General features: G+C 66.3%; 46 protein-coding genes, 1 other RNA gene and 1 pseudogene (1 of these 48 running past the window's edge). 15 read left to right on the top strand and 33 right to left on the bottom strand.

All coding sequences use genetic code 11. The annotated features are described in order from the left end of the window. A protein-coding gene (locus ACILR9_RS08835; protein WP_395709541.1) for an NAD-dependent epimerase/dehydratase family protein crosses the window boundary here: on the top strand, positions 1–423 show its end. It extends 582 nt beyond the left edge of the window; 423 of the gene's 1,005 nt are visible here — the last part of the coding sequence; its start codon lies off the left edge, out of view; it ends in the stop codon at positions 421–423. Positions 424–567: 144 nt separating this feature from the next. Here ACILR9_RS08835 and ACILR9_RS08830 read toward each other — a convergent pair whose 3' ends face one another. Both ACILR9_RS08830 and ACILR9_RS08825 read right to left on the bottom strand, forming a co-directional pair. Continuing rightward, on the bottom strand, positions 568–1,053 hold the full coding sequence (locus ACILR9_RS08830) for a cupin domain-containing protein (protein WP_395709540.1): 486 nt from the start codon (positions 1,051–1,053) through the stop codon (positions 568–570). Continuing rightward, complete coding sequence (locus tag ACILR9_RS08825) at positions 1,050–1,688, bottom strand: helix-turn-helix domain-containing protein (RefSeq protein ID WP_395709539.1); 639 nt, start codon at positions 1,686–1,688, stop codon at positions 1,050–1,052. The genes ACILR9_RS08830 and ACILR9_RS08825 overlap by 4 nt, the downstream gene beginning before the upstream one ends. Before the next feature lie 110 nt (positions 1,689–1,798). On the opposite strand from ACILR9_RS08825, the gene ACILR9_RS08820 reads away from it, so the two are divergent. Continuing rightward, positions 1,799–2,242, top strand: a complete 444-nt coding sequence (locus tag ACILR9_RS08820; RefSeq protein WP_395709538.1) for a cupin domain-containing protein — start codon at positions 1,799–1,801, stop codon at positions 2,240–2,242. Positions 2,243–2,414: 172 nt separating this feature from the next. After that, positions 2,415–2,594, top strand: a complete 180-nt coding sequence (locus tag ACILR9_RS08815) for a hypothetical protein (RefSeq protein WP_395709537.1) — start codon at positions 2,415–2,417, stop codon at positions 2,592–2,594. Between the two features lies 1 nt (position 2,595). On the opposite strand, the gene ACILR9_RS08810 is transcribed toward ACILR9_RS08815, so the two are convergent. Next, positions 2,596–4,326, bottom strand: coding sequence for an ABC transporter ATP-binding protein/permease (locus tag ACILR9_RS08810; protein ID WP_395709536.1), 1,731 nt, complete (start codon positions 4,324–4,326; stop codon positions 2,596–2,598). An 87-nt stretch (positions 4,327–4,413) separates the two neighbouring features. Here ACILR9_RS08810 and ACILR9_RS08805 point away from each other — a divergent pair, with 87 nt between their 5' ends. After that, positions 4,414–5,709 (top strand): RsmB/NOP family class I SAM-dependent RNA methyltransferase, encoded by a 1,296-nt coding sequence (locus ACILR9_RS08805; protein ID WP_395709535.1) that lies wholly within the window; start codon positions 4,414–4,416, stop codon positions 5,707–5,709. Between the two features lie 152 nt (positions 5,710–5,861). Here the strand turns inward: ACILR9_RS08805 and ACILR9_RS08800 are convergent, their stop codons facing one another. The 14 genes from ACILR9_RS08800 to ACILR9_RS08735 all read right to left on the bottom strand — a co-directional run bounded on the left by ACILR9_RS08800 (position 5,862) and on the right by ACILR9_RS08735 (position 23,697). Continuing rightward, positions 5,862–7,403, bottom strand: coding sequence for an amidohydrolase family protein (locus tag ACILR9_RS08800; RefSeq protein ID WP_395709534.1), 1,542 nt, complete (start codon positions 7,401–7,403; stop codon positions 5,862–5,864). A 38-nt stretch (positions 7,404–7,441) separates the two neighbouring features. Further along, positions 7,442–8,266, bottom strand: coding sequence for an ABC transporter ATP-binding protein (locus ACILR9_RS08795; protein ID WP_395709533.1), 825 nt, complete (start codon positions 8,264–8,266; stop codon positions 7,442–7,444). Then, positions 8,256–9,188, bottom strand: coding sequence for an ABC transporter permease (locus ACILR9_RS08790; protein ID WP_395709532.1), 933 nt, complete (start codon positions 9,186–9,188; stop codon positions 8,256–8,258). Before ACILR9_RS08790 ends, ACILR9_RS08795 begins: the two co-directional genes overlap by 11 nt. Then, a complete protein-coding gene (locus ACILR9_RS08785; RefSeq protein ID WP_395709531.1) occupies positions 9,188–10,264 on the bottom strand; it encodes an ABC transporter substrate-binding protein in 1,077 nt (358 codons plus the stop codon). The genes ACILR9_RS08790 and ACILR9_RS08785 overlap by 1 nt, the downstream gene beginning before the upstream one ends. Before the next feature lie 304 nt (positions 10,265–10,568). Further along, a complete protein-coding gene (locus tag ACILR9_RS08780; protein ID WP_395709530.1) occupies positions 10,569–11,483 on the bottom strand; it encodes a DMT family transporter in 915 nt (304 codons plus the stop codon). 80 nt (positions 11,484–11,563) lie between these two features. Continuing rightward, a complete protein-coding gene (locus ACILR9_RS08775) occupies positions 11,564–12,706 on the bottom strand; it encodes an FUSC family protein (protein WP_395709529.1) in 1,143 nt (380 codons plus the stop codon). Beyond that, positions 12,703–13,848 carry an HlyD family secretion protein gene (locus ACILR9_RS08770; protein WP_395709528.1) on the bottom strand — a complete coding sequence of 382 codons (1,146 nt, stop codon included), beginning with the start codon at positions 13,846–13,848 and terminating at the stop codon, positions 12,703–12,705. Before ACILR9_RS08770 ends, ACILR9_RS08775 begins: the two co-directional genes overlap by 4 nt. 283 nt (positions 13,849–14,131) lie before the next feature. Then, the gene (locus ACILR9_RS08765) at positions 14,132–16,303 is read right to left on the bottom strand and encodes an ATP-binding protein (protein ID WP_395709527.1); all 2,172 of its coding nucleotides are present in this window, start codon (positions 16,301–16,303) and stop codon (positions 14,132–14,134) included. 8 nt (positions 16,304–16,311) lie between these two features. After that, the gene (locus ACILR9_RS08760) at positions 16,312–16,665 is read right to left on the bottom strand and encodes a response regulator (protein ID WP_395709526.1); all 354 of its coding nucleotides are present in this window, start codon (positions 16,663–16,665) and stop codon (positions 16,312–16,314) included. A 9-nt stretch (positions 16,666–16,674) separates the two neighbouring features. After that, a complete protein-coding gene (locus ACILR9_RS08755) occupies positions 16,675–17,805 on the bottom strand; it encodes an NADH:flavin oxidoreductase/NADH oxidase (protein ID WP_395709525.1) in 1,131 nt (376 codons plus the stop codon). Between the two features lie 169 nt (positions 17,806–17,974). Further along, on the bottom strand, positions 17,975–18,829 hold the full coding sequence (gene nudC / locus ACILR9_RS08750) for an NAD(+) diphosphatase (RefSeq protein WP_395709524.1): 855 nt from the start codon (positions 18,827–18,829) through the stop codon (positions 17,975–17,977). 270 nt (positions 18,830–19,099) lie between these two features. Then, the gene (locus tag ACILR9_RS08745; RefSeq protein WP_395709523.1) at positions 19,100–22,063 is read right to left on the bottom strand and encodes an FAD-binding and (Fe-S)-binding domain-containing protein; all 2,964 of its coding nucleotides are present in this window, start codon (positions 22,061–22,063) and stop codon (positions 19,100–19,102) included. After that, complete coding sequence (locus tag ACILR9_RS08740) at positions 22,021–23,013, bottom strand: Bug family tripartite tricarboxylate transporter substrate binding protein (RefSeq protein WP_395709522.1); 993 nt, start codon at positions 23,011–23,013, stop codon at positions 22,021–22,023. Before ACILR9_RS08740 ends, ACILR9_RS08745 begins: the two co-directional genes overlap by 43 nt. Positions 23,014–23,019: 6 nt before the next feature. Beyond that, positions 23,020–23,697 carry a GntR family transcriptional regulator gene (locus ACILR9_RS08735; RefSeq protein WP_395709521.1) on the bottom strand — a complete coding sequence of 226 codons (678 nt, stop codon included), beginning with the start codon at positions 23,695–23,697 and terminating at the stop codon, positions 23,020–23,022. Between the two features lie 63 nt (positions 23,698–23,760). Between ACILR9_RS08735 and ACILR9_RS08730 the strand changes: the two genes are divergently transcribed. Beyond that, positions 23,761–24,957, top strand: a complete 1,197-nt coding sequence (locus ACILR9_RS08730) for a pyridoxal-phosphate-dependent aminotransferase family protein (protein ID WP_395709520.1) — start codon at positions 23,761–23,763, stop codon at positions 24,955–24,957. Between the two features lie 23 nt (positions 24,958–24,980). Here ACILR9_RS08730 and ACILR9_RS08725 read toward each other — a convergent pair whose 3' ends face one another. The 10 genes from ACILR9_RS08725 to ACILR9_RS08680 all read right to left on the bottom strand — a co-directional run bounded on the left by ACILR9_RS08725 (position 24,981) and on the right by ACILR9_RS08680 (position 37,155). After that, positions 24,981–26,069 (bottom strand): mandelate racemase/muconate lactonizing enzyme family protein, encoded by a 1,089-nt coding sequence (locus tag ACILR9_RS08725; protein ID WP_395709519.1) that lies wholly within the window; start codon positions 26,067–26,069, stop codon positions 24,981–24,983. A 243-nt stretch (positions 26,070–26,312) separates the two neighbouring features. Beyond that, positions 26,313–26,930, bottom strand: a complete 618-nt coding sequence (locus ACILR9_RS08720) for a 2'-5' RNA ligase family protein (protein WP_395709518.1) — start codon at positions 26,928–26,930, stop codon at positions 26,313–26,315. Positions 26,931–27,158: 228 nt separating this feature from the next. After that, on the bottom strand, positions 27,159–28,130 hold the full coding sequence (locus ACILR9_RS08715; RefSeq protein ID WP_395709517.1) for an ABC transporter ATP-binding protein: 972 nt from the start codon (positions 28,128–28,130) through the stop codon (positions 27,159–27,161). Next, a complete protein-coding gene (locus ACILR9_RS08710) occupies positions 28,127–29,113 on the bottom strand; it encodes an ABC transporter ATP-binding protein (protein WP_395709516.1) in 987 nt (328 codons plus the stop codon). Before ACILR9_RS08710 ends, ACILR9_RS08715 begins: the two co-directional genes overlap by 4 nt. Then, on the bottom strand, positions 29,110–29,994 hold the full coding sequence (locus ACILR9_RS08705) for an ABC transporter permease (protein WP_395709515.1): 885 nt from the start codon (positions 29,992–29,994) through the stop codon (positions 29,110–29,112). The genes ACILR9_RS08710 and ACILR9_RS08705 overlap by 4 nt, the downstream gene beginning before the upstream one ends. Positions 29,995–30,009: 15 nt before the next feature. After that, a complete protein-coding gene (locus ACILR9_RS08700; RefSeq protein WP_395709514.1) occupies positions 30,010–30,951 on the bottom strand; it encodes an ABC transporter permease in 942 nt (313 codons plus the stop codon). 139 nt (positions 30,952–31,090) lie between these two features. Further along, on the bottom strand, positions 31,091–32,668 hold the full coding sequence (locus ACILR9_RS08695; RefSeq protein ID WP_395709513.1) for an ABC transporter substrate-binding protein: 1,578 nt from the start codon (positions 32,666–32,668) through the stop codon (positions 31,091–31,093). A 422-nt stretch (positions 32,669–33,090) separates the two neighbouring features. Continuing rightward, entirely contained in the window at positions 33,091–34,443 is a 1,353-nt protein-coding gene (locus tag ACILR9_RS08690; RefSeq protein WP_395709512.1) for an ABC transporter substrate-binding protein, read from the bottom strand. Between the two features lie 305 nt (positions 34,444–34,748). Further along, positions 34,749–36,221, bottom strand: a complete 1,473-nt coding sequence (locus tag ACILR9_RS08685) for a M81 family metallopeptidase (RefSeq protein ID WP_395709511.1) — start codon at positions 36,219–36,221, stop codon at positions 34,749–34,751. Between the two features lie 43 nt (positions 36,222–36,264). Beyond that, complete coding sequence (locus ACILR9_RS08680; RefSeq protein WP_395709510.1) at positions 36,265–37,155, bottom strand: polysaccharide deacetylase family protein; 891 nt, start codon at positions 37,153–37,155, stop codon at positions 36,265–36,267. Between the two features lie 346 nt (positions 37,156–37,501). Here ACILR9_RS08680 and ACILR9_RS08675 point away from each other — a divergent pair, with 346 nt between their 5' ends. The 3 genes from ACILR9_RS08675 to ACILR9_RS08665 are packed head-to-tail and all read left to right on the top strand — an operon-like array spanning position 37,502 to position 41,396. Continuing rightward, positions 37,502–39,235 (top strand): ABC transporter permease, encoded by a 1,734-nt coding sequence (locus ACILR9_RS08675; RefSeq protein WP_395709509.1) that lies wholly within the window; start codon positions 37,502–37,504, stop codon positions 39,233–39,235. Between the two features lie 23 nt (positions 39,236–39,258). Beyond that, the gene (locus ACILR9_RS08670) at positions 39,259–40,296 is read left to right on the top strand and encodes an ABC transporter substrate-binding protein (RefSeq protein WP_395709508.1); all 1,038 of its coding nucleotides are present in this window, start codon (positions 39,259–39,261) and stop codon (positions 40,294–40,296) included. Next, positions 40,293–41,396 carry an ABC transporter ATP-binding protein gene (locus tag ACILR9_RS08665; protein ID WP_395709507.1) on the top strand — a complete coding sequence of 368 codons (1,104 nt, stop codon included), beginning with the start codon at positions 40,293–40,295 and terminating at the stop codon, positions 41,394–41,396. Before ACILR9_RS08670 ends, ACILR9_RS08665 begins: the two co-directional genes overlap by 4 nt. A 118-nt stretch (positions 41,397–41,514) precedes the next feature. On the opposite strand, the gene ACILR9_RS08660 is transcribed toward ACILR9_RS08665, so the two are convergent. The 6 genes and pseudogenes from ACILR9_RS08660 to ACILR9_RS08635 form a co-directional block, all read right to left on the bottom strand. Continuing rightward, a complete protein-coding gene (locus ACILR9_RS08660; RefSeq protein ID WP_395709506.1) occupies positions 41,515–42,603 on the bottom strand; it encodes an aminotransferase class V-fold PLP-dependent enzyme in 1,089 nt (362 codons plus the stop codon). Positions 42,604–42,766: 163 nt separating this feature from the next. After that, positions 42,767–43,839: pseudogene (locus ACILR9_RS08655) on the bottom strand (ring-opening amidohydrolase). Further along, on the bottom strand, positions 43,836–44,675 hold the full coding sequence (locus ACILR9_RS08650; RefSeq protein ID WP_395709505.1) for an ABC transporter permease: 840 nt from the start codon (positions 44,673–44,675) through the stop codon (positions 43,836–43,838). The pseudogene ACILR9_RS08655 and the gene ACILR9_RS08650 overlap by 4 nt, the downstream one beginning before the upstream one ends. Before the next feature lies 1 nt (position 44,676). Then, positions 44,677–45,531 (bottom strand): ABC transporter permease, encoded by an 855-nt coding sequence (locus tag ACILR9_RS08645; protein WP_395709504.1) that lies wholly within the window; start codon positions 45,529–45,531, stop codon positions 44,677–44,679. Positions 45,532–45,974: 443 nt separating this feature from the next. Then, the gene (locus tag ACILR9_RS08640; RefSeq protein WP_395709503.1) at positions 45,975–47,267 is read right to left on the bottom strand and encodes a PotD/PotF family extracellular solute-binding protein; all 1,293 of its coding nucleotides are present in this window, start codon (positions 47,265–47,267) and stop codon (positions 45,975–45,977) included. Positions 47,268–47,313: 46 nt separating this feature from the next. Continuing rightward, positions 47,314–48,330, bottom strand: coding sequence for an ABC transporter ATP-binding protein (locus ACILR9_RS08635; protein WP_395709685.1), 1,017 nt, complete (start codon positions 48,328–48,330; stop codon positions 47,314–47,316). Between the two features lie 153 nt (positions 48,331–48,483). Here ACILR9_RS08635 and ACILR9_RS08630 point away from each other — a divergent pair, with 153 nt between their 5' ends. The 7 genes from ACILR9_RS08630 to ACILR9_RS08600 form a co-directional block, all read left to right on the top strand. After that, positions 48,484–50,559: a hydantoinase/oxoprolinase family protein gene (locus ACILR9_RS08630; RefSeq protein WP_395709502.1), complete on the top strand. Its 2,076-nt coding sequence runs from the start codon at positions 48,484–48,486 to the stop codon at positions 50,557–50,559. Positions 50,560–50,631: 72 nt separating this feature from the next. After that, a complete protein-coding gene (locus ACILR9_RS08625) occupies positions 50,632–52,446 on the top strand; it encodes a hydantoinase B/oxoprolinase family protein (protein ID WP_395709501.1) in 1,815 nt (604 codons plus the stop codon). A 387-nt stretch (positions 52,447–52,833) separates the two neighbouring features. After that, a complete protein-coding gene (locus tag ACILR9_RS08620; RefSeq protein ID WP_395709500.1) occupies positions 52,834–54,315 on the top strand; it encodes a hypothetical protein in 1,482 nt (493 codons plus the stop codon). 29 nt (positions 54,316–54,344) lie between these two features. Next, on the top strand, positions 54,345–54,821 hold the full coding sequence (locus tag ACILR9_RS08615) for an SDR family NAD(P)-dependent oxidoreductase (RefSeq protein ID WP_395709499.1): 477 nt from the start codon (positions 54,345–54,347) through the stop codon (positions 54,819–54,821). 82 nt (positions 54,822–54,903) lie between these two features. After that, positions 54,904–56,196, top strand: coding sequence for an LLM class flavin-dependent oxidoreductase (locus tag ACILR9_RS08610; RefSeq protein WP_395709684.1), 1,293 nt, complete (start codon positions 54,904–54,906; stop codon positions 56,194–56,196). 93 nt (positions 56,197–56,289) lie between these two features. Beyond that, positions 56,290–56,384, top strand: an RNA gene (gene ffs, locus ACILR9_RS08605) — signal recognition particle sRNA small type. A gap of 97 nt (positions 56,385–56,481) precedes the next feature. Further along, positions 56,482–57,671, top strand: a 1,190-nt coding sequence (locus ACILR9_RS08600; RefSeq protein ID WP_395709498.1) for a DNA polymerase III subunit gamma/tau, incomplete at its 3' end; no start/stop codon positions are given.

Here is a 57,671-nt window from a genome sequence, read left to right as displayed (position 1 = left end):
AAGTTCGCCGAACGCATTCTCGCCGGCCGTCCGATCGACATCTACAACCACGGGCAGATGGAGCGGGATTTCACCTACATCGACGATCTCGTCGAAGCGATCGTCCGCTTGAGTGACCTCTCGCCCATCCGAGGCGGCGCAAAGGCGGCGGCGACCGATTCATCGAGCCGGTCGGCGCCCTACCGGATCGTCAACATTGGCGGCGGCCAGCCGGTGAAGCTGCTCGACTTCGTCGAGGAGATCGAACGGGCGACCGGCAGGAAGGCCATTCGCAACTATATGGACATGCAGCCCGCCGACGTGGTGCGCACCGAGGCCTCGACGGATTTCCTTGAAGCCCTGATCGACTATCGACCGACGACGCCGCTGTCGGTCGGCATCGCCGAGTTCGTCCGCTGGTATCGCGGATATTACCAAGTCTGACGATCCGCGTTTCAGGCTATTCAGCGCCCTCATGTCATCCTGAGCGCAGCGAAGGATCTCATCGCCAGAAGTTTCAGAGCACGCTCATGGTAGGCGGCGATGAGGTCCTTCGCTTCGTTCAGGACGACAGAAAAGGCGAGGAAATCACAGATCGACCCGCTCGTCGGCAACCGCCTTGCGCTCCTCCATGTCGAACCGGCCGGCATAGATCGGCCGCTCGCCGGTGGTCGGGCCGGGGTACTGGACGATCAGGATCTCGCCGCCGCTTTCGGTATGGAACTCGCCTTCGAAATGCGGATCGGGATGGAAGAGCATGGAGCCCGGCGTGCAGCGCTTGCCGCCGATGGTGAACTCGCCCTTGAGCACGTACCAGACCTGGGCGAAGCCGTGATAGTGCTCGGGATGCCAGGCGCCCGGCTCCAGCCGCAGGATGCCGGCATTGGGTTCCGTCGGGTTCTCGGGCCGCGGATGGAACAGCATCTTGCCGGTCTCGCCCGGCCAGCGGATGGTCTCCCAGTCGATCTCATCGACGTGCCGGACCTGCCAGGGCAGATGATCCTTGCGCGATGCCTCGCGCAACGTCGTGAGAGCGGCATTGGCGGTCGCGTTGTCCGGAATGTCCTTGCTCATCGCTGGGGCTCCCTGGGTTGAGCGGACGAGGCCAGGCGCCACCAGTCAGGCGCCTCGGCGGTTTCGCTGGATTTGGTCACGGCCATCAGCATGTGCGCCTTGCCGCGGCCGGCATTCTCGGCGCGATGGGGCTGCTGCGAATCGATGAAGATCGCGTCGCCGGCCTTCAGCCGGTGCTGCTCCTCGCCGACGAAGAAGCGGACCTCGCCCGACAGCACGTAGCAGTGCTCCTGGCCCGGGTGCGAGACCATCGCCTCCATGCGCGCCTTGGCCGGGAACACCAGATGAAACACCTCCAGGCGGTCGAGCGGCGCCCCGCCGCCCAGCGACCGCCAGAGATAGCCGGTCGCCGCAACCTCCTGGAACTCCGGCGCCTGGCCGCGATGGATCGAGACGCGAGTCCGCGCCGGCGTCGCGCCGCCGCCGAACAGCTCGTCGAGCCCGAGGCCGACCACGTCGGTGAGCTGCAGCAGGTTGGCGATCGAGGCGTTGCTGTGCCCGCGCTCGAGCTTCGACAGGAACCCTTCGGAGACGCCTGCCCGGGCGGCAACATCGGCCAGCGTCAACCCGGCGCCGAGGCGGGCGCTGCGCAGGCGCCGGCCGATGTCGCGGGCGGTTTGCTCGACCTTGTCCATCGCCCGATTGTGCGCCCGGACTTTCCTTTAAGGCAAGCGTTCTTTCCTTTAAAGAAAGTGCATGACGCTGGCGCGGATGGCATGATCGGAGGCGTCAGGAGGAGAACGCCATGACCGCTCAGCCGAAGAACCAGGCGACGGATAGCCATCATGCCCCGCAGTTCAAGCACCCCGATGAGATGGCTTGGGAGATGGGGCGCTTCCGCAACGCCACCAAGTTCCTGTTTCATCCGACGACAGACGATCCAACGACACCGAACGCCGGCTTCCTGCGCTACGAGCCGGGGGCCGGCTTTCCCTTCCACAAGCACGATTTTGCCCAGATCTGGTACATCATCGAGGGCGAATTCCAGATGGGCGAACGCAAGTACGGCCCGGGCACCGTGGTCTACATGGCCGATCCCCACTTCGAGAACGAGATGCGCACCGAGACCGGCGGCACCGTCCTGTTCGTGCAGTACCCGGGTCCGACCACGGGCGGCCGGCCGATCTACGACGGCCGCATGAACCTGAAGGTCGCGCCGCCCGCCGAAGAGATTGATCTCGAGCACTGAGCCAGCAGCAATACGCATGCTCGCCGCGCTTGCGCCTCAATGTGATGTATTGGGGGAACGTGCATTTGCTTGTCATCCTGAGCGCAGCGAAGGATCTCATCGCCAAAAGTGCCAGAGGGGACCTACGGCAAACGGCGATGAGATCCTTCGCTGCGCTCAGGATGACAGAAATGTGCGAACTCGCGTCAGAGAAGATTTCGCCCCGTACCTCGACGCCATCCTGGCCACCACCATCGGCATCCACGACGGCCGCCACATCCGGCTCAAGGGCCTCAGCCGCGGCGCCGAGGCCGTCGAAAGCGCCTCCCGCCGCGCACACGAGGCGCTGGCGACATTGGAGCTGCCGCGCTGACCTATGCGGGTCCCGCGGCTTTCGCCTCGAGCAGATGGCCGACCTGCCCCGGCACGCGCTGAAGCTCGACCTGGCGATCGTGCCACTGCCGCAGCGACGGGCGATGACCGATCGACACGAGGGTGGTGTTCGGCAGGCGGCGCTTCAGCTCGCCGTAGATCGCCGCCTCCGTCGGCTCGTCGAGCGAGGCCGTCGCCTCGTCGAGGAACAGCCAGTCGGGTTTGAAGACCAGGGCACGCGCGACAGCCAGGCGCTGCTGCTCGCCGCCCGACAGGACGTAGGTCCAGTGCGCCACCTCGTCCAGGCGCCCGACAAAAGGGCCGAGCCGGGCGGCTTCGAGCGCCGCAGCAATTTCGGCGTCGCTCGCCGTTGAGTTTTCGTCGGGGTATTTGATGGCATCACGCAACGTGCCAATCGGAATGTAAGGTTTCTGCGGCAGGAACAGCACGCGAGCGCCCGCCGGCACGCGAACGTGACCGGCCCCGAACGGCCAGATTCCTGCCAAGGCGCGAAACAGCGTGCTCTTGCCCGAGCCGCTGGTCCCCGTGATCAGCGTCGACCGGCCGCGTGGGAGCACAAAAGTCGTGTCGTGGAGCAGAGCCTGTCCGTTGGGCAGGCTGAGGGTCAAGCTGTCGGCCCCGACATCGGCACGCCCTTGCTCGGCGGCAACGTCGATCGCTGTGGCGGGACGATGGTCGATCGCGGCCTGGAGACCATTGAGGCGATCCATCACCGCACGCAGTTCGGCCAAGGTCGAGTAGTTGTCGATGAAGAAGGACAAGGCGGTCTGGACCTGCCCGAATGCCTGGGCCGTCTGCGTCATCACGCCAAGCGTGATCGCGCCCTCGAAGAAGCGCGGGCCGGTTACCAGGTAGGGGAAGATGATGGCGATCTGCGCATAGCCGGTCTGATAGAAGGCGAGTTGGAGACTGGTCACCAGGACTCGCCAGCCGTTCATGAACACCGCCTGGAAGCGCTCGACCAGATTGTGCTGCTCGGCCGGCTCGCCATGATAGAGGGCGATGCCCTCGGCATTCTCGCGCACGCGCACCAGAGAGAAGCGAAAGTCGGCTTCGAGCGCCTGCTGGGCGAAGTTGAGCGGGATCAGGCGGCGTCCAACCAGGTTGGCGAGATAGGTGCCGACGAACGCGTAGATCAGCGCCACCCACACCATGTAGCCGGGAACGGTCGCATCGATGCCGACGAAGGCGAGCGACAGCGAGCCCGAGAGCTGCCACAGGATGAACAGGAACGACACCAGGGTGGCGGTGGCGCCGATCACCCCCAGCAGCAGCTGCATGGTGTAGAGGCCGAGCCGGTTCAGATCCTCGGCAATCCGCTGGTCGGCATTGTCGATCTTGCGCTCGAGCTCGATGCGATAGTAGCCGCGTCCGTCGAGCCAGTGGGCGAGATAGTGGCCCGTCAGCCAGCGCCGCCAGCGCAGCCGCAGGTAGGGGCTGACCAGCCCGCGGGCGATGGCGAAGGCGATGGTGAGGGCGGCAATCCACGTGAAGTTGATCATCTCCCGCCAGAACCCGGGCTCGTCCTTGTTCTGGAAGGTGTCGAAGAAGCGCCGGCTCCATTCGTTGTAGGCGACGTCGACCGCCACCGCCGACAGCGTCAGCACGATGGCGCCGATCAGCAGCGACCAGGCGATCCAGCGTTCCTCGGATCTGAAATAGGGCCTGACCAGCCGCCACCAGTCGCCGAGATACGATCCAACTCGCTTCATGCAGGGTTCCTTTCGGCCGGCACCCTAGCCGCCCGGGCCGCCGCGGGACCATGACATTCACGACGCAGGGGGCTATAGCGCCGTCCAATGGATGCAACGCTCGTCTCCCGGCGCGTCGCGCTCGATGTGCTGGTGGCCTGCCTCGACAAGGGCCAGCCGCTGGACGATGCGCTGGCCCGCCATCCCGGCTTTCCCAGCCTCGATCCGCGCGATCGCGCCTTCGTCCGACTGCTGCTGGCCACGACGCTGCGCCGCCTGGGCGAGATCGACGCCGTGCTCGGCCACCTCGTGGAGCGCCCGCCCGAGGGCGCCAATGCGGTCGCCCGCCACGTGCTGCGGCTCGGTGCAGCCCAGCTGCTATTCCTGGGCACTCCCGCCCACGCCGCCGTCGACACCTCCGTGCGCTTGGTGGTCGACGCCGGCCGGCCACATCTCAAGGGGCTGGCCAACGCCGTTCTTCGACGGGTCTCGGGCGAAGGCCTCGCCCTGCTCGGCGATCGCGATCCGGCGCGCCTCAATGCGCCGCACTGGCTGTGGCAGAGCTGGGCCGAAAGCTACGGCGAGCCGGTCGCGCGGGCGATCGCCGCCGCTCACCTGATCGAGGCTCCGCTCGACCTGACGCCGCGCACCGATGCTGAGGGTTGGGCAGCACGCCTTGACGGCGAGTTGCTCGCCACCGGCACGATCCGCCGGCGCGGCGGCGGCGCCGTCACCGAGCTGCCGGGCTTCGCCGAAGGCGCATGGTGGGTACAGGACGCGGCCGCCACCCTGCCCGCCCGTCTCCTGGGGGAGGTCACCGGCAAGAACGTGGCCGATCTGTGTGCTGCGCCGGGCGGCAAGACCCTGCAGCTCTGCGCGCTCGGAGCCCGCGTCACCGCCGTCGACATCTCTGCCCGTCGCATGGCGCGCCTGGGCGAGAACCTGCAGCGTGCCGGCCTGTCGGCCGAGCTGGTGACAGCGGACGCCAGCAAGTGGGTCCCCGAGGCGCCGTTCGACGCCATCCTGCTCGACGCCCCCTGCTCCGGCACCGGCACGCTGCGGCGCCACCCCGACATCGCCTGGCTGAAGGACGAGGACGACGTCGCCCGCCTCACGCTGACGCAGGACAGGCTGCTGATGCATGCCACCACGAGCCTGCTCAAGCCCGGCGGCACTCTGGTCTATGCCGTATGTTCCCTGCAGGAGGACGAAGGCCCGGCGCGGGTCGAGGCCCTGCTCGCCCGCGACGCTCACCTATCACGACGCAAGGTCGTGCCGGCCGAGCTCCCCGGCCTCGCCGAGGCCGTCACGCCCGCCGGGGACGTCCGCACCCTGCCCTCGATGTGGCCCGACCGCGGCGGCCTCGACGGCTTCTACGTAGCCCGGCTGGTGAAGGCGGCGTAGCGCTCATTGGGCGCGCCCCTCCAACTCTCTTGTCGTCCTGAACGAAGTGAAGGACCTCATCGCCGACTGCCACTGGCGTACTTTGGAACTACTGGCGATGAGATCCTTCGCTGCGCTCAGGATGACAAGAGATCGAAGGGGCGCCGGTGGCCTCACACCATCGAGCTCGGCCGGTAGAACGGCTGGTGCTTCGACGTGTCGATGTAGTCGGCGTAGAACTTGCGGGCGTAGGGCAGCAGCGCCCTTGACAGGTTGCGCCGCTCGACCTCGTCGTCGGCCAGCGCCTTGTTGAGGTCGTCGTGCAGCGCCTTCAGCGCAACGGTGCGGTCGACCTTGGTGAACAGGCCGTCCTTGTAGATCACCTCGCCGTCGCACATCGTCATGGTGACCGACTGCTGCTTGGCACGCTGGATCACGGCGTCGAGCGTCGGGGTCAGCTCGTCAAGGTACGGATAGGCAATGCTGTCCCAGTCGAGCAGCACCATGTCGGCCGCCTTGCCGACCTCCAACGAGCCGATCGCCTCGCCGAAGGGAGTCGTGCGCGCCCCGCCGACCGTCGCCATGCGCAGGACCTGCGCCATGGTCGGCACGTCGGCCTCGACCATGCCGGGTACGCGATGGGCGCGCAGCACCAGCTTCAGCTCCTGCAGCATGTCGCGGTCGTCGTTGATGCCGGCTTCGTCGAGACCGATCGCGGTGTTGATGCCTTTCTTCTCGAAGAAGTTCAGCGCCGCCACGCCCGAGCGCAGGCGGAAGTTCGACGAGCAATTGTGACAGACGCAGCCCTTGGCCTCGGCCAGGCGGTCGATGTCCTTCTCGCTGAGCCACACGCCGTGGCCCAGGGTCAGGCGCTTGGTCACCAGCCCGAAGCGGTCGATGTATTCCAGCGCCGTGCAGTTGCCGCGCCGCCACGCATATTCCTTCTGGTAGGCCGTCTCGACCAGGTGCATGTGCATCGGCGCATCGAACTTCTCCGAGGCGTCGGAGAGTGCCGTCAGCGCCCTGTCGGAGCACCAGTGCAGGTTGGCGGGCGCCAGCTGGATCTTGACCCGGCGCTTGTTGTGATGCTGCGAATGGAAGCTCTTGAACATGTCCATCGCATCGCCGAGGCCCATCTTGAAGCGCTCGAACCAGCGCTTCATCGGCCCTTGAAGCTCGGCCGGCAGGCCGGCGACGAACTCCTCGTCGGCCTGGTAGACGAGCCGGTTCTGGTCGCGCACGGCGTAGCAGTAGCTGACGCGCATGCCGACATCCTCGTAGGCGCGGATGACATCGCCGGCCCGCTTCTCGACCTCGCCCAGCGTGCCCGGCATCCAGCCGTGAATGTGCTGCACCGTGGTGATGCCCGAGCCGATCATCTCGAAGGCCGAGTAGAGCGTGTCGAGATAGAGGTCGAGATTGCGGATCACCATGCGGGTGATGAACCACAGCTCCAGCGGCATGTCGGGCGAGCCGAGCTGCACCGGCGTCAGGCCGACATGGTGATGGCCATTGACGAAGCCCGGCAGCAGGATCTCCTTGCCGGTACCGATCACCGGCACGGTCGGGTGCTTTCGATGCAGGTCGTCGTAGGTGCCGACGGCGACGATGACGCCGTCCTCCTGCAGCACCGCTCCGTCCTTGATCTCGTTCCAGTCGAAACGATCCTTCACGCCGGTGATGGCGGCGCGGCTGCGCACGAGACTGGTGGCCATGGCAGGCTTCTCCTTCCGGAACTCGGGATGAATACGTATCAGATCGGGGCGGCGAGCGCTTCCTGCTCGGCGAAAGCGCGATCGACCTCGTCGCGCAGCAGCTCGGTGAGCTGAATGCGCATCGCCTCGGCCTCGCGCGAGAACAGGTTGCGTGGGCGCGGCAGGTCGATCGGGTAGATGGTCTTGATACGGCCGGGCCGCGCCGTGAACACGACGACGCGATCGGCCAGCGCCACCGCCTCGTCGATATGATGGGTGACGAACAGGACGGAGGCGCCTGAATCCCGCCACACGTCGAGCAGGAAATCCTGCATGCGCGCGCGGGTCTGCACGTCGAGGGCGGCGAACGGCTCGTCCATCAGGAGCACCTTGGGCCGCATGGCCAGGGCACGCGCCACGGCGACGCGCTGGCGCATGCCACCGGAAAGCTCGTCGGGCCGCTTGTCCATCGCGGCACTGAGGCCGACCCTCTGCAACGCCTCGGCGGCCACGGCGCGGCGCTCGGCCTGCGAGGCGCCACGGATGGCCAGACCGAAGCTCACGTTCTGCCACACGGTGAGCCAGGGAAAGAGCGAGGTTTCCTGGAAGATCAGGCTCCTTTCGGGCGATGGCTTCTCGACCTCGTCGCCGAAGAACCAGATGGCGCCGTCGGTGGCGTCCTCCAGTCCGGCGATGAGGTAGAGCAAGGTGCTCTTGCCGCAGCCTGACGGCCCCAGGAAGACGACGAACTCGCCGGGCTTGATGTCGAGATCGATGTCGCGCAGCGCCTCGTGTGCACGCTTGGTCCCGGCCGCCCAGGTCTTGCCGACACCGCGGCAGACCACGGCGTCCTTGGACGAGAAAGTGGGCGCGTCAAAGGCCACGCAGCTTCTCCTGGGTGTCGGGCAGCCAATACAGGATCCGTCGCTGGGCAAGCCGCAGCAGCCAGTCGAAGGTGAATCCCAGAATGCCGATCACGGCGATGGTGAAGAACACCAGCGACGGATTGAAGGTGTTGCGCGCCAGCATGATCACCTGGCCCATGCCGTAGCCGACGCCGGTCGATTCGGCGACCAGCACGACCATCCAGGCGCCGAACAGGTTGAGACGCAGCACGGCCAGCATGCCGGGCAGGATCGCCGGAACGATGACCCGGCCGTAGATCTGCGCTTTGCTGGCGCCCATGGTGCGGGCGACGTTGATCAGGTTGGGGCTGACGCCGTCGATCTGGTTGATGGTCGCCAGCACCATGTGGAAGAACAGCGCCACCACGACCATGAAGATCGCCGGTGCATTGCCGATGCCGAACAGGAAGATCGCCACCGGCAGCCAGGCGATCGGCGACACCGGCGACAGCAGGGTAATGGTCGGCAGCACCAGCCTGTCGAAGAAATTCCAGTAGCGGATCATGACGCCGATGCCGATCGCCAGGAACGAGGCAATCACCAGTCCGACGAAGACGCGCGCCGTCGTGGCGCCGACCGTGATCATCACCGATTCGAACGCCGTGGGGCCCTCGTTCATCGCCTGGCCGACCTGCCAGCGCGTCGCGGTGTTGAAGAACTTGCCCTGCTCGGCGAGGTTGCCCAGGAAGATATGCGGCGGCGGCAGCAGCTTGGGATCGGCCCAGCCGAACGCCCAGCACAATTCCCAGATGCCGGCAAACAGGCCGATCGACAGGCACGTCCACCACACCTTGGTCAGCCAGTCGAGGCTGATCATCGATGCCAGCGTGCGGGTTGCCGCCGCCGGGCGGGATGGTCCGGCGGCGGCGCCCGGATCGCCGTCGCGAGTGACGACAGCCATCAGGCAGACTTGAACTTGAGCTTGCCGTAGAGGTCGGGATTCTCCTTGATCACCGCCTCGAGCAGCGTCCAGTCGATCGCGTCCCGACCGGGCTTCTTCTTGATGTATCCCATCTCCATGACGCTGTCGGTGCGCTGCAGGATGAAGTCGGTCTGGCTTCGTGCATCGACCACGGCGGGCTGCTTGCCCTGGGCGATCTTGGCGTTCTCGAGCGAGGTCTTGTAGTACTTGCCGACCAGCTCCTTGAGGACCGTTTCGGTCTGGGTCTCGGCGTCGAGCTGGGCCTGCATCATGCCCTTGATGACCGCCTTCAGGCCCTCGGGATTGTCCTTCATCAGGCTGGCGCGCGCCGCCAGCACGCAATCGGTATAGCCCTTGCCATAGAGGTCAACACCGTTGGTCAGCATGACCGCGCCCTTGACGTCATTCACCAGGGCCGATGCGTACGGCTCGATGGTGCAAATCCAGTCGAGCGCGCCGGCCTTGAAGGCTTCGACCGCCTCGGGCGTGTTGCCCATGTAGCGGACTTTCACGTCCTTGAACGAGATGCCGTTCTTCTTGAGGTAGTCGTAGGGCATGACCTCGAGCGTATCGAGCTGGAACGTGCCCAGCGTCTTGCCCTTGAGCTTCTCCGGCGAGTCGAGCCCCGGACGGGCGACGATCGCGCAGCCCTCGATGCCGCCGCCGGCAACGATCTTGACCGGCGCACCGGCGTCGTAGAGCGCCATGAACGAGGTGTAGGGCATCAGGCCGATATCGACCTGCCCCATGCCGAGGAAGGTCACCTGCTCGGCGAAGGTCGGCGTGTTGATGAACACCAGCTCGGTGCCGTCCTTTTTCGCGTATTGGCGCGAATGGGCGAGGAAGATGTTGAGGTTGCAGAAGCCCGTCCCATGCGTCGACTTCACGCCGCCCGCAGCGTGCGCGGGACCAGCCAGCGCACCGCCCAGGCCCATGCTGATGGTGGTTGCGGCGGCCACCCCCTTCAGGAACCGGCGGCGCGACGGTGCCGCGGCGCCGGTGAAATCCATCTCGGAAAGCTTCGGAAAATGCGTACAGCCAATGCGATCACACATGACCTGTCCTCCTCGATCGGCGGAGAGTGTGGAGAGTTGGATTGCGGTGTGGCGGTGCTCTGCCCTGACGACTCCCTGCCGGCGATCGCAAACAATCGCCGCCATCGAAATTGTCGGCACGCCAACCGAAGAGAACCGCTGATGCGGCCTGCGCTGGTGGCAGGGTTGCAAGCACTGTGCCAGCGGGAGGGCGATCTTCTTTGATCGAGGCGCCAAGGAAGATCGTGCATCTGGCGCCAAGCGTGATCGCGGCGCGGCTGCCCAGTCATGCTGCACCGCGGTCGCCCAAATCTTGATCAGATGATCATTTCTTGATCGCGAGCCGCCGCCACCGCTGGCGTTCGGCGTGGCCGAGATAGAGGCCGGAGCAGACGATCACCGCCGCGCCGACCCAGGTCCAGAAATCTGGGATGCTGTCGAATATCAGATAACCCAGGATCGCTGCCCCGATGAGCTGCCCGTAGTTGAACGGGGCGATGGTCGCCGCCGGCGCCTGGCTGTAGGCGATGGTGACGAAGTAGTGGCCAACGCCGGCCAGGACACCGATGGCAACGAACAGCACCCAATCCCAGCCGAACGTCGGCGTTGCCCATTCGAATGGCAGCATCGGTGTCGCCACGACCGTCCCGACGATGGTCGCCATGGTTGCCGAGGCATCCGGGCGCTCGGTCTGGCCGTAGCGGCGCGAATAGAGCTGGTAGAAGGCGCTGCACAGCGTGCTGCCAACGACCAGCAGTGAATGCCATTCGAAATGGGCGTGGCCCGGCCGGACGACAATCAGGGCTCCGGCGAACCCGACAAATACGGCGATCCAGCGCGCCAACCCGACCGGCTCGCCGAGAAAGCGCGCCGACAGGGCGGTCACGACCAGCGGGCTGGTGAGCGAGATCGCCGCCGCCGTTGCCAGCGGGAGGTACACGATGCCGTGAAAATAGAGGTACGAGGAGAAGAACAGCAACAGGCCGCGCACGACCTGGCTGCCGACATTATGCCAGCGGAAAAGCGCCCGGCCGCTGCGCGGCAGGAACAGCGCCATCATGAACATGAAGGCGAACACGTAGCGCGCCCAGATCACCTGCACGACGGGGTAATGCTCGGTCAGCGTCTTGGAGATGGCATTGAGGACCGAGAAGCAGGCGACTGACAGCAGGATGGCCAGGATGGCGCGCAGAATCCGGTCCGTCGGCGGATTGGACGCCGGCGGGGCTTTGACACTCATGGCGCGGAACCTAGCGGCCCCGCGTCAGCGGACAAGCGCCCGTTGCGGCGGCAGCCCAGCGCGTAGTGCAGGGCTTTCAGTCACGAAGGTCCGGAGATTGCCTCGCGATCCTCGTCGTCGCTCGGCCACAGCAGCAGCGATACCAGCAGCAGGATGCCGAGCCCGCCGGCGATGCCGGCAAATCGATCGATGCCGGGCATGATACTGGTCGGCGGCGTTGGCCCCTGGATCAGGGTGATGACGTACACGAAGGCCGACTGGGTGCCGAGATAGCCGACGCCATGCCTGCCGCCCTGCAGATAAGCGCCCACCCAGACCCCTGCAGCAACAAGCACGAGCCACCACATGAACGACGTCAGGTCGAGACCGAGAACGGCCAGCGCGAGCACGCCGCCGATCAGGCAGCCGATGAAGCGATGCAGCGAACGCTCGGCGACGGCGTGGCGGGTGCCCAGGCCGCCATAGGTGATGACCGGTGCCGACATGACGACGGCGATCGAGATCGTCATCTCGGCGACCTGGGGCAGATCGAGGAGGATCCAGACGATCAGGACGATAACGACCGAAATCCCCGCGCGCGCGCCGTGCAGCAAGGCCGGCCACTGGGCACCCAGCAGATGGCGCCATCCCGGCATGGCCGGCGGACGGTCGGCGTGCCAGTCCTGGAAGAGATTGGCCATCAGGATCGCGGCCGCAACACCGATCGCCACGTCGAATACCCGGTAATATGCCGTCTCGACGATGAGCAGCGGATTGTTGAGGCCGCTCAGCAGCACCATGATCGAGGTGATGGCGAGGAACAGCCAGGCAAGCCCGTGCGGGCTCACCTGCATTGCCATCACGCCCAGCATGGTCATGCCGCCCAGGAACAGGCATAGCGCGACATGGTCATACGGCAGCCAGCGCCCCAGGATGTAGCCGACGAGCGCACCAGCGATCGTGCCGACGAGGCGCAAAAGGCCGCGCCGCACCGACCCGGCGCCGGTCGACATCATCGACATGAAGGCGCTGATTGCCGCCCACCACGGCGATTCCATTTCCAGGTAGAGGGCGACGACGGTTGCCAGCACGACGGCACTGGCGACCACGACACCCTGCCGGTTCAGGGCCGGATCCTGTCCGAGGTCAGCGAGCTCCAACCGCAGATTCTGGAGAGCCCTGGAAATCATGCGACCGCCTTCGGCAAAATCCTCCGCGACCGTGCGGGTGAAGTCGCGGATCATGGGAAGATCACGGTGCGCGCGTCGGCTCCCATGTAGAGCTTGCCCTGGGGCGGCGGTCCCTCGAGCACGATGGTGACGGGAATGCGCCGTTGCAGGCGGATCCAGTCCGTGGTCGGCGCGACGTAGGGCAGCAGCATCGGAGCGTTCGGATCGCGACTGAAGCCGCGGGCAATGCCGGCGACCTTGGCACGATGAAGCTGCCACGGCGCGCTGTCGAGCCACACCCAGGCGGTCGACCCGATGGCGAGCTGGCGCACGTAGTACTGCTTGTAGTTGGCCATGATGCGCCAGGCATCGGAATCGACGATGCCGATCATCGGGATGTTGATCGTCGCCGTATCGCCCGGGCGGGTCGTGAGGTTGGTGATCGAGCCGTTGACCGGCGCCACGACGATGGTGCGGCTGAGCTTCCATTGCGCCGTCGCCATCTCCGCCTTGGCCAGGGCGAGCGCTGCCTGATGGGCATTGATGCTGGTGTTCGCCTTGGTGATGCCGACCTGGGAGATCGTCATCTCGGCAGCCGAACGTCGCAAGGCGTCGTTGGCGCGATCGAGCTCGGCGCGCGGCGCGTTGTTCTCCGCCGCCAGCACGGCGTAGCGGGCCTGCTCCTGGACCGCGTAGGTGTGCGCCGAGGTAGCCGCCTCGAGCGCCGCTGTTGACGACGCAAGTTCCTCCTGCGCCACCTTGACCAAGGCGGCGTTCTCGTCGATTTGCGCCTGGCGCTGATTGACCTCGAGCTGGAACGGCGTCGGATCGATGGTCACCAGCTTGTCGCCGACCTTGACCTCCTGGTTGTCGACAATGTGGACGGCAATGATGCGTCCGGTGATTTCCGGCGCAACCGCGACGAGGTCCGACCGGACATAGGCATCGTCGGTATAGGCCACGAAGTAGGTCAGGACCTCCCACAGGACGAGCAGCACTACCAATGTACCGCCGACGGTGACCAGCCGGCGCAGCCGGCTGGCCCTTCGCGTGGGCTTGGACGCTTCCGCCGTCGGCGCTGGCTGAGCGGCTGGCGACGATGGTGGCGGCGTGGCGACAGGTTCGGCCGCCCGGGCCGGCGGCTCGGGCAGTGCCGGTACCTCCGCAGGCTTCGGCGCTGCCTCGGCCTTGGCCTGCGCGCCCGCAAGGCGGGTCACCGTGGCAAGCGGCTGAACGGCATCTCCTTGAGGCTCGCGCCGCTGTGGTGCGGTCGGGGGCGCGGTATCACTCATCGCTCTGCAAGATACCCTGATTCGAGGGCTCATTCACTCATCGACGCCGCCGTCTCGTCCTTGTCATTCGCCGGGAGCGCGCCACTCCGGCCACGCTCTTCTCGGCGATCACGCAGCCCATGAGCCCCACGGGAGTGGCGTGCCCAGCAATGAGTCCCTCACCCGGCGAAGCAGACGCCTCCCAGGGAAACCGGGCGGACGTCAAAGGTCACAGGCCCAGGCTCTTCACCTTCGCAGCCAGGGCGTCGATCGAGAACGGCTTGCCGATGAAGTTCACGCCGGCATCAAGCACGCCGTGGTGGACGATCGCATTGGCCGTGTATCCCGTGGTGTACAGCACCTTCAGGGTCGGTCTCAGCTCGCACGCTGCGGCCGCAAGCTGACGGCCATTCATGTCGCCTGGAAGCCCGACATCAGTGAACAGCAGCGCGATGTCATCGTGCGCCCGCAGGACTGCAAGGGCTTCCCTTCCATCCCCTGCCAGGTGGACGGTACAGCCGATCTCCCGGCATGCCGAGCCAGCGAACTCCCGGACCACCGGATCGTCCTCGACGACAAGGACGACCGGTCCATCACCCAGCGAACGTACCGCTGGGGCAGGCCTTTCCTTGGCGTCCACCGGTGCCGCTCCAGAGCGTGGAAGGTAGATCTTGACGACCGTGCCGTGGCCCACCTCGCTATACAGCTTGAGATGGCCGCCGACTTGCTTGACGTAGCCGAACGTCATGCTGAGCCCAAGCCCGGTGCCTTGTCCTCGTTGCTTGGTCGTGAAAAACGGGTCGAACGCCTTGGCCATGAGTTCCTGGTCCATGCCCTCACCCGTGTCCGACACCGCGATCAGAACGTACTGGCCGGCCTTGACCTCGACATTCGCAGCCGCGTACGCGTCATCGAGATGCGCATTCGCCGTCTCGATGGTGAGCGTTCCGCCCTCGGGCATTGCGTCGCGGCCATTGATGGCGAGATTGAGAATCGCGCTTTCGAGCTGCACGATGTCGGATTGGCAACGCCACAAGCCTCCAGCCAGCACCGTCTCGATCTTGATCTGCTCGCCCAGGGTTCGCCGCAGCAGCTCCGACATTCCCGAGACAAGCTTGTTGGCGTCCACCGCTTCGACCTGCAGCGGCTGCTGGCGCGAGAAGGCCAGCAATCTCTGGGTCAGATTCGCCGCCCTCGAAACGCCCGTCTTGGCGAGATCGAGGAAGCGCAGGAAATCGTCCGACGGAGAGGTGACGCGGCGGCCCATCATCTCGAGCGACCCGCCGATGCCGGTCAGAAGGTTGTTGAAGTCGTGGGCGATGCCGGCGGTGAGCTGGCCGATGGAGTTGAGCTTCTGCGACTGGCGCAGGCTGTGCTCGGCCACCTCGCGCCGCGCCTGCTCCTCGCTCAGCCGCGCCAGCGTGTCAGTCTGTTGCATCGCCCGACGGGACGCGATGACTGCCAGCCCGAACAGCGCCAGGGTCGCAGGCAGTCCAAAGATGAGATGCGAGGCCATGCGGCTCATCCAGGCATCGCGGATGGCAGCCGTCGCATAGCCGTGTACGACATAGACCGCCAGATCGGGCAGACGGCGGTACATGAACACGCGGCTCTGGCCATCGAATCCCGAACGATCGGTGGCGTAGCGGCCGACGTCTGGCTGGTCAGCGACCGCCTTCATGAAGCCGGTATCCGGACCCAGCCGGCTCGGCCCCGTACCGGCGGGATAGCGCACCAGAATCTCGCCGTCCGCTCGCACGATCGCCGCCGTGAAGTTCGGCGAGTCCGAGGCCTGGGCGAACTGGTCATGGAAATAATTCGGCGACACCGAGACCGCGATCACCCCGTCGAAGGCGCCATCGGGAGCCAGGCGCCGCTCGCTGTACTGGAAGAACGGGACGTTCTTCACCGGTCCCTGGAGCGCTTCGCTGACGTGACGCTGAACGCGGTTGTCGCGATGCGCGATGAAGTAGTTGCGCGCGGCAAAGCTGCGGTCCGCCGGCGCCGGATAGAGCTTGGCGACGACGAGCGGCCGGCCCTCGCGATCGAGGACCCAGACATCCTCGATCTGGGGCAAGCTCTCGACCAGGCGCTTCAGGCGGTCGTGGATCTGCCGTTCGTTGGCCCGAATGGCCTCGGTGCTCTGATCCTCCAGCAGCTCCGCGACGTTCGCGGCGACCAGGTAGTCCGTCTCGAACGAGGTGCGCACGTTGACGTACAGCAGGTCGAGCGTGCGGGCGATGCGCTCGTCGGCCTGTTTGTGGGCGTCGTCGTAGGCGAGCCAGCTTGCCCCCGCGAAAATCAGCAGGGGCACCACCAGGGTGGCCACCGCCAGGACCATCACGGTCTCTGCCGCCGAGCCGCGCAATTGCCAGGTACGCGCGCGAAGCAGGCGCCGCATGGCCGCCGTCAGCTACCCTTGACCAGCGCCGCCACGCGCTTGGCCAGCTCGACCGCGCTGAAAGGCTTGGCGACGATGTGGACGCGTGGATTTGCCACCGGTCCGCCCGGCTCGGCACCCGAGCAGCGGATGATCGACACCGCCGGCCGCCGCTCTAGCGCCGCCTCGATAACGCGCTCACCCGACATGTCGGGCAAGCCGATGTCGACGATCACGACCGACAGCGGCTCGTTGCCATTGATGATGTCGATCGCCTTCTGACCGGACGGCGCCTCGATGCACGCGATGTTCAACCCGTCCAGCGCGTCGACGACCACGGCGCGGATCAGGAATTCGTCCTCGACCAACAGCACGCTCGGCATGCGACGTTCCTAATCGGCGGCTTTTGCCAGGATGGGTTGGGGCTTGAACGGCAGGATCGTTGTCGCCCGTACGGCAGGCAGTGGCAAGGGCGGCGTCTCCGCACCGAGGGCCCGGGCAGCGTTCCATGCCCAGCGCGGATCGAGCAGGAAAGCGCGGGCATGGGCAGTGCAATCGGCCTCGCCCGATGCGATGATGCGTTCGGCCTGCTCGGGCTCGGTGATGATCCCGACCGCCCAGGTCTTGATTCCGACCTCCTTGCGGATGCGCGCCGCGAACGGAACATGGTAGCCGGGCGCCACCGGGATCTTCTGGGCCGGCGAGTTGCCGCCCGAGCTGACGTCGACGAAATCGCAGCCCAGCGCCTTCAGCTGGCGCGCGGTTTCAACCGTATCGTCGATCGTCATGCCGCCGTCGACCCAGTCGGTCGCCGACAGGCGGATGCCGAGCGCCTTCTCGCGCGGCCAGATCCTGCGACAGGCGTCGAACACTTCGAGCGGGAAGCGCCGACGTTTCTCCATCGAGCCACCGTACTCGTCGGTCCGGTGGTTGGTGAGCGGCGACAGGAACTGGTGCAGGCAGTAGCCGTGCGCACCGTGCAGCTCGATCACGTCGAAGCCCAGCCGGACACTGCGCTCGACGGCCGAGACGAAGGCCTGCTTGACGCGCTTCAAGCCGACCGCGTCGAGCGCGACCGGCGTATGCCATTTCGCGTCGTACGGCACGGCCGACGCAGAAAACGTCGTCCAGGGCAGGTCCGGCGCGTCGGAGCGGGTGAGCGGTCCGCCGCCCTTCCAGGGGCGCTGCGCCGACGCCTTGCGGCCGGCATGGGCAAGCTGGACTGCAAGCTTTACATCCGGCATCCAGGCCCGCACCCAGTCGACGACCGGCTTCAAGGCCGCTTCATTGTCGTCACTGTAGAGGCCGAGACAGCCTTGGGTGATGCGACCCTCGCGCTCGACATGGGTCGCCTCGAGGCACAACAGTCCGGCGCCCGACATCGCCATCATCCCGTAGTTCACGTGGTGCCAAGGCTGGGCGCTGCCATCGACCGCCGCGTACTGACACATGGGCGACACGACGATGCGATTGGGCAAAGTGATTCCGCCGATCTCGACAGGCGTGAACAGATGGACGGTCATGGAACTCCTGAAGGGACTGGTTGGCGATTCGATCAGCTCGTCGCGGGCGCTCCACTGCCGGCGGAGCAAACTCCGCCTGAAGTGGCGCGTCTTCTGCTTGATCGACAAAGATCGCGCCACTGGAGGGGCTCGCCCCCGCCAAGAGCTTTCGCGACATTGCAGTCGGCATTCACCCGCTGATCGACGGGCCGGCCTCGTGGCCCAGCCATTCCTCGATCAGGCGGCGAGCGATCGAATCGCGGCGTGGCATGAAGAAGGAGCCGTCCTTCGGCAGGTTCTCGGGCCGCAGCTCCTCGCGGCTGAGCCACATCGCGCTTGCCAGCTCGTCCTCGTTGACGGTGAAGTCGAGCGACTCGGCCTCGGCATGGAAGCCGATCATCACCGAGGCGGGGAATGGCCAGGGCTGCGAGGAGCGATAGGTGACGTTCTTCACCCGTACCCTCACCTCCTCGTAGACCTCGCGCGCCACCGCATCCTCGAAACTCTCGCCAGGCTCGACGAAGCCCGCCAGGGTCGAATGCATGCCGCGAGGAAACTGCTTGCCGCGTCCCAGCAGGCACTTGTCGCCGTGATGGACCAGCATGATGACCGCCGGGTCGGTGCGCGGGAAATGCTCGGTCTTGCAATTGTCGTTGGTGCACAGCCGGACATGGCCGCCGCGCGCGACCTTGGTGGTGGCACCGCACACGCCGCAGTAGCGATGGCGGCGGTGCCAGTAGGTCATGCCGCGGGCATAGGCAAGGATCGAGCCTTCGCGCGCGAACAGGAGCGCACCGACCTGGCGCAGGTCGACGAACTCGCCGAGCTCCTGCAGCGGCACCTCCTTGCCGGTGACATCGACAGCGAAATAGGGCGTGCCATCGACATAGCCCAGGAAGATGTGGGTGTCGGCGGCATTGGCGATAGCGCGGCCCATCATGCCCTGAAGGAACACCGCCTCGGGATTGCCGCCGCTTTTCACCAGGTTGCGTTCGGTGTCGATCGGCACGAAGCGCGCCGCACCGGACGAAGCGAGTTCGATCATGCGCTCTTCATCCTCGCGCTCGTGGCTGGCGCGATCGATTTCAGCGCTGGAGTAAGGGTTTCTCGGTCTCTGTTGCATGCGCGGGGACGGTGCCACACGGGCGGCGCGGCTGCAATTGCCAGTCTTTGGGCAGCAATGTTGGCGCCTCAATTTGCCGAGCGTCATCCCGAGCGCAACGAAGCGTGATCGAGTAGGGCATTCGCACATTGCAAAAAATGCCGTCATCCCGAGCATCATTTCGGCGCATTGTGCTCAGACTACAACCAGAAGTTACTTTAGCGCCTCGGCCAGGACCTCGGCGACATGTACCGCCTGTCGGTTGCTGCCGTCGGCGATCTGATGGCGGCACGATGTGCCGTCGGCCACGATCAGGGCGTCGTCGCCGGCCTTGCGGACCGCCGGCAGCAGCGACAGCTCGGCCATGGCGACCGACGTCTCGAAATGCTCGGCCTCGTAGCCGAAGCTGCCGGCCATCCCGCAGCAGCTCGACTCGACGACGCTGACTGCCAATTCGGGCACCAGGGCAAGCGCCTCCTGCACGGCGCCCATGGCGCCGAACGCCTTCTGGTGACAATGCCCATGCAGCAGGGAGGTCTTGAAAGGCAATGCCTTGAGCTCGAGCGCCAGGCGGCCCGCCTTCTTCTCGCGCACCAAAAACTCCTCGAACAGGAAGGCATTGTCGGCAACTGCCCTCGCCTCGTCGCCGAGACCGAATGCCAGGAACTCGTCGCGCAGGGTGAACAGGCACGACGGCTCGAGGCCGATGATCGGCACGCCGCGGGCGACAAACGGGTTCAGGGCATTGAGCAGGCGCCGCGCCTCGGCCTTCGCCTTCTCGACCTGGCCGGTCGCGAGATAGGTGCGGCCACAGCACAGTGCCGGCGCCCCGAGGGTCGGCCAGGCGACGGCGACGCGATGTCCAGCCGCAGTCAGCACACGGCGCGCGGCATGCAGGATGTGCGGCTCGAAATTGTTGGAGAAGGTGTCGGCGAAGATCACCACCGTGGCGTCGCGCTGGTCGACGCCGGTCGTGGCCAGAAAGGTGTCGCCGCGCCATTTCGGCAGCCTGCGCTGCCTGGCGAAGCCGATCCAGGATCGCCCGAGGCCGGCGAGATTGAACAGCCACGGCAGTCGCCGCGCCCACGGCGCGATCTCCGGAAGGGCGCCGATCATCCGGTCGCGCAGGCGGAGCCCCTTGCTCATGCGACGCGCCGATCGCACCTCGATCTTCATGCGCGCCATGTCGACGCCGGTCGGGCAATCGCGCTTGCAGCCCTTGCAACTGACGCAGAGATCCATCGCCCTCGCAACGGCCCCCGAGCGCAGCGCCTCAGGGCCAAGCTGGCCCGAAAGTGCCAGCCGCAGCGTATTGGCGCGACCGCGCGTCAGATGGATCTCGTCGCGCGTGACGCGGAAGGACGGGCACATCGTGCCGGCGTCGAATTTCCGGCAATGACCGTTGTTGTTGCACATCTCGGCGGCCTTGGCGAAGCCGCCGGTGGGATCGCCGCCGCTGCCCGGTTCGCTGAGCTCCTCGGTGACGGGATCGTTCTGGACGTTCCAAGCCGACCAGTCGAGCGCCGGCTGGTAGGTGATGTTGGTGTAGTTCGGCTTGAAGCGGAACAACGAGCGGTCGTCCATGCGCGTCGGCCGCACGATCTTGCCGGGATTGAGGATGCCTTGCGGATCGAACAGATCCTTCACCGTCTCGAAGGCCTTGGTGAGGCGCGGCCCGAACTGCCACGCCACCCACTCCGATCGCACCAGGCCGTCACCGTGCTCGCCCGAGAAGGCGCCCTTGTATTCGCGCACCAGGGCCGAGGCCTCCTCGGCGATGGCGCGCATCTTGATGGCGCCCTCCTCGCGCATGTCGAGGATCGGCCGCACGTGCAAGGTGCCCACGGAAGCGTGGGCGTACCACGTGCCGCGCGTGCCGTGCCTGGCGAACACCTCGGTCAGACGCTGCGTGTAGTCGGCCAGGTGCTCAAGCGGAACGGCACAATCCTCGATGAACGAGACCGGCTTTCCGTCGCCCTTCATCGACATCATGATGTTGAGGCCGGCCTTGCGGACCTCCCACAGCTCGGCCTGCGGGCGCGGCTCCGCCATCTCGACCACGCTGCCCGGCAGGCCGAGATCGCCCATCAGCTCGACCAGGCGCGCGAGGTCGCGCAGCTGCTGCTCGCGCTCCTCGCCGGCGAACTCGACCAGCAGGATCGCTTCCGGCCGGCCGATCAGGGCGCGCTCGATGACCGGCCGGAAGGCGGGATTGGCGCGCGCCAGCTCGATCATGGTGCGATCGACCAGCTCGACCGCGGCAGGCTTGAGCTTGACGATGTGCTGGGCGCTGTCCATCGCCTTATAGAAGCTCGGGAAGTTCACCACACCCAGGGTCTTGTGCCTGGGCAGCGGCGCGAGCTTCAGGGTCAGGCGCTCGGTCACCGCCAGCGTGCCCTCGCTGCCGACCAGCAGGTGCGAGAGGTTCACCGAATTGTCGAGCGTGTAGGGCCGTTCCGACTGCGGGAAGAAGATGTCGAGGTTGTAGCCGCCCACCCGGCGCAGCACCTTGGGATACTGGCGCTCGATCTCGGCGCGCTCGGCGAAGGCCAGCGCCGCCACCCTGTCGGCGATGGTGCGGACCGCCGCCGGCATGTCCTCGGGGCGGGCGGAGCCGAAGCGGGCGCGCTCGCCGGTCGCCAGGATGGCGTCGATCGAGGCGACGTTGTGCACCATGTTGCCGTAGCGGATCGACCGGCTGCCGCATGAATTGTTGCCGGCCATGCCGCCCAGGGTGCATTGCGCCGAGGTCGAGACGTCGACCGGATACCATAGACCGTGCGGCCTGAGCCAGGCATTGAGCTGGTCGAGCACGACGCCCGGCTGCACCGTCACTTCGGCGCGATTCTTGTCGAAGCCGACGACCTCGCGCAGGTACTTCGACACGTCGACCACCAGCGCATTGCCGACCGTCTGGCCGCACTGCGAGGTACCGGCGCCGCGCGGCAGAATGGCCGCACCGGCATCGCGCGCGATGTCGACGACGAGGCTGAGGTCGGACTCGTCGCGCGGCAACACGACTCCCACCGGCTCGACCTGGTAGATCGAGGCGTCGGTCGAATAGCGCCCGCGCGAGGCCTTGTCGAAAAGGACCTCGCCCTTGATCGTGCGGCGCAGGGTTTGTTCGAGCGTTGTCAGTCCAGCTTCACTCCGGCCGCGGTCACGACCTTCTGCCATTTTTCGATCTCGCTGCGGATGCGCTTGGCGAACTCCGCCGGCGTCTCTCCGCCCATCTGGGCCGTCTGATCCTTCCAGATCGTCTGCAGCTTTGGCGTCGCCATCGCCTTGACGACCTCGGCGTACATGCGATCCACGATCGGCTGCGGCGTACCCTTGATCGCCCACAGGCCGTACCATGTCGACACGATCCAGTTCGGCACGCCGATCTCGGCCGAGGTCGGCATGTCGGGAAATTCGGACAGGCGGCCGGGCGTCGCCACGGCGAGGCCGAGCAGCTTGCCGGTGCGGATCTGCGACGCCGACGTGCCCATGCCGTCGAACATCATATCGGCGTTGCCGGCCAGCAGATCCTGCATCGCCGGGCCGGCGCCGCGATAGGGTACGTGGGTGATGTCGGTCTTGGTCTCGAGCTTGAACAGCTCGCCGGCGAGATGATGCGCCGTGCCGGCGCCAGGCGAGGCATAGTTCACCTTGCCGGGATTGGCGCGCACATAGGCCAGGAACTCGGCCGCCGTCTTGACCGGCACGCGCGACGGGTTGATCGAGATCACCTGCGGCACCAGCGCGATCATGGTGATCGGCTCGAAGTTCTTCTCGAGATCGTAGTCGAGCGTCTTGTAGATGCTGGGCGCGATCGTGTGATGCACCGCGCCGACCAGGAACGCCGAGCCGTCGGGTTTCATCTTGGCGGCCTGCGAGGCCCCGACCGTGCCGCCGGCGCCGCCCTTGTTGTCGATGATGATCTGGCAACCGAGCTGCTCGCCGACCTGCGCCGCCAGCGGGCGGGCAAAGACGTCGGTGCCGCCGCCGGCGGGAAACGGATTGATCCAGGTGATGGTGGCCGGCGGCCAGCCTTGCTGGGCGCGCGCCACCATGGGCGCCGCCAGCGAAGCGGCAACACCGAGCCCCAGCGCCCTGCGACGCGAAACGATGACCTTAGACGACATGAAAGCTCACTCCTCCTCGTCCGACCTGTTCATTGTCTCCAGGACGACCTGAAGCTTCGCCTGGAGGTGCCGGACGAGCAGGTCACGTAGCGCGGCGCCATCGCGCGCCGCAAGGGCCGCGAGCATGGAACGATGTTCCGCAACAGCGCGATCCCACTTGTCGCGATTGAGGTTGGAGCGGAAGCGCAGCGCGTGCAGGCGGACGTTGAGCGTATGCTGCATCTGCGTGAGCACCGGGTTTGCAGCAATCGCGCTGATCAGGTCGTGGATGGCGCGGTTGGCCCGGTAGTAGGCCGGCAGATCGGCCCGCGCGTGCGCCGCCTCCATGTCCGATTGCAGGGCGCGAAGGGCGGCAAGGTCGCTTTCGGTGGCGTTGCGGACCGCCAGCTCGCCGGCCATGCCCTCCAGCCCGGCCATGACCTCGAAAGCATGGCGGACATCCTCGCGCGACAGCGCCGCCACCTGGACGCCCCGGTTGGGCAATTGGACCAGCAGCCCGTCCGCCGCCAGCATGCGGAAAGCCTCGCGCAGCGGCGTCCGCGACACGCCAAGCTGCTCGCTGAGCTCGCGCTCGTTCAACCGCGCTCCCGGCGCCAGCACGCCTTCGATGATCAGCGTGCGCAGCCGGTCCGCCGCCGCCTGCGGCAGGCTCGAGCGCGCAATCGAGATGCTTGATCCGTCCATGGCCTCTGGACTCAGTCTGGCATGTTGTATACAAAATGCAAGCTCAAACGAGGGGAACCGACCATGCGCCTGAACTCTCACCCCAGCGGCCGCCACTTCCTGCAGATTCCCGGGCCGACCAATGTTCCCGATCGCATCCTGCGGGCGATGGATTATCCGACCATCGATCACCGCGGACCCGAGTTCAATGCGCTGGCCAAGAAGGTGCTGCGCAGCGTCCGCCAGGTTTTCCAGACCCGGCAGCCGGTCATCGTCTATCCGGCGTCGGGCACCGGTGCCTGGGAAGCGGCGCTGGTCAACACGATGTCCTCCGGCGACTTGGTGCTGATGTGGGAGACTGGCCATTTCGCCTCGCTGTGGAAGCGCATGGCCGACCGTCTCGGCCTCAAGGCCGAGTTCATGGGCGGCGACTGGCGCAAGCCTGCCGACCCGGCGGCGATCGAGGCCCGGCTGCGCAACGACCCTGAGCACACCATCAAGGCGGTGTGCATCGTGCACAACGAGACCTCGACCGGCGTGGTGAGCGATGTCTCCGCGGTGCGCCGCGCCATCGACGCGGCGCGCCACCCTGCCCTGCTGCTGGTCGACACGATCTCGTCGCTGGGCTCGATCGACTACCGGCACGACGCGTGGGGCGTCGACGTAACCGTCGCCGGATCGCAGAAGGGCCTGATGCTGCCGCCCGGCCTCTCCTTCAATGCGGTGAGCGAGAAGGCGGTCGCGGTGTCGAAGAACTCGAAGATGCCCAAGTCGTTCTGGGGCTGGGAGGAGATGCTGTCGGCCAATGCCAACGGCTGGTTTCCCTACACGCCCGCCACCAATCTGCTCTACGGCCTCAACGAAGCCTGCGACATGCTGCTGGAGGAAGGCCTCGACGCCGTGTTCGCCCGCCATGCCCGCCATGCGGAGGCGACGCGCATCGCCGTGACGGGCTGGGATCTCGAGATCCTGTGCAGCGACCCCACGGCCTACTCGGGCTCGCTGACGGCCATCGTGATGCCGGAAGGCCACGATGCCGACGCCTTCCGCAAGGTCGCGCTGGAGAACTTCAACCTGTCGCTGGGGCAGGGCCTCAGCAAGGTCGCCGGCAAGGTCTTCCGCATCGGCCATCTCGGCGACTTCAACGACCTGATGCTGCTCGCCACACTGTCGGGCGTCGAGATGGCGCTGGGCTTGGCAAAGGTTCCACACAAGACAGGCGGCAGCCAAGCGGCCCTCACCTACCTGCGCGATACGGCACCGGGAGCGCGACAGACGTAGGCAACGTTGTCGCGGCGCATGCCCTATAGCGCCAGCGGGGACAGCTTGTCCCAAAGCAACTCGACGCCGTGGCCCGGCCGCTCCGGCGCGATGGCCTTGCTCTCGACGATGCGCATCGGCTCGGCCATGTAGCGGTCCAGCCCGAAGCCGTGCACCTCGAGATACGACCGGTTTGGCACCGCGGCCAGCAGATGCACCGTCAGGTCGTGCACGCCATGGGAGGTGACCGGCAAGTTGAACGCTTCGGCAAGCCGGCACACTTTCATGAACACCGTGACGCCGCCGCAGTTGCTGACGTCGGGCTCCGGATAAGTGACGCCGCCGGCTGCGATCATCTGCTGGAACTCGTAAAGCGTATGCAGGTTCTCGCCGGTGGCTATCGGGACCCCACCCTGCGCCACGATGCGTGCGTGGCCTGCCACATCGTCCGGAATCGTCGGCTCCTCCAGCCAGACCAGGTTGAACTCGGCCAGCGCCCGGGCCGCGCGCACGGCGTGATCGACAGACCAACCCATGTTGGCATCGACCATCAACGGGAAGCCATCGCCCAGCTTCTTGCGCATGGCGCGTACCCGTTCGACGTCGTCACCGAGCTGGGCTCGGCCGACCTTCATCTTGATGGCACGGAAACCCTGGTCGAGAAAATCGTCGCTTTGCGCCAGCAGCTTCTCCAACGGGAACTGCAGGTCGATGCCGCCGGCATAGCAGGGCACCTGCGGGTCGAAGCCGCCCAGCAGACGCCATAGAGGCTTTGCCACCCGGCGCGCCGCCAAGTCCCACAGCGCGATGTCGACGGCCGAGATGGCCAAAGACGCGAGCCCGCCGCGGCCGCCGTAGTGGGTGCCCCACCACATGCGCTGCCACAGGGCCTCGATGCGCTCCGCATCCTGGCCGACCAGCAGCGGCGCGAGGTCATCGCGCACCAGCGAGGCCACAGCCCGTCCGCCATGGCCCACCGTATAGGTGTAGCCCAGACCTTCCACGCCATCGGCGTCGCGCACTCGGACCGTGACCAGGGCGAAATGGTGGATGTCGCCATGTGTACTATCGGACAGCACGACCGGCAGCGGCACGTGGTAACAACCGACATCGAGCGCAGCAATGGTAGCCATGGTGTCCTTCCGCGTAGTCCTTAGCAGATCGCTCAATCACCTTCAGCCGCTGTAAGCTCGCATAAGGTCACAAGTACAGCGAAGCAAGCCACCTGATGCCCGGAGCGGCCTTGCGGAGCGGTGGCGCGGTCACCTCCCATTCGCCGACGGCATAGGGACAGCGCGTGTGGAAATGGCAGCCGGGCGGCGGCTTGGCCAGACTCGGCACGTCGCCGTGCACGGCGGGCCGACCAGGCCGGCCGATCAGTGCACCGTCGTGAGTGACCAGCGCCCAAGGATGTCGTAGCAGGTCATTCCGACATGACTGTGGATGAGAACGAACTCGGAGACGACCAAAAGGATCGGCTCGATTGCCCGCGTTGCAATCGGCCGCTGGCCATACAGCAGGGTCATGTGCGGCAGGAAATGGTCGATCGTCCTCAGGCCGTTGTTCTCGAGCGCAGCCCCGAGCTCACGATGAAGCTCCATGAGGCCCTCTCCTTCCGCGGACAAGACCAACGGCCATCGGCTCGCAGACGGACGGCTCTCGAAGCTCGTCAGGAGCCGGAGCATCACCTCGAACGGCGGTATCGCGACGGCCGCGGCAGCCCGCTTCGCGGCATAGATGGTCTTGTCGTGCAGATGCGCGTAGTCGCCAACGTGGTGCAATGAAATGTGCAGACGCTTCAAATCGATCGACGATCCTGCAAGGTGCGTCTCGGACACAAAGCGTGCCCTGAATTCGCCAATACGAGTCGACGTTTGTTGATCCAAAAGCACAGCGAGGAAAAGCCGGTCAGGACGCTTGCGGCCCCCGGCAGGTGGGCCTCCTCGGAAAGAGCCTCGCCCAAAGTCAAATGACCCCTGTGATGAACCTTGCATGGTCCCCTCCTTGCCAAAGCCCCCGAATAATCGATCTCCAGATAGAACAAATCAAGAACAACATATTTGCTAATCTCCGCGACCGAGAGGGTCCTGGCCCGGCCACGACTACACACACGTCCAGCAACCAGATCGTTACCGGAGCCGAGTTATTGGTTCGCGCGCCTGCGCCGATGAGATGAAACCGCGGCTGCGAGGAGACGCTCGCGAGGCCGGGAGAACATGAACTCAGCGCAGCAAGCACGCCACGTGATGCCCCGGCGCCACTTCGCGCAGCGGCGGCGCGGTCACCTTGCACTCGGCGACGGCGTACGGGCAGCGCGTGTGGAAATGGCAGCCGGGTGGCGGCTTGGCCGGGCTCGGCACGTCGCCCTGGACGATGCGCTTGCGCTGGCGGCGGCGCTTGGGATCGGGTGCCGTCGCGGCCGACAGCAGCGCCTCGGTGTAGGGATGCTTGGGCGTATTGAACAGCATGCGCTTGTCGGCGAGCTCGACGATGCGGCCGAGATACATCACGGCGATGCGATGGCTGATATGGCGCATCACCGCGAGATCGTGGCTGATGAACAGGTAGGCGAGCCCGTACTCCTCCTGCAGGTCGATCAGCAGGTTCAGCACCTGCGCCTGCACCGACACGTCGAGGGCCGACACCGGCTCGTCGGCAACGATCAGATCGGGATTGACCGACAACGCCTTGGCGATGCCCAGACGCTGCCGCTGGCCGCCGGAGAATTCGTGGGCGTACTTGCGCATCGCGTCGGGCCGCAGCCCGACTCGTGTGAACAGGCTCGCCACCTTGTCGGCGGTTCGGCGCCCGCGCGTCACGCCGTAATTCTCCAGCGGCTCGCCGACGATCGTGCCGGCCGACAGGCGCGGATTCATCGACGAGTACGGATCCTGGAAGATCGTCTGGATGTGCCGGCGGTGGGCCCACATGGCGGCCGGCGGCAGCTCGGTCACGTCCTCGCCGCTCAGCAGGATGCGACCCGCGGTCGGCTCGATCAGCTTCAGCACGGTCTTGCCGATGGTCGACTTGCCGCAGCCCGACTCGCCTACCAAGCCCAGCGTCTCGCCGCGCCGGATCGAGAAGCTCACGCCATCGACTGCCTTGACCGCGCCGACCTGGCGCTGCAGCAGGCCGCCATGGATCGGGAAGTGCTTTGCCAGGTCGCGGACCTCGAGGAGAGCGGGATCGCTCATCGCGCCACCTCCCAGCAGGCGACTGTGTGGCCGCCGCCAGCGTCCACGAAGGGCGGCGCTTCGGCGCGACAGCGCGCGGTCACGAGCGAGCAGCGCGCGGCGAAGGCGCAGCCGATGATCGGCTGGGTCAGGATCGGCACCAGGCCCGGTATCTCCTGCAGGCGCGGCCGCTTGCCGGCGCTGTCGGCCTCGACATCGAGCCGCGGGATCGCCCGCATCAGGCCGATCGTATAGGGGTGCAACGGCCGCTCGAACAGCGCCTCCACCGGCGCCTCCTCGACCTTCCGTCCCGCATACATCACGACGACGCGCTCAGTGGTCTCGGCCACGACGCCGAGATCATGAGTGATCAGCACGATCGCCGTACCGGTCTTCTCCTTGAGCTCGAGCATCAGGTCGAGGATCTGGGCCTGGATCGTAACATCGAGCGCCGTCGTCGGCTCGTCGGCGATCAGCACCTGCGGATCGCACGACAGCGCCATGGCGATCATAACCCGCTGGCGCATGCCGCCCGACAGCTGGTGCGGGTACTCGTCGAGGCGCCGGCGGGCGTCGGCGATCCGCACCAGGCTCAGCATCTCGAAGGCCCGTTCCCGCCCCGCCCTCCACGGCACGCCGAGATGGCGCACCACGTTCTCGGCGATCTGGGTGCCGACCGTCAGGACCGGATTGAGGCTGGTCATCGGCTCCTGAAAGATCATCGAGATGTGATGACCGCGCAGGCGCTTCATCGACTCCTCGTCGAGCCCGGTCAGCTCCCGCCCATCGAAGCGGATCGAGCCGGACGCGATGCGGCCGGTCTCGGCCGGGATCAGGCGCAGGATCGAGAGCGCCGTCACCGACTTGCCGCAGCCCGATTCGCCCACGATGCCGAGGGTCTCGCCGCGCGCCAGGTCGAACGACACGCCATCGACGGCGCACACCACGCCGTCCAGCGTGTTGAACTGCGTGTGCAGGTCGCGAACTTCGAGGAGAGCGGTCACAGGCGTCGCGCCAGCCGCGGATCGAGCCGGTCGCGCAGGCCGTCGCCCAGCAGGTTCACCGCGAGGACCGTGACGGCGAGAAACGCCCCCGGGATCAGGATCGTCCACGGCGCGATCTGGAAGAAGGTACGGCCCTGGGCGATGATGTTGCCCCAGCTCGGCACCTCGGGCGGCACGCCGGCGCCCAGGAAGCTCAGGCCAGCCTCGATCAGCATCGCCGAAGCGCAGACATAGGTCGACTGCACGATCAGTGGCGCCAGGGTATTGGGCAACACGTGGCGCGCCAGCAGCTTCATGTTCCGCGTGCCGCCGGCGATGGCGCTCTCGATGTAAGGCTGGGCGCGGATCGACAGCACGACCGCGCGCACCACCCGCACGATGCGCGGCACCTCGGGAATGACGATCGCCACGATGACAATGCCGAGGCCGGGCCGCGTCAGGGTGATCAGGGCAATGGCGAGCAGGATCGACGGGATCGCCATCAGCCCGTCCATGATGCGCATGACCACGCCATCGATGCGGCGGAAATAGCCACAGGCGAGCCCGAGCGCGAGGCCGAGCAGGCTGGAGAAAGCCGCTACGGAGAGACCGACGATCAGCGAGACGCGCGCGCCGTAGACCGTGCGAGAAAAGACATCCCGGCCGAACTGGTCGGTGCCGAACCACCAGCGCTCCGATGGCGGTCGCAGGCGGTTGACCGGCGTGATCCTGAGCGGGTCGTGGGTGGCGATGAGCGGGGCAAGGACGGCAATGATCACAAGAGCCACCAGCAGGATGCCGCCGAAGGCGATGGTCGGGTTGCGCCGGATTGCCGTCAGCAACGAAAAGCGGCGCGGAGGCGGCGCGAGGTCGTCGACGAGGGAGGCAGAGGGGACGGCCATATCAGGAGCGGATCGTCAGTAACGGATGCGCGGATCGAGGAAAGCGTAGGAGATGTCGATGATCAGGTTCACGAGCACCTTGGCGGCAGCGAACACCAGGATCAGGCCCTGCACGATCGGATAGTCGCGCTTCAGCACGGCGTCGACGGTGAGCCGCCCCAGGCCCGGGATGTTGAACACGGTCTCGGTGATCACGACGCCGGAAATCAGCAGAGCGATGCCGATGCCGACCACGGTGACGATCGGTACTGCGGCGTTCTTCAGCGCATGCAGCAGCAGCACGCGATCGGTCGCCAGGCCCTTGGCGTTGGCGGTGCGGATATAGTCCTGCTGCAGCACCTCGAGCATCGAGGCACGGGTGATGCGGGCGATCAGCGCCATATAGGTCACGCCGAGCGCCACGGACGGCAGGATCAAGCATTCGACGAATGGCCAGAAGCCTTCACCAATGGGGCGGTAGCCCTGCACCGGCAGGAGCTGCCATTGCACGGCGAAGAAATAGATCAGCACGTAAGCCAGCACGAACACTGGCATGGCGAAGCCCAGCACCGCGAAGCCCATGACCACGCGATCGATCAGCTTGCGCGCCTTCCATGCCGCCACCACGCCGATGGGAATGGCGAGCGCCACCGCCACGAACAAGGTCGACAAGGCGAGCGCCAGGGTCGGCTCGACGCGCTGGGCGATCAGCCGCGTCACCGGGAGATTGGAGAAGATCGACACACCCATGTCGCCATGCACCAGGTCCCACAACCAGACGCCGAATTGCTCGACGACCGGTCGGTCGAGGCCGAGCTTGACGCGCACCGCGGCAATCGACTCGGCGGTCGCGTCGTCGCCGGCGATGATCGCCGCCGGGTCGCCCGGCGCGAAGCGCAACAGGAAAAAGACGAACAGCGCCACCACCGCCATCACGGGCAGGGTGGCGAACAGGCGACGGACGATATAGGCGGTCATGCTTCAGGTTCCTCCCCACGAAGTGGGGAGGTGGCCGCGTAGCGGCCGGAGGGGTCGGGAGTCACGACTCATGACACCTCCGTCGCCGTATGACGGCGACACCTCCCCCTGCTGCGCAAGGGGAGGACAATGAGATACGTCACTTCTTGGTTATCCCCCACAGCACGGCCAAGCCGGTGTTGGGCACGATGCCGTCGATGCGGTCGGCGCGATAGGCCAGCGGCTGGTCCCATTGGCCGAACGGCAGGAACACCACCTGCTCCATTGCCCGCGTCTGCAGGTCCTTGGCGATCTTCTTGCGCTCGTCCTCGCTCACGGCCATGCCGAAGGCATTGCGCAGCTTCTCGATCTCGGGATCGCACGGCCAGCCGAACAGGCCTTTCTCGCAGGCCGCGCCGATCCAGGTATGCAGGACCGGATTGGCCGAGCCGACGCCGCCCGACGTGGTGACGAAGATGTTCCAGCCGCCCTGGCTCGGCGGCTCCTTCTTGGCGCGCCGCGACACCACGGAGCCCCAATCCATCGACTGGACGTCGAGATTGATCCCGGCCTCGCGCATCGCCTGGATCAGCACCTGCGTGGCCGGCGTGATGGTGGCGTGATCGGTGGCGGCCAGCACGGTGATCGGCTCGCCCTTGTAGCCTGCCTCCTTCAAGAGCTGCAGCGCCTTCTTTGGGTTGTACTCCTTCATGAAGGCTGTGCCGCCGTCGTTCTCGTAAGGCCCGCCGCAGGTCAGCAGCCCCGGGCAGACGCGGTAGTATTTCGGATCGCCGACGATGGCGCGCAGGAAGTCCTCCTGGTTGATCAGGTAGTACATCGCCTGGCGCGCTTTGACGTTGTCGAACGGCGGATGCAGGTGATTGAGACGGATCATGCCCTGCGTGCTGTCGATCTTCCCGGTCTTCATCAGCTTGACGCCGCGCGCCTTGGCGAGCAACGGCAGGAAGTCGGTGTTGGGGTTCTCGTAGAAATCGATCTCGCCGTTGACCAGAGCCGACATCGCGGTCTGGGGATCGGAGATCCACACCAGCTCGATGCGGTCGACGCCCGGGATCTTGCTGCCGGCAAAGGACGACGGCGGCTCATTGCCCGGCCGCGGCACGTAATCCTTGTTCTTGAGATAGACCGCCTTGCTGCCGGGGACCCATTGCTCCTTGGCAAAGATGAAAGGCCCCGAGCCGATCGATTCCTTGACTTGCTGCTGCGGATCGGTCTGCGCATCCTTCTCGCGCATGATCGCGGCGATCGAACTGCCGCTCTTGCCGAGCGATTCCAGCACCATGCCGTAGGGTTCGCGCAGGACCATCTTGAAGGTCTTGTCGTCGACGGCATCCATCGCCGTGACGTAGCCCAGCAGTCGCTGGCCGACCCCATCCTTGGCGCCCCAGCGCTTCAGGGAGGCAATCACGTCCTTGGTGGTGACCGGCGTGCCGTCGTGGAACTTGAGCCCGTCCCGCAAGGTGAAGGTGTAGGTCAGCCGGTCGGGGCTGATCTCGTACTTGCCCACCATCTGCGGCTGCGGCTTCAGGTCGGCATCGTTGCCGAACAGCGTATCGTAGACCAGCGCGCCATGGATGTTGGCGATGGTCTGCGTGGTCCAGATCGGATCGATCACGCGCACGTCGGCGTGCATCACCGCACGCAAGACCTTTTCCTGCGCCATCGCCGACAACGGCAGGACGAGTATGGCCAAGCCGGCCAGCAGTCTCACAATCATGTTTCCCCTCGAGCCTCTCGAGCAACTCCCCCTGCACAAATTATGCAAAGCTGCCCACTTGTCCAGCGATCCGACGTGATGGCGCCGGAAAGAACAGCGGAAAGTCACCAACGTGCGTTGGGAGAGCAAGCCATGACTCTCGGACAGGTGGCTTGAGGCCTTGAGCGCCGGCCAGCCCAGGAATCCGGCGCTGATCGCTCACCATTGCCCTTTCAGTGTCGACCTCGCGCTGCGAATCCCCGGTCGACGCTCGGGACGACAGCATTGCTGTCGCGAGCAACCATATCGCTGTCATCCCGAGATAGGCACTTGCGAAGCAAGTGCCGTAAGCGAGGCGACCTTTGTCGCGTCAGCGCGCCGCCGAAGGCGGCGGCCGCCATATGCTCACATGCTCGCGCATTCTCGGGACGGCGCAGCGCCCCTCAACGGCGGATGCCTTCGAGTTCTGACTTGGCCCAATCTATAGTCTGCTTCGCCGTGTTCCCGGACACAATGCGAGCCACCATTCCGGGGATCATGTACTGGCTCCAGATCTGCACGCCGACTTCGGGCGGCGCACTCGAGCCGACGATGTAGTATTCGGCGTCGTGGTGGGGACGCACGGGATAGTTGTACAGCGTGCCCTTCGGCGGCTCGAGATCGGCCCACACCGGCAGATCTGCCATCGACAGGAACGGCGGGATGTCATATCCCGCCGCCGGAATGCTAAGCTTGGCAACGATCTCGCGCTGACCGAGGAACGTCATCAGGTCCTTTGCGGCCGGCTTGTTCTGGGCCCATTGCCAGATGCCCCAGAAGTAGGGGCGATGAGGCACCAGGCGCCCCAGCTTGCCCTTGGGATTGGGAAAGTGCCAGGTGTCGGCGGCAATCGCCGGCGCGTCGCGCTTGGCCACCGCCCAGGCACTGGGCGGGTTCCAGATCAGGGCCGCCTTGCCGGCAACGAAAGCCTTGTTGTTGGAAGCGTCGTCGTAGGAGATGGTCTCGCGCGGCAGGTAGGGAACAAACCGCTTCACGTACTCGAGCACCTCGCGGACCGGATCGGAATCGACGGTGACGTTGCCCTTGCCGTCCACGAGATGAGCGCCGAACGCCCCGAAGGTGGCCCCCCAGGTCTGGTTTGCATCGGTGCTGTTGGCGCCGCAGCCAAGCGCGAACAGATGTCCGGCCTTGTGGCACTGCTCGGCCATCTTCAGCTGCTTTTCGTAGGTCCACTCGGACGCGCCCTTGGTCTTCACGTCCTTGGCCGGATACCACTCGGTCACATCCTCGCTCGTCGCATCCTTGATCAACGAGATGCGGGCGCAGGGCGGCAGCGGGGCCGACCCCCAGGCGACCGGCACGGCCAGCCATTTGCCGCCCGCCGTGCCGAGATATTCCACGGCCTTGCTCACCGGTCCATATTGCTTCACCAGCCCATCGACGACGTCGTTCACCGGCGTGAGCTTGTCGGCATACTGATGAGAAGCCCACTGGTCGAAGGCGAGGATGTCGTGCCCGGCCCGCGCCTGCGCTTCGGCAGCCTGCGTCAGGATCATCTTGTTGCCGGTGGAAGGAATGAAGTCGATCGTTACCTCGATCTTGTTCTTGGCTGCCCATTCATCGACGAACCCCTTGAGCACTGTGTTGGTTCCCGGTACCCAGTGATCCCAGACGCCCATCGTCAACTTGCCGGCGGCATTGGCCGACTGGACATGCACCAGCGGCAAGGCTGCGCCGACCGCTCCAGCCGCCGCTTTCAGCGCGCGGCGACGGGTAATCCGACGGACACGTCTCATAGGCTGTTCCTCCCTCTTGTACGCGTTTCCTACCTCGATCTTTGTTTCTGAACTGATCTACCGATGCCGCCGGTCTTTCGATGCCCGAGCAGGCACGTGAAGACTATATCGGGATTGTCCGGCGCTTGTCGCGTTCAGTGTGAACCAGCTGCAAGGCAGCATTCGGCGCTGCAACAGTCGTTGGCACGAGCTGCGAGATCGCCGGCGAACAGTTGCAAGCTTCCAATGTCATGCGCCGGCCTGCTGCCGCAGTGGCTCCCCGCTCGCTGCGCCTTTGAGCTGACCGCGGGCGTGGGGCTGCCGCTCTAGTAGATCAGCCCCAGCGGCCTTGCCTCGCCGTCGAGTGGCCAGATCGGGCGCTGGACCTTCGTATAGGGCACCTTGCGATGATCGCGGCGCAGCGGACCGCTCGATTCGACATAGATCACCTTCTTGGCGATCGGCCCGTACGCCGCCATGAAATGGTTGGTCGACTTGACCACCACGATCTTCTTCTGCGTGGGATCGATGCCGAGATTGGTGAACAGCTCGAGCCCCGTTGCCTGGGTCCGGTTGGCGATCAGCACGACGTCGACGCCACCCACGCGCACGGCGGCACAGTCGCCGACCGAAACCTGCGTCGGACCGAAGCTCTGCCAGGCGTTGCGCTTCAGACCTATGATCTCGACTTCGGCGTCGACCGGCTGGCCCGACGACGGCGCGATCTTGCCGCCGAAGCGCAGGCCGATGCGGGCGCCCAGCCCGGCGTCGAAGCAGATGCGTACGGCGATCGGGTCCCACAGCGGCCCCAGGCAGGCATTTTCCACCTTGGTTTCGATGAGGTGACGCAGGATGTCGGTGTTATCGGACGGCGCGCCGCCGCCGGCGTTGTCGGCCGGATCGGCGATCACCACCGGCAGGTCGTTGAAGGCGATGGCGTCGCTCACGCCCGCCGCGACGTCGAACGATGGCGGCTGGGTCCTGCCGCGCAGGGACACGAGCTCCTGGCCAAGCGCCGTCGCCAGCGCATCGGCCTTCTTCTTGTCGCCGTCGGCCACCACCAGCACGCGGGTGCCGATCTCCGCCACATCGCCATAGGGAAAGCAGTGGGCAATCGACACGGACAGGATGCCGTCCTTGCCTTCCATCGCCTTGATGCGGTCGACCAATCCGCGCATCGGCTGGATTGTCGTCGGATAGCTCTGGATCTGCCGGCAGTCGTAGACCGACATCACCGGCTTCACCTTGCCGCGCAGCGTCGCCAGCACGAGAGCCAGGACGTCCTCGGCGCGCTCGACGACGTCGGTATGCGGGAACTCCTTGTAGAGCACGATGATGTCGGCGTGGGAGATGCGCTTCAGGGTGAGATGGCAATGCGGATCGAGCTCGACGCCAATCACGCAGCGCCGGCCGACCAGCGCGCGGGCGCGCTCGATGATGTCGCCTTCGACATCGTCGTAGCCGTGCGCCACCATGGCGCCGTGCAGGCCGAGCAGCAGACCGTCGACCGGAAGCGCGGCCTCGAGCTGGCCCAGGATCTCGTCGCGCATGGTCTCGTAGTCGGCCCGGTTAGTGGTGCCGGCGGGGCTGGCGGCGAAGCAGCTGCCTTCGATCAGCTCGAACCCTTCGGCGGCAGCGCGGGCGCGCGCCACGAACAGAGGCGCCGTGCACATCCGTGGCGCTTCGGACGGATGCTCGCCGGCGCGAAAGAAGACCGACTCCCGGTAATTCTCGATGCTGGTCGGCAGCGGCGAGAAGGTGTTGGTCTCGGTGGCGAGCGTGGCGGTGAACAGGCGCATGGAAATCTCCCCCTCCCCACGAAGTGGGAAAAAGAAGCTTTTCCTACGGAACTGATCCCGGAGGAAGCGTCATGCAATGCCGCGTGATCGCGCCCGGTGTGGTGAGCCAGATGCGATCGCGATGCTTCGCGATATGACGCAAGGCGCGCTTGAGATGCCGCAGGCGATGCGGTTGGCCGACCAGATAGGCATGCAGGGCCACGCCCATCACCAGCGGCCGCGTCTGCGACAGCTCCAGCATCTCGTCGAACTGGTCGACGATGATGTCGGCGAACGCCTCACCGCCGACCTTGCGGCCGACGATCTGCGGAATGTCGTTCACCTCCTGCGGATAGGGCACGGCGAGGATGCGCCTGTCGTCGCGGCAGCGGAACCAGATCGGCTGGTCATCCATGCACCAGTCCAGAAGGTAGCAATAGCCCGCTTCCGCCAGCAGGTCGGGCGTCACGTGGCTGTGCGAAATCCATGGACCGAGCCAACCTTCCGGCGGACGGCCTTCGGCTTCCGTCAAACGCGTGGTCGCCTCCGCGATCAGCGCGCGTTCGGCCGCCTCGTCGAGATCGCCCTGGCGCTCGGCATTGGTGCGGCCATGGCCCACGATCTCGTCTCCACGGGCACGGCAGGCCGCCACCACGGCCGGCGCATAGTCGTACATCGCGCTGTTGACCAGTGCAGCCAGCGGCAGGCCAAGCGCATCGAAAACGTCGAGCATGTACCAGGCGCCGACCCGATTGCCATAGTCACGCCATGCAAAGTTGAGAATGTCGGGCTGTGATCCACCCGGTGCCAGTTCCGCACCGAGCCCCTCGCCGTAGGAAAAATGCTCCAGATTGAGGGCGAAATAGACGGCGAGCCGTCGGCCATTCGGCCAAGTGTAGTCGGCGCGGCCGCGCAAAGGCACGTAGCCGTAGCGGTTGTGTGTTCTCAGTCCCATCCCGGAGAATTAGCGTCAGAAACCGCGAAGTGCCACGGCCATGGCTCGGTGAGGAAGCCGACGGCAGTCCCCACGCAGCGAAGGAAACGTCAGCCCATGCTCGATCGTCTGCTGTCCGCTGCCCTCGCCGGCTGCGTTCTTCTCCTTACGGGCTCCCCCGCCTTCGCCTACGACTCGGAGAGATTTCTGACAGGGGTCAACGGCGACGAGTAGTCACGCCGCACAAGCAAGACGTAGCGCCCGCAATGCCGATGCGCTACGGTTACATAGCGAATGAAGAAGCCGGCAGTGGGGCCGCATTCATCAGGGAGGAACTGGAGCGTTGACGGCAACGAGTGCTGGAGCTTTGCCCGTATCCGCTGAGGCGGCGGCGCCGCGCCGGCTCGCCGCGCCGCTGTGGGTCGGCGCCCTGCTGATCCTGCTGGCGTTCCTGGTGATCTACCCGCTGCTGATGCTGGTGTTCGGAGCGCTGAGCGACTCCAATCCCATTGTCGACGGGTTCGGCGCTTTCCGCCCCTCGCTAAAGCATTTCGTCGACGTCCTCGTCAACGAGAACGTCCACCTCGCCTTCTTCAACGCCATCGTCGCCTGCGGCGGCGGCACGATCCTGGCCGTGGTCATCGGCCTTGCCTTCTCATGGATCGTCGTCCGCACCAACACGCCGTTCAAGGGCTTCATCGCCGGCGCCAGCATGATCCCGCTGTTCGTGCCGCCGCTCGTCGCCGGCGTCGCCTGGGGCATCCTGGGCTCGCCCAAGACCGGCCTGCTCAACACCTCGCTGAAATGGATGGGCATCGACTTCCGCTTCGACTTCTACTCGATGTCGGGCCTGATCCTGGTGTTCGGCATCTATTACGCACCCTACGTCTACATGTTCACGGCCTCGGCGCTCAGGAACATGGACCCGAGCCTCGAGGAAGCCTCGGAGGTGTCAGGCGCCAGCGCCTTCACCACCCTTTTCACCGTCACCTTCCCGCTGATTGCGCCGGCCATCCTGGCAGGCTCGCTGCTGTCGTTCGTCGTCATGCTGGGCATCTACGGCGTGCCGGCGGCGCTGGGAGCTCCGGCCAACATCAGCGTGCTCACGACCTACATCTTCAAGCTCACCGCCTGGAGCCCGCCGCTCTACAACACGGCAGCCGCGGTCGCGATCCTGCTCATGGTGGTGACCGCCATCCTGGTGTGGGCGCAGCAGCGCGTCCTCTCGGGCAAGAGCTTCGCCACGGTTGCCGGCAAGGCGTTCCGGCCGCGCGCCCTCAATCTCGGCCGCTGGCGCTGGTTCACTTTCGGGCTGGCCGTTATCTACCTGTTTGTCGTGGTGGTGCTGCCGACCCTGGCGCTGGTCATCGCCGCGTTCCGCAAGTTCCTGTTCATCAAGGATTTCGACGCCCTGTTCGACATGAGCCAGTACAGCTGGGTGCACTTCAACTCGGTGTTCGACAACCCGCTCACCATGCTGTCGATCTGGAACACCCTGAAGGTCGGCGTCATCACCGCCCTGGTCGGCGGCGCGCTCGCCTTCGCCATCGGCTACACGGTGAACCGCACCCAGGTGGCGGGACGGCGCTGGATCGACCTGCTGGCGACGCTGCCGGTCGCCATTCCCGGCCTGGTCGTCGGCGTCGCATATCTTTGGGCCTGGATCGGCCTGCCGGGCGGGCTCTACGGCACCCTGTGGATCCTGGCCCTGGCTTTCGTCGCGCGCTTCATGCCCGACACGGTGAAGGCGCTGTCGACCTCGTTCCTGCAGATCCACAAGGAGCTCGAGGAGGCCGCCTGGATCTGCGGCCGCAGCCTGCTGGGCACCATCCGCACCGTCGTCCTGCCGCTCGCCCGCCCCGGCGTGGTGGCGTCGATGACGCTGCTCTTCGTGCTGGCGATCCGCGAGCTCGGCTCCTCACTCTTCCTTTACACCAGCGACACGACGGTGATGGCGGTGCTGCTGCTCGACTACTACGAGGGCGGCAACACCGGGAAGACCGCCGCGTTCAGCCTGGTGCAGACGGTGATTCTGGCCGTTCTGCTCAGCCTGACGACCTGGCTTTCGCGTGAGACCACGCAGAACACCCGCTTCAACTGAACAGCGTAGGAGGAACACGACCGATGAAAAGACGTACGTTCACCACGAGCGCCGTGCTCGGAACCGCGGGCATCCTGACCGGCGGCCTGCCGGCGATAGCCCAGCAGGAGAAGTTCGGCTCCAAGGAGCTGATCGCGGCGGCCGAGAAGGAAGGCGGGCTCACCTACTACACGGCCAACTTCGCCGAGACCGAGCAGGAGGTCATCAAGGAGTTCAACAAGACCTTCCCCAAGATCAAGGTTGCGATGGTGCGGGCGCCCGGTGGTCAGCTGATCACCCGCATCAAGACGGAAGCCGCCGCCGGCAAGCTGGGCGCCGACGTTGTCAACCATTCCGACCGCGGCCTGATGCTGGCGCTGGTCGACCTGTTCCAGGACTATGCGCCGCCCAATGCCGCCGACTACCGGCCCGACGCGCTGGTGTCGCCCAAGCTGTGGCCCGGCGTCACCCTGGGATGGGCCATCGCCTACAACACCCAGCTGGTGAAGAATGCCCCCAAGACCTGGATGGACCTCACCAAGTCCGAGTACAAGGGCAAGCAGATCGGCCAGGTGGTCGGCCCGTCCGGCGGCACGACCTGGACCCGCAGCATGTTCGAGCGCCAGGTGCTGGGCGAGGATTACTGGCAGAAACAGGCCGCGCTCGGCATCGCGCTCTATCCATCGGGTGCGCCGCTGTCCGATGCGCTGGTGCGCGGCGAGGTCTCGATCGCGCCGCTGCTCTACAACATCATCTACACCAAGATCGTCGAAGGCGCGCCCGCCGAGGCGATCTTCGCGCCCGAGGGCGTGCCCATCATCCCCTACGCCGATGGCGTCACCAAGGCGGCCAAGAGCCCCAACGCCGCCAAGCTGTTCATGAACTGGCGCCTGTCCAAGGAAGGCCAGGCCTTCCAGATCGCCAAGCTCGGCAACATCACCTCGCTCAAGGAACCACCCGCCTTCCCCAAGGGTTGGGACCCCAAGGTCATCAAGGTGTGGGTGCCGGAGTACAAGCAGTTCGAATCGCTGCGTGAGGCCTGGCTCGAGCAGTGGAACAAGATCTACGGCTATCGCCAGTGAGCGCTGCTCTTCTTGTCGAAGGCCTGGTGAAGCGCTTCGCGACGGGCAAGCCCGCCGTCGACGGGGTGGATTTCGAGGTGCCGGCGGGCGAGATCGTGGTCCTGCTCGGCCCCTCGGGCTGCGGCAAGACCACGACGCTGCGCTGCGTGGCCGGCCTCGAGCATCCGACGGGCGGGCGCATCTCGATCGGCGAGCGCGTCGTGTCGGAACCCGAACGCGGCCTGCTGGTGAGCCCGCGCGAGCGCGACATCGGCATGGTGTTCCAGTCCTACGCCGTGTGGCCGCACATGACGGTGCGCCAGAACGTGGCCTATCCGCTGAAGCACCGGCGCAACGGTGGCGGCGACATCAACGCCAAGGTGAATGACACGCTGGAGCTGGTCGGCCTGCGCGATTACGCCGAGCGGCCCGTGACCTCGCTGTCGGGCGGCCAGATGCAGCGCGTGGCGCTGGCCCGCAGCCTGGTCTACCGGCCGCAGCTCCTGCTGCTCGACGAGCCGCTCAGCAATCTCGACGCCAAGCTGCGCCTGCGCCTGCGCGACGAGCTGCGCCGTATCCTGAAGCAGACCGGCATGACCGGCCTCTACGTCACCCACGACCAGGCCGAGGCTGTCGTGCTGGGCGACCGCATCGGCGTGATGCGCGAGGGCAAGCTCCTGCAGATGGCGGCGCCGGACGAGATCTACAATCGGCCGGCCGATCCCTTCGTCGCCAACTTCACCGGCGCCGCCAACGTGCTGCTGGGCAAGGTGCTGGCGCGCAGCGGCGAGCGCGCCACCATCGATCTCGGCGCCGCCGGGCGCATCGAGGCCTGGACGCCGCAGGCGCTCAATCCCGGCGACAAGGCGCGCGTCGCGCTGCGTGCCGAGAACGTCCGGCTGGGCGAGCGCGGACCGGCCAATGTTTTTGCCGGCCGCGTGCTTGAGCGCCGCTACCAGGGTATGCAGACCGTCTACAACGTCGAGATGGGCGGCCAGAAGCTCGAAGCGCTCGAGCTCGGCACCGCCGCCCGCCATGGCGCCGACAGCGAGATCGCCATCACCCTGCCGCCCGACACCTGCTGGGCCTATCGCGACGAGGGCGCGGCGTCGGTGGAGTGACGCTGTTTACAGCGCCATTGGCGGCGCAGTTGAGGGACATTTCTTCTGCGAAGAGACCGGCCTCGACGACGGCGTGACGGCGCTGCAGCAGCCCGGTTTGTTGCGCGTGGCCTGATCGTCACAGCACGGCACGAAGCGCCGCGGCGAGCGGCCCATCGTGCTCGGGCAGCAAGACCTGAGGATCGAGCGTGAGCACGCCGCGCGCGGCGTGGCGCTCCGACAGATGAACCGGCGGATCGCCGCGCTGCAGGCGCGCGCTCACGGCGAGAGCGTCCGGCAGGACGATCTCGAGGACCGGCGCCCGGCCCGTCTCGGCGGCCGGCACCAGCCGCACCTTGGCGCCGTCGAGCTGGCCGGCGATGTCGCGCAGCCGCGCCTCGAGCGCGGCGTTGGCGGCGGTATCGTCGGCTTTCACGAAGCGATCAAGCGCCGTCAGAAGACCGACGATCTCCTCCTTTCCCGCCTTGAAGCCGCGGCCGATTCCGTGATGTGGCACGCCGCGCAGATTCGCCCGGTCGATCAGGCCGGGCGGCCGCCAGGTCTCGGGCGACACGTCCATGTCGAGCTGTTGCAGCAGCGCCGAGGCCACGAGATCGCGCCGGCCGGCCAGGATGCCAGACGCCTGCGGCCCACCAAGCGCCTTGCCGCCGGAAAAGGCGACCAGGTCGGCTCCCAGCGTCGTGAACCGCCGCAGGTTCTCCTTGGGCGGCAATTGTGCCGCGGCGTCGACGATCAACGGTATGCGGTTGGCCTTGCACACCGCCGCCATGACCGCAACGTCGCCCATGGTGGCCACGTTGGCTGCCGCCGCCACCGCCACGACCGAGGACGTCAGCGCCGTCTCGATCTCCCAGGCCTCGAGGCCACGCACGCCTGCCCCGGCGCCACGATCGTTGTGCCCGATATCGACCAGGCGCGCGCCGGCAGCCGCCAAGGCGTGGGCGTACCCGGTGCGATGCGTGCGCGGGATCAGGATGTCGCGCGGAAAGCTCTCGGCATGCGGCAGCGCCGCCATCTTCGCCACGTCCCATCTCGCGATCGCAGCAGCAGCCGCTAGCGTGAGCGCTGCGGCAGCGCCCGTCGTCACCAGCCCTGCCTCTGCCCCGGTCGCCTCGGCGATGCGCTTGCTCGCCGCATCCTGTAGCTCACCGATATCGACCGACGAACGCGACGCCGCCGCCATCGCCAGGATGACCTCTGGCGCCATGATCGCACCGCCCAGACGCGTCAGCGCGCCGGCCGCATTAATGCGACGCCTGACTCCAAGATCCCGATAAGGATCAGCCATTGCCATGGCGGTCGCCCCCTCTTCCGCCTCTCCCCAGAGCCCGCACCGTGCAACAGAAACCCCGTCTCCACAATCGAGCGGCTCAGACCTTGCCAATGATGGCGATCGGGCCGCCGCCGGCCGGCCCTTGATGCTCGGCGCCGCCCGAGACATAGAGCATGGTGTCGCCGATCACGCCGGCCAGCACGCCACCGACCAGCGCGCGGGCGTGGCGCGTCGAGTTGATGTCGCTGTCGTCGAGCATGGTATGGCGGCGGCCGCGGATCTCACCCGATGGAGCGGCCTCCGCCTTTGCCAGCACGGCGACGGTCTGGCCACCGAGGCGGGTGAGGATACGTCGCGCTGCCTCGGCGTCGATGGCGTCCTGCATCACATCGTGATCGATCACCAGGTCGCCCGCCCAATCCGTGGCGTTGCCCAGCACCACGATCTCGTTGCGCAGCAGCTCGACCCCGGCCGAGGTGCTGGCGACGCGCGAGTAGAGCGACCAGTCGCGGCAGACTGCGGCCTCGCTCGCGCTCGCCGCCGCGACCTCAAGGCGACGGCGACACCCAGCGCCGACGCGCCGCGCGACAGGGCCATCGAGTGGTAGGTGTCGTCGGTGGCCACGGGTTGACCGCGACGGGCTGCCTCCTCGATGCGCTCTTTGGTCAGAAGCGGGCACTTGATCTGGACAAAATGCACGTCCGCGGGCGTAGCAATGCCGGCGTCCGCCATGGCCGCCGCGACCGCGCCTGCGGTGGCGGCAATCTGCGGTGCCCGGCCGATCTCCTCCGGCGCGAAGGACCGGGTCAATCCGACGCCGATCGCCAGTCGCGGCGCGGTGGCGGAGGACGACGACACGGTCTCGCGGCAGAACACCAACAGATGCGGCGACAACCCACCCTCGGTGCCGCCCGACATGACGATTGCCACCCGTTCGTCGATCTCCTTCGGCGTGCAGTGTAGCCTGTCGGCGAGCAGCAGCTTCAGCGCCAAGGTCGCGTAGCCGCGGGTAAAGTCGTTGACGCAGCCATTGCCCTCGGTCTTGCCGACGATGGCGACGATCGTGCCAGGATCGATCTCGCGCGCATCGATTGCGGCCGCGAGCGGCGCGGTGTCCTGCGGGCCGGCGGTGGCCAGACGCAACACGCGGGCTCGCCGCACCGCGCTCATGCCGCCTTGCCCGCGTCGTTGCCGAGGCGCTCGCGGCGACGGCGCAGAACGATCACGGAGACGAGAGCAACGCCGATCACCAGGAACGACACGCCCGTGGTCACGGTACCCAGGGCGTACAGGACAGGCGTCGTGACGTTGGTGGTCATGCCGTAGATCTCGAGCGGCAGGGTGTTGAAGGTGCCCGAGGTGTAGAGGCTGCGCGCGAACTCGTCGTAGCTCAGCGTGAAGCCGAACAGGCCGACGCCGATCAGGCTGGGCAGCAGGATCGGGATGACGACATGGCGGATGGTCTGCCAGGAGGTGGCCCCGAGGTCGCGCGCGGCCTCCTCGTAGCGTCTGTCGAAGCGGTTGAACACGGCGAACATGATCAAGAGGCCGAACGGCAACGTCCAGGTGAGATGGGCGCCGAAGGCCGAGCTGTACCAGGCGGCATCCCAGCCCAGCACGCGGAACAGCAGGCCGATGCCGAGACTTATCAGGATCGACGGCACGATCAGGCTGGCGATCGCGAGATAGAACACGATCGTCGAGCCGCGAAAGCGCGTGCGGAACGCGAGGCCGGCCATGAACGAGGCGATGACCGTCACCAGCATGGCGGCGATGCCGAGGATCATCGAGCGCTGGAAGGAGCCGGCGAAGTCGCCGACCATCTGCTTCTCGAACAGGTTCTTGAACCAGTGCACCGACACGCCGTTCATCGGGAAGGTGAGGCCGCCGGACGGGCCCTGGAACGACAGCACCAGGATGGTGAGCGTGGGCCCATAGAGGAACAGCACAAACAGGCCGAAGAAGGCGGCAAGGCACCAGAAAGCAGGTCCGCGGCGGCGGTTCACGTCACAGCTCCTTGCGGATGTCGACCAGCCGCATCATGGCAGCGACCGTGAACAGGACCAGCAGCAGTAGGACCACGGCATTGGCCGCCGCCGCCGGATACTGCAGGAGCGACATGGCGTTCATCATCATCAGCCCGACCGAGGCGCTCTGCCCGCCGCTCATCAGCCGGACGGTGACGAAATCGCCCATGACGATGGTGACGACGAAGATCGAGCCGATGGCGATGCCGGGCTTGCACAGTGGCACGATGACATTCCACAGCGTCTGCCAGCCGCTGGCGCCAGCATCGCGCGCCGCCTCGAGCAGGCTGCGCTCGATGCGCATCATCGAGTTGAAGATCGGCACCACCATGAACAGCGTGTAGAGATGCACGTAGGCCAGCACGACCGAGAAGTTGGAGAACAGCAGGAACTCGAGCGGCTCCTTGATCACGCCGAGCTGCATCAGGGTCATGTTGGCGAGCCCGTTGCGGCCAAGGAACGGGATCCACGAGATCATGCGGATGACGTTCGAGGTCCAGAACGGGATGGTGCAGACCAGGAACAGCACCGTCTGCCAGGTCGCCGAGCGGACATGGAAGGCGAGGAAGTAGGCCACCGTGAAGCCGATCACCAGCGTCAGCGCCCAGGTGATGAGGGCGAACTCGATGGTCTGCAGATAGGTCCGCCACGTGACCGGCGAGGTCAGCAGCTCCTCGTAGTTCTGCAGCAGGAACGCCGGGATGATCTGCGTCGTGTTGTAGTCGAAGAAGCTCACCACGACGATGGTGGCGATCGGCACCACCAGGAACAGCAGGAACACCAGCGTGAGCGGCGCAACCTGCAGGTAGGCGACCCAGGCGGGAATGCGAGACATCAATACCGACTCGCCTCCCCCGTCATCGGGGGAGGTGCCCCACAGGCGTTAAATTTAGTCGACAGCCAATCAAAATCCTCATCCTGAGGAGGCCGCGTAGCGGCCGTCTCGAGGGATGGGCCGCACATGAAATCGCCGAACAAGCCGGTTTGAAACATCCGCAGTGTTGCCGACCCTTCGAGACGCGGCCCTCCGGGCCGCTCCTCAGGGTGAGGTTCCTTGTATTTTAACGCCTTTGGGGAGATGCCCCGTCATACAGGGCGGAGGGGGAAGGCCGCAGACGAAATGATTCGGATTCCGACGTCGGAATCAGAAGAACCTCGACTGCGGTTTTCCCCCTCCGGCCCTGCGGGCCACCTCCCCCGATGACGGGGGAGGGCTTCCAGATCTGAGTCCATTCCCTCACCATCAGACGGGGGAAGCAAAAAATCACGCATGACGTCCTAGGCCGCGATGAACTGATTCCACTTCTGGACCATGTAGCGGTCCTCGTCCATCACGGCATTCCAGCACGACACTGCGCCCATGCGCTCGTAGAACGAGCCGCCGTCGCGCACCGCGCCGGCCTTCTCGACCACCTGGCCCTGCGGGTTCTTGATGTCGCCCTGCGCCGGCTTGCCTTCCATCCAGAAGCCCCATTCGTCGGGCGTCATGTTGGCCTTGGCCGTGTCCAGCACCGCCGAGTAGTAGCCCTGGCGGTTGAGGAAGGCGCCGACCCAACCCGACAGGTACCAGTTGATGTAGTCGTAGGCGGCGTCGAGCTGCGCCCCCTGCAAGTGCTTGGCAATCGAAAGGCCGCCGCCCCAGGCGCGATAGCCTTCCTTGAGCGGCTGGTAGACGCACGGCACGCCCTTGCCGCGCACCGCGGAGACCGCCGGCGACCACATCGACTGGATCACCACCTCGCCCGAGGCCATCAGGTTCACCGACTCGTCGAAGGTCTTCCAGAAGGCGCGGAACTGGCCGTCCTTCTTGGTCTTGATCAGGAAATCGATGGTCTTGTCGATCTCCGCCTTGGTCATGTTGCCCTTGTCGCCATATTTCGTGACGCCGGCCGATTCGCAGATCATCGCCGCGTCCATGATGCCGATCGACGGGATGTTGAGGATCGACGTCTTGCCCTTGAACTTCGGGTCGAGGATGTCCTTCCAGTTCTCGATCTTGCGCCCGACCAGGTCGGGCCGGATGCCGAGCGTGTCGGCGTTGTAGATCGTCGGGATCATGGTGAACCAGTCGGTCTGGCCCTTGGCGAACTTGGTCGAGCCCGCGCCTTCGACGAAGCTCACCGTGTTGGGCGCGGTGCCCTGGGCGATCACGCTGTCGGGCTTCAGCTTGCCGGAGGTGAAGATCGGCACGATCTTGTCGAAATACTTGATCTTCTTGACGTTCATCGCCTGCAGCGTGTTCGCCGGGAAGACCTTCTTGCACATCCAGTACTCGATATCGCCGATGTCGAAGGAGTTCGGCTGCGTCACCACGCGCTGCACCACGGCATCCGAATCGAGCGCCGTCATCTGCAGGGTGATGCCGAGATCGGCCTTGCACTTCTCGGCGATCTCGTTGATCGCCGACACGCCGGTGCCGCACTGGCGCAGCACGATGTTCTTGTTGTTCTGCGCCCAGATCGTCGGGAAGCCGCCGACCGCGCCGCTGCCGAGAAGCGCGCCCGCCACGCCGGCCGCCCCCTTGAGAACCTTGCGGCGTCCGACGCCGCGCCCATTGAGCTTCCGTGTCATCTCCAGTTCCTCCATTCGCCTTTCCAGCGGCCTCGCGCCGCCTGCTCTATCGCCCCAGGACGTGAACGTCCTTCGGAGCCCACGACAAAACGACCGGCTCGCCGGGCGCCACCGGATTGGCGTCGAAACGCGCCTCCGGGACCACGGCCGACAGGGTGTCGAGGCCGTTCACGTCGACGCCGACCTGCACGGTCGATCCGAGATACTCGACCGATCGGGTGATCCCGCTCAGCGACGTCGCATCGACCGGCGCGGTGCCGGGCTGCACGACGATGCGGTCGGCGCGGATCGCGACGTACTCGGCCGCGCCCTTGGCCCGCGCCACCGCCGCCGGCAGGACGTTGTGGCCGCCGATGAAGCGGGCGACGAAGGCCGATTCCGGCCGGTTGAAGACGTCGCGCGCGCTGGCCGCCTGCTCGATCTTCCCCTGGTTCATCACCACCACCAGGTCGGCCAGCGCCATCGCCTCGTCCTGGCTGTGGGTGACGTGGATGAAGCTGATGCCGAGCCGCGTCTGCAGGCTCTTCAGCTCCTCGCGCATGCGGACGCGCAGGAAGGGATCGAGCGCCGACAGAGGCTCGTCGAGCAGCAGGACCTGCGGGTCGGTGATCAGGGCGCGCGCCAGCGCGACGCGCTGCTGCTGGCCGCCCGACAGCTGGGACGGCAGGCGGCGGGCGAACGGCTCCATCTGGACGCGCTTCAGCATCTCGAGCGCCCGGGCACGGCGCTTGTCCTTCGGCTCGCCGCGCATCTTCAGGCTGAAGGCCACGTTGTCGATGCAATCGAGATGGGGAAACAGGGCGTAGCTCTGGAACATCATCGCCGTGCCGCGCGCCGCCGGCGGCAGATGGGTGATGTTCTCCGCCCCCAGGATGATGTCGCCTTCGCTCGCCTCCTCGTGGCCGGCGATCATGCGCAACGTCGTCGTCTTGCCGCAGCCGCTGGGGCCGAGCAGGCAGCAATAGGAGCCGGCCGGAATGCGCAGGCTGATCGAATCGACCGCCGCCGTCTCGCCGAAACGCTTGCCGAGGGCAACCAGCTCAATATCGGGTTTTCGCGCCATCGGCGCCTGGGAAGCAAGGCTCATGCCATTATTGTAGGCTATCCCCGAGACGACGAGGATAGACATCGGCCCTTGGCCTGTGTCTTGCTGTCCAAGTCTTCTCCTCCCCAGCGAAGCTGGGGAGGAGAATGAGCCGTGTCGGAGGGAGGCGTCATGCGTTTGATCGGAGTCGATGTCGGCGGCACGTTTACGGACCTGGTCTTCGCCGACACGGACGCCGGCCGGACCGCCGTCCACAAGGTGTCGACCACGCCCGACGATCCGTCGCGCGGCGTAGTCGAGGGCCTGATGGCCCTGTGCGACAAATACGGCATCGCGCGTGAGACCATCGACGTGGTGTTCCACGGCACCACCATCGCCACCAACTCCATCCTCGAGCACGACGGTGCCGTCACCGGCATGATCACGACCGGGGGCTATCGCGACATCCTGCATATCGGCCGCCATCAGCGGCCGCAGCACTACTCGATCATGCAGGACATCCCTTGGCAGGACAGGCCGCTGGTCAAGCGCCGGCATCGCAGGACGGTCAAGGAGCGGCTGGTGCCGCCCAAGGGCGAGGTGCTGGAGCCGCTCGACGAAGCCGGCGTCCGCCAGGCCGTGCGCGAGCTCAAGCAGGCCGGTGTGCAGGCGATCGCCATCTGCTTCCTGTTCTCCTATCTCGACGCCGCGCACGAGGCGCGGGCGCACGAGATCGTGCGCGAGGAATATCCCGAATGCTTCGCCACGACCTCCTCGTCGGTGTCGCCGCAATTCCGTGAGTTCGAGCGTTTCACCACGACGGCGATGAACGCCTTCGTCGGACCCAAGGTACGCAATTACGTGACGCGGCTCGAATCCGAGATAGAGGCCTCGGGCTTCAAGGCCGATCTGCGCATCATGGCCTCCAATGGCGGCGTGGCGACGCCCGCCATGGTGTCGGATCGGCCCGTGCTCACGCTATTGTCGGGCCCGGCCGCCGGCGTGATCGGTGGCGACTGGGCCGGCGGATTGTCGGGCCGGCGCAACCTCATCACCTTCGACGTCGGCGGCACCTCGGCCGATATCGGCATCGTGACCGAGGGCGGCTTCGGCGAGGCAACGGCGCGTGACACCTGGATCGCCGGCTTCCCGGTGCTGGTGCCGATGATCGATGTCCACACGATCGGCGCCGGCGGCGGCTCGATCGCTTTCGTCGACCAGGCGGGCGCCTTCAAGGTTGGCCCGCGCTCGGCCGGCGCGGTGCCGGGACCAGCCGCCTATGGCCGTGGCGGCACGCGCGCGACCGTGACCGACGCCAACGTCGTGCTGGGCCGGCTCGACGGCGGCAATTTCCTGGGCGGCGGCATGTCGCTCGACGAAGTCGCGGCGCGGCGCGTCATCGGCGAGCTGGCCCGCGAGCTCGGCATGAGCGAGCGCGAAGCGGCCGAAGGCGTGGTCACCGTGATCAACGCCAACATGGCCAACGCGATTCGTTCGCGCACCGTCCAGAAGGGTATCGACCCGCGCAACTACGCCCTGGTGGCCTTCGGCGGCGCCGGTCCGCTGCATGGCGCCGAGGTGGCAGAGATGCTGGGCGTGCCGGAAGTGATCGTGCCGCCGCATCCCGGCATCACCTCGGCTGTCGGCCTGCTCATCAGCGACCTGCGGTACGACGCCATCCGTACCTCGTTCCAGGTCTCGGGCGCCGCCGACCTCGAGCGCATCAATGCGGATTTCGCGGCGATGGCCACGGAGCTGGCGGAACGCTTCACCAGCGACGGCATCGACCTCGGCCGCGTCAGCTTCGAACGCCGCGGCGACCTGCGCTATGTCGGCCAGGGCTACGAGCTGCGCGTCCCCTTCCCCGACGGCCCGATCGACGAGGCGGCGCTGGCCAAGGCCTTCGAGGCTTTCCACGATATCCATCGCCGCGAGTACGGCCATCACTTTGCCGACTCGGCGATCGAGATCGTCAACTTGAGGCTGGTCGGCGCCGCCAGCGCCGCGACGATCGCCAAGCCCGCCGCCGGAACGGCGACATCGCTCGACGCGGCGCGCGTGCGCAGCGGCACCTGCACGTTCCGAGTCGGCGGCAAGCTCGCCGACCATCCCACCGCCTTCTACCGCCGCGACCTGCTGCCGGTCGGCCAACGCATCGCCGGCCCGGCGATCGTCCTGCAGATGGATTCGACCACCGTCGTGCCGCCGCAGTACAGCTTCGAGGCCGATACCGCCGGCAACCTGATCATCCGGCGCGACGATGCGTAGCCAATCCCTGCGTCGTCTTTCATTCTCCTCCCCAGCTTCGCTGGGGAGGAAAGCTGAATAAGAGGAGCCCCCATGTCCACCTCCGCCCTCCGCCAGCCCGCCTTGAAGCCCGATCGCATCGATCCGATCACCATCAGCGTGATCCAAGGCGCGCTCGAGAACATCGCCATCGAGATGGGCTACAAGCTGATGCGCATGAGCTACTCCTCGATCATCCGCGAGTCGGAGGATTTCGGGGCGGCTCTGGTCGATGCCGAGGGCCGCGGCCTTGCCGAATCGGCACAGTCGACACCGCTACAGTCGGGGCCGATTCCGGGCTATGTGCGCGGCGTGCAGAAGATCCTGTCCGAGCGCGGTGACGTCTTCCGGCCAGGCGACGTGGTGATGCACAACGACGCCTACTCGGGCGCCAGCCATGGCCCTGACGTCGCCTTCATCGTGCCGGTGTTCGTGCAGGGACGGCTGATCGGCTTTGCCGCCACGACGGCTCACCATCTCGACATCGGCGCGCTGTCACCCGGCTCCTGCGGCATCGTCGAGGCGATCGACGCCTACGCCGAGGGCCTGCAGTTCAAGGCGATCAAGGTCTACGACCGCGGCGTCCGAAACGACATGGTGTGGCAGATCGTGCGCGACAACATCCGCGCCTCCGACCTCGTGGTCGGCGACATGGATGCCCAGGTCGCGGCAGCGCGCATCGGCGCCGTACGCATGGCCGAGCTGGTCGAGCGCTACGGCCTCGACACGTTCGATCTCGCCTGCACCGCCTTGATGGACCACGCCGAACGGCTGATGCGGCAAGCCATCGCCAGGCTGCCCGACGGCGTCTATCGCGCCGAGACGGCGATCGACGGATACCTCGACAGCGACGATCCGTCGAAGAAGGAGCTGCCGATCGTCGTCACCATCACCAAGAAGGACGACAGCCTCACCGTCGATCTCACCGGCACGGCGCCGCAAGTGCCCGACCGGCCGATCAACATGCCGCTCGAAGGCACCGCCGACATCGCTATCTGGCTCACCATCCGGTCAATCCTGCTCGACACCGCCGTGCACGGTCACATCCCGGTCAATGCCGGCCTGATCCGGCCGATTACCATCGTCGCGCCCATGGGTTGCCTCGCCAACCCGACCTTCCCGGCGCCGACCATCGCCCGCTTCTGCCCCGGCAACCAGCTCGCCGACACGGTGATGAAGGCGCTGGCCCAGGCCATGCCGGGCAACGTGTCGGCCGGAATCGGCAACCTCAAGGTCATCGCCTTCTCGGGCCTGAACAACGAGACCCACTGGGTGCACATGGAGATCTTCGAAGGCTCCTATGGCGGCCGGCTGGGCAAGGACGGCATGGACGCCGTCGACACGCTCTATGCCAATACCCGCAACAACCCGATCGAGGACATCGAGACTCATTTGCCGCTGCGCGTCCTGCGCTACGAGCTGCGCGAGGACGTCGCGGGTGCCGGCAAGTGGCGCGGCGGCCTGGGCTCGGTGCGCGAGTTCGCCTTCCTGAGCGACGGCGGCGCCTCGGTCGAAGGCGAAGGCCACCGCTACCGCCCGTGGGGTTTCCTGGGCGGCGCCGAAGGTATGCCGGCCAAGCTCGACCTGGTGGCTGGCGGGAAGACGCGCGCCCTGCCTTCCAAGGTGCCGCACATGAACGTCGGCAAGGACGGCCGCTTCGTCTGCTACGGCCCGGCCGGCGGCGGCTACGGCAACCCGCTCGAACGCGATCCGGCCAAGGTCGCCGACGACGTGCTGGATGGCGTCATTTCGGTCAGGACGGCGAAGCGCGACTACGGCGTAGTCGTATCGGCCAAGGGTGTCGTCAATGCCAAGGCGACTGCGAAGCTGCGCTCGGCCATCAGCCGGGCTGAACACTCAGGTCTCTGAAGAAGCCGCGTCACCCGTCGCCGGCAACAGGCCGACCGGGCCGCGCCGACCGGCAAACCGCAGATCGTCCAGCGTCGACCCGCCGATGCCATCCCTGAGGAGGCGCATCTCGACCCCGTGGGGCGGCGCGAGCCGTTCCCCATCGAGCCCACCCCCCATGTTCTGCTATGGGGCGCAGCCTGGACCAGGGACCCGGATATCGCCTGGCTGCGCAGCCGGCTGCGCCCGCTGATGGAAAGAAGGTTTGCAAGTCCCGTGGACCAGCCCGCTCGCCAATCCAGCCAGCGGCCCTTTGAAGCCGTCGCTCCCGCGTGCTAACTCCGCCCCCGCGTCGCCCCAGGGAGGCGCCGCAAGCATGCAATCCGCGCCATACGAAGGATCCGGTCGATGAGCTTCACCTCGAAGGTGTTCGAAACCCGCGTCGTCAAGATGGCTGACCGCGAGGAGACCATCGTCGCCGGCGGCCGCCATTTGTTCCCGCTGCTGCCCAAGGCCTTCGACGGCATCAAGCAGATCGGCGTCATCGGCTGGTCCTCCCAGGGTCCGGCGCAGGCCCAGAACCTGCGCGAATCGCTCGAAGGGTCGGGCATCCGGGTCAAGGTCGGCTTGCGCGAGGGCTCGTCCTCGATGAAAGAGGCCGCGGCCGTCGGTTTCACCAAGGAAAATGGCACCCTGGGCGAGATGTACCAGGTGATCCGCGAGAGCGACATGGCCCTGCTGCTGATCTCCGATGCCGCCTTCGCCGAGAACTACAAGGAGATCTTCGCCGCCTTCCGCCCGGGCACCACGCTCGGCCTCAGCCATGGCTTCCTGCTCTCGCACCTGCAGGCCCAGGGCGAGGACTTCCCCAAGAACATCAACGTCGTCGCCGTCTGCCCCAAGGGCATGGGCCCCTCGGTGCGGCGCCTCTACGAGCAGGGCCGCGAGGTCAACGGCGCCGGCATCAATGCGAGCTTCGCCGTCCAGCAGGACGTCACTGGCAAGGCCACCGACTATGCGCTCGCCTGGTCGGTCGCGCTGGGCTCGCCCTACACGTTCGAGACGACGCTGGAGTCGGAGTACCGCTCCGACATCTTCGGCGAGCGCGGCATCCTGCTCGGCGCCGTGCATGGCATCGCCGAGAGCCTTTACGCGCGCTACGTCGGCCACGGCATGGCCAAGGACGACGCCTATCTCAACACCTCGGAATCGATCACCGGCCCGATCAGCAAGACGATCTCGCGCTCCGGCCTGAAGGCGGTCTACGAGCAGCTCGACGACAAGGAGAAGGCCGCCTTCCGCAAGGCGTTCAATGCCGCCTACCATCCGTCACGCGAGATCCTCGAGGAGATCTACGACGACGTCGCCTCGGGCAACGAGGTGCGCAGCGTCATCCAGGCGACACGACGCCACGGCACCTATCCGATGGGCAAGATCGACAGCACCGACATGTGGGTGGTCGGCGAGAAGGTGCGCGCCAACGCCCAGCGCAATTACGCGCCGATCAACCCGGAGACAGCCGGCGTCTACATGGCGTGCATGATGGCCCAGGTCGATCTCCTCAAGGATCGCGGCCATCCGTACTCGGAGATCGCCAACGAATCGATCATCGAGGCGGTCGATTCGCTCAACCCCTACATGGACTACAAGGGCGTGTCCTACATGGTCGACAATTGCTCGACCACGGCCCGGCTGGGCGCCCGCAAGTGGGCGGCGCGCTTCGACTACATCCTGAAGCAGCAGGCCTTCCCGACGATCGATCAGAGCGCGTCCAAGGACGAGACGCCGTTCGACAAGTTCATGAACAGCAACATTCACGAGGTCTTGAAGGTCTGCGCCGAGTTGCGTCCTTCCGTGGACATCGCCGTGGTGCCGACACGCGGCGGCTGAGCCCGCCCGCCGGGCATCGGCCGAGCGCAATGGACTTCGAGCTGACCGGCCGGACCTGCCTGGTCACGGGCGCGAGCGCGGGCATCGGGCCCGGCGTCGTGCAATTGCTGGTCCGGCAGGGCGTCAAGGTCGTCGCAACGGCGCGACGCGTCGAGAACATCGAGCGTCTCGGCGCGTCCCTGGCGACCGAAGGATATACCCGGCCGGCTGCGATCGCCGGCGACATCACCGATGCCGCCGCCGTCGCCGACATCGCCGCGGCGTCGACCGCAGCGCTCGGACAGGTCGACATCCTGGTGGTATGCGCTACGCGGCGCATTGAGTGCCGTGTGGAGCGCGACGCTCGTCGTTCAGTCTTCGGCCTTGTGCCGCACAATGCATTCGTAGCCCTGGCCGCCATAGAAAATTCCGAGGATAAGGACTTCCGACCTCTTCACCTGAAACATGATGGTCGCTCGACGTTCGAAGCCTATCGTCCGGAGACCCGGTTCAAAAGCTTGACTTGAAAAAGGCTATCACAGTGAACCGCGCGCCCACGCGGGGGCAGAAGACCGAAAGGATGCCGTGCACAACCAGCACCCCCGACGGATGCGTCTTGGCGTGTTCGTACAGACCCCAGGCCACCATGTGGCCGGCTGGCGGCATCCGGATGCAGTCGCCGGCGGGCCGAACCTCGCACTGATGAAGCACATCGCCGCGACGGCCGAGCGCGGCAAGTTCGACATGTTCTTCCTGGGCGATGGATTCGCCACCGGTTACGGCGAACATCCGTCAACGATCGGCAAGTTCGAGCCGCTGACGCTGCTCTCTGCCCTGGCGATGGGCACCAGCCGGCTCGGCCTCGCGGCCACCGCCTCGACGACCTATGCCGAGCCCTATCACGTCGCGCGCGGCTTCGCCTCGCTCGATCATCTGTCGGGCGGTCGCGCGGCATGGAACGTGGTGACGACCGCCTACGCCAAATCGGCCGCCGTGTTCGGCCGCCGGCATCCGCCGCATGCGGAGCGCTACGCAATGGCCGAGGAGTTCGTCGAGGCCTGCCGAATCCTGTGGGACAGCTGGGACGACGATGCCTTCATCGCCGACAAGGCGAGCGGCCGCTTCGTCCGACCGGGCAGCCTTCATATCCCGAGCTTCCAGGGCAAGTACTTCGCGGTCGAAGGCGGCCTCAACGTCCCGCGCCCGCCGCAGGGCCATCCGGTGCTGATCCAGGCGGGATCGTCCGGTCCGGGCCAGGCGCTGGCCGCGCGCATCGCCGACGTGGTATTCACGGCCCAGAACGATCTCGACGAGGCAAAGGCCTTCTACGACGGCCTCAAGGCGCAGGTCGCGGGCTATGGCCGCCGGCCGGAGAGCGCGCTGGTCATGCCCGGCGTGTTCCCAGTCGTGGGGCGAACCGAGGCTGAGGCACAGGCGATCTTCGCCGAGCTCAATCGCAACATCGAGATGGAGACGGCGTTCGGCGTGCTCTCCGATCGGCTGGGCACCGACATGTCGGTCTATCCCTTGGACGAGCCGGTGCCCGACTTGCCGGAGACCGAGCATCTCAAGAGCCGCGCCGCCCTCCTGCTGGAGATGGCTCGCCGCGACAAGCTCACGCTACGCCAGCTCTTCTATCGGGTCGCCGCGGCGCGCGGGCATCTCCTGCTGGTCAGTGACCCGGTCCGGATCGCCAACATGCTGGAGGCGTGGTTCCGCGCTGGTGCGGCCGATGGTTTCAATGTCATGCCGCCGTTCTTCCCGGGCCAGCTCGATGCGTTCGTCGACCTCGTGGTACCCGTTCTGCAGGAACGCGGCCTGTTCCGTGCCGACTACAGCGGCACGACACTGCGTGACCATCTCGGCTTGGAGCGGCCCGTCAATCGCCACGCAAACGCTTGATCTTACTGAAAAAATCGTCTTCCGACCGGGCACTGGAAAATGCCCCACATCCGCCCTTGCGCCAGACGGCCTGACTCCTGATATAACCACCTCGAGGGGTCGGTGCGGGCGGAGCAGTCGCCAACCCGGTCAGATCCGGAAGGAAGCAGCCGTAACGAATTCGCTTCGGGTCGCGCCGATCTCTCACCCGTTTCGCCTCGCGCGCCGCCGCGGTGGACGGGCGGCCCGCGCGCGACGACCGCCGGGCCCATGGGGCCGCGTCGCGTCAGCCGGTGGGACCTCGCCATGCCGGAAGCCAAAGAATCGCTTCCCTACCGGGTCCTGGCCCGCAAATACCGCCCCGTCGATTTCACCACCCTGGTCGGCCAGGAGGCGATGGTGCGCACATTGCGCAATGCCATTGCGACCGGCCGCATCGCCCATGCCTTCATGCTTACCGGCGTGCGCGGCGTCGGCAAGACGACGACCGCGCGCATCATCGCCCGGGCGCTGAACTGCGTCGGCGCCGACGGCACAGGAGGTCCAACCGTCGATCCCTGCGGCGTCTGCGACAACTGCAGGGCGATCACCGAGGACCGCCACGTCGACGTCATCGAGATGGACGCCGCCTCGCGCACCGGCATCGACGACGTCCGCGAGCTGATCGAGGGCGTGCGCTACCGCCCGGTCTCGGCGCGCTACAAGGTCTACATCATCGACGAAGTCCACATGCTGTCGGACAAGGCGTTCAACGCCCTGCTCAAGACGCTCGAAGAGCCGCCGCCGCACGTCAAATTCCTGTTCGCCACCACCGAGATCCGCAAGGTGCCGGTGACCGTGCTGAGCCGCTGCCAGCGCTTCGACCTCAAGCGCGTATCGCAGGAGACGCTGGTCGAGCATTTCGGGCGGATCTCCGCCACCGAGAAGATCGAGATTTCACCTGAAGCCCTGGGGCTGCTGGCGCGCGCCGCCGATGGCTCCGTGCGCGACGGGCTGTCGATGCTGGACCAGGCGATCGCCCATGGCGGCGGCGTGGTCGACGCGGCCCAGGTGCGCGACATGCTGGGCCTGGCCGACCGCAGCCGGGTGCTCGACCTGTTCGAGAAGACGATGCGCGGCGATGCGCCGGCCGTCGTCGCGACCCTGTCGGAAATGCACGATTCGGGCGCCGATCCCGCGGTGATCATCGAGGATCTGCTCGAGCTCACGCACTGGGTGACGCGACTCAAGGTGGCGCCGGACGCGGCTGCTTCGGCGGCCGACAGCGAACGCGCACACGGCCTCGCCCTCGCCGCCAAGCTCTCCATGACGACGCTGACCCGGGCGTGGAGTCTCCTGCTCAAGGGATTGCGCGAGACTCTCGACGCCCCCTCGCCGTTGCGTGCTGCCGAGATGGTGCTGATCCGCCTGTGCTACGCGGCCGACCTGCCGTCGCCGTCCGACGCGATCAAGGCGCTGCAGAACGGCGCCGCGGCGGCCCCGCCAGCGGCGCCGCC

Source organism: Reyranella sp. (assembly GCF_044224635.1).
In the GTDB taxonomy this organism is placed as follows: domain Bacteria; phylum Pseudomonadota; class Alphaproteobacteria; order Reyranellales; family Reyranellaceae; genus Reyranella.
This window is presented reverse-complemented; position numbering and strand designations above follow the sequence as displayed.

Excerpts from the sequence above, each read along its gene's own strand:
- ACILR9_RS08830 (WP_395709540.1), bottom strand. The coding sequence starts at position 1,053 with ATGAGCAAGGACATTCCGGACAACGCGACCGCCAATGCCGCTCTCACG.
- ACILR9_RS08825 (WP_395709539.1), bottom strand. The coding sequence starts at position 1,688 with ATGGACAAGGTCGAGCAAACCGCCCGCGACATCGGCCGGCGCCTGCGC.
- ACILR9_RS08820 (WP_395709538.1), top strand. The coding sequence starts at position 1,799 with ATGACCGCTCAGCCGAAGAACCAGGCGACGGATAGCCATCATGCCCCG.
- ACILR9_RS08810 (WP_395709536.1), bottom strand. The coding sequence starts at position 4,326 with ATGAAGCGAGTTGGATCGTATCTCGGCGACTGGTGGCGGCTGGTCAGG.
- ACILR9_RS08805 (WP_395709535.1), top strand. The coding sequence starts at position 4,414 with ATGGATGCAACGCTCGTCTCCCGGCGCGTCGCGCTCGATGTGCTGGTG.
- ACILR9_RS08800 (WP_395709534.1), bottom strand. The coding sequence starts at position 7,403 with ATGGCCACCAGTCTCGTGCGCAGCCGCGCCGCCATCACCGGCGTGAAG.
- ACILR9_RS08790 (WP_395709532.1), bottom strand. The coding sequence starts at position 9,188 with ATGGCTGTCGTCACTCGCGACGGCGATCCGGGCGCCGCCGCCGGACCA.
- ACILR9_RS08785 (WP_395709531.1), bottom strand. The coding sequence starts at position 10,264 with ATGTGTGATCGCATTGGCTGTACGCATTTTCCGAAGCTTTCCGAGATG.
- ACILR9_RS08780 (WP_395709530.1), bottom strand. The coding sequence starts at position 11,483 with ATGAGTGTCAAAGCCCCGCCGGCGTCCAATCCGCCGACGGACCGGATT.
- ACILR9_RS08775 (WP_395709529.1), bottom strand. The coding sequence starts at position 12,706 with ATGATCCGCGACTTCACCCGCACGGTCGCGGAGGATTTTGCCGAAGGC.
- ACILR9_RS08765 (WP_395709527.1), bottom strand. The coding sequence starts at position 16,303 with ATGCGGCGCCTGCTTCGCGCGCGTACCTGGCAATTGCGCGGCTCGGCG.
- ACILR9_RS08760 (WP_395709526.1), bottom strand. The coding sequence starts at position 16,665 with ATGCCGAGCGTGCTGTTGGTCGAGGACGAATTCCTGATCCGCGCCGTG.
- ACILR9_RS08755 (WP_395709525.1), bottom strand. The coding sequence starts at position 17,805 with ATGACCGTCCATCTGTTCACGCCTGTCGAGATCGGCGGAATCACTTTG.
- nudC (WP_395709524.1), bottom strand. The coding sequence starts at position 18,829 with ATGATCGAACTCGCTTCGTCCGGTGCGGCGCGCTTCGTGCCGATCGAC.
- ACILR9_RS08745 (WP_395709523.1), bottom strand. The coding sequence starts at position 22,063 with ATGGCAGAAGGTCGTGACCGCGGCCGGAGTGAAGCTGGACTGACAACG.
- ACILR9_RS08740 (WP_395709522.1), bottom strand. The coding sequence starts at position 23,013 with ATGTCGTCTAAGGTCATCGTTTCGCGTCGCAGGGCGCTGGGGCTCGGT.
- ACILR9_RS08735 (WP_395709521.1), bottom strand. The coding sequence starts at position 23,697 with ATGGACGGATCAAGCATCTCGATTGCGCGCTCGAGCCTGCCGCAGGCG.
- ACILR9_RS08730 (WP_395709520.1), top strand. The coding sequence starts at position 23,761 with ATGCGCCTGAACTCTCACCCCAGCGGCCGCCACTTCCTGCAGATTCCC.
- ACILR9_RS08725 (WP_395709519.1), bottom strand. The coding sequence starts at position 26,069 with ATGGCTACCATTGCTGCGCTCGATGTCGGTTGTTACCACGTGCCGCTG.
- ACILR9_RS08720 (WP_395709518.1), bottom strand. The coding sequence starts at position 26,930 with ATGCAAGGTTCATCACAGGGGTCATTTGACTTTGGGCGAGGCTCTTTC.
- ACILR9_RS08715 (WP_395709517.1), bottom strand. The coding sequence starts at position 28,130 with ATGAGCGATCCCGCTCTCCTCGAGGTCCGCGACCTGGCAAAGCACTTC.
- ACILR9_RS08705 (WP_395709515.1), bottom strand. The coding sequence starts at position 29,994 with ATGGCCGTCCCCTCTGCCTCCCTCGTCGACGACCTCGCGCCGCCTCCG.
- ACILR9_RS08700 (WP_395709514.1), bottom strand. The coding sequence starts at position 30,951 with ATGACCGCCTATATCGTCCGTCGCCTGTTCGCCACCCTGCCCGTGATG.
- ACILR9_RS08695 (WP_395709513.1), bottom strand. The coding sequence starts at position 32,668 with ATGATTGTGAGACTGCTGGCCGGCTTGGCCATACTCGTCCTGCCGTTG.
- ACILR9_RS08690 (WP_395709512.1), bottom strand. The coding sequence starts at position 34,443 with ATGAGACGTGTCCGTCGGATTACCCGTCGCCGCGCGCTGAAAGCGGCG.
- ACILR9_RS08685 (WP_395709511.1), bottom strand. The coding sequence starts at position 36,221 with ATGCGCCTGTTCACCGCCACGCTCGCCACCGAGACCAACACCTTCTCG.
- ACILR9_RS08680 (WP_395709510.1), bottom strand. The coding sequence starts at position 37,155 with ATGGGACTGAGAACACACAACCGCTACGGCTACGTGCCTTTGCGCGGC.
- ACILR9_RS08670 (WP_395709508.1), top strand. The coding sequence starts at position 39,259 with ATGAAAAGACGTACGTTCACCACGAGCGCCGTGCTCGGAACCGCGGGC.
- ACILR9_RS08660 (WP_395709506.1), bottom strand. The coding sequence starts at position 42,603 with ATGGCGCCAGAGGTCATCCTGGCGATGGCGGCGGCGTCGCGTTCGTCG.
- ACILR9_RS08645 (WP_395709504.1), bottom strand. The coding sequence starts at position 45,531 with ATGTCTCGCATTCCCGCCTGGGTCGCCTACCTGCAGGTTGCGCCGCTC.
- ACILR9_RS08640 (WP_395709503.1), bottom strand. The coding sequence starts at position 47,267 with ATGACACGGAAGCTCAATGGGCGCGGCGTCGGACGCCGCAAGGTTCTC.
- ACILR9_RS08635 (WP_395709685.1), bottom strand. The coding sequence starts at position 48,330 with ATGGCGCGAAAACCCGATATTGAGCTGGTTGCCCTCGGCAAGCGTTTC.
- ACILR9_RS08630 (WP_395709502.1), top strand. The coding sequence starts at position 48,484 with ATGCGTTTGATCGGAGTCGATGTCGGCGGCACGTTTACGGACCTGGTC.
- ACILR9_RS08625 (WP_395709501.1), top strand. The coding sequence starts at position 50,632 with ATGTCCACCTCCGCCCTCCGCCAGCCCGCCTTGAAGCCCGATCGCATC.
- ACILR9_RS08620 (WP_395709500.1), top strand. The coding sequence starts at position 52,834 with ATGAGCTTCACCTCGAAGGTGTTCGAAACCCGCGTCGTCAAGATGGCT.
- ACILR9_RS08615 (WP_395709499.1), top strand. The coding sequence starts at position 54,345 with ATGGACTTCGAGCTGACCGGCCGGACCTGCCTGGTCACGGGCGCGAGC.
- ACILR9_RS08610 (WP_395709684.1), top strand. The coding sequence starts at position 54,904 with ATGCGTCTTGGCGTGTTCGTACAGACCCCAGGCCACCATGTGGCCGGC.